The 57,671-nt window shown below is 56.5% G+C and carries 41 protein-coding genes and 1 pseudogene (1 of these 42 running past the window's edge); 9 read left to right on the top strand and 33 right to left on the bottom strand.

What is annotated here, in order from left to right:
- Both HYD27_RS14135 and HYD27_RS14130 read right to left on the bottom strand, forming a co-directional pair.
- Positions 1-111 carry the beginning of an MFS transporter gene (locus tag HYD27_RS14135; protein ID WP_219216123.1) on the bottom strand. The gene continues 1,092 nt to the left of window position 1, outside the view, so only the first 111 of its 1,203 coding nucleotides appear in the window; it begins with the start codon at positions 109-111; its stop codon lies off the left edge, out of view.
- The gene (locus tag HYD27_RS14130) at positions 111-6,272 is read right to left on the bottom strand and encodes a non-ribosomal peptide synthetase (RefSeq protein WP_228745137.1); all 6,162 of its coding nucleotides are present in this window, start codon (positions 6,270-6,272) and stop codon (positions 111-113) included. The genes HYD27_RS14135 and HYD27_RS14130 overlap by 1 nt, the downstream gene beginning before the upstream one ends.
- Before the next feature lie 466 nt (positions 6,273-6,738).
- Between HYD27_RS14130 and HYD27_RS14125 the strand changes: the two genes are divergently transcribed.
- Positions 6,739-7,320: an LOG family protein gene (locus HYD27_RS14125; RefSeq protein WP_219216120.1), complete on the top strand. Its 582-nt coding sequence runs from the start codon at positions 6,739-6,741 to the stop codon at positions 7,318-7,320.
- A 53-nt stretch (positions 7,321-7,373) separates the two neighbouring features.
- Here HYD27_RS14125 and HYD27_RS14120 read toward each other — a convergent pair whose 3' ends face one another.
- From HYD27_RS14120 to tyrS, 6 genes are all read right to left on the bottom strand, one after another.
- Positions 7,374-8,675, bottom strand: coding sequence for a CehA/McbA family metallohydrolase (locus tag HYD27_RS14120; protein WP_219216118.1), 1,302 nt, complete (start codon positions 8,673-8,675; stop codon positions 7,374-7,376).
- A gap of 5 nt (positions 8,676-8,680) precedes the next feature.
- Positions 8,681-9,616 carry a carbohydrate ABC transporter permease gene (locus HYD27_RS14115; RefSeq protein ID WP_309242067.1) on the bottom strand — a complete coding sequence of 312 codons (936 nt, stop codon included), beginning with the start codon at positions 9,614-9,616 and terminating at the stop codon, positions 8,681-8,683.
- A gap of 16 nt (positions 9,617-9,632) precedes the next feature.
- Positions 9,633-10,505 (bottom strand): ABC transporter permease subunit, encoded by an 873-nt coding sequence (locus HYD27_RS14110; protein WP_219216116.1) that lies wholly within the window; start codon positions 10,503-10,505, stop codon positions 9,633-9,635.
- 36 nt (positions 10,506-10,541) lie between these two features.
- Entirely contained in the window at positions 10,542-11,990 is a 1,449-nt protein-coding gene (locus tag HYD27_RS14105) for an extracellular solute-binding protein (RefSeq protein WP_219216115.1), read from the bottom strand.
- Positions 11,991-12,007: 17 nt separating this feature from the next.
- On the bottom strand, positions 12,008-13,018 hold the full coding sequence (locus HYD27_RS14100; protein ID WP_219216113.1) for a LacI family DNA-binding transcriptional regulator: 1,011 nt from the start codon (positions 13,016-13,018) through the stop codon (positions 12,008-12,010).
- Between the two features lie 1,564 nt (positions 13,019-14,582).
- The gene (gene tyrS, locus HYD27_RS14095; protein WP_219216111.1) at positions 14,583-15,842 is read right to left on the bottom strand and encodes a tyrosine--tRNA ligase; all 1,260 of its coding nucleotides are present in this window, start codon (positions 15,840-15,842) and stop codon (positions 14,583-14,585) included.
- Between the two features lie 755 nt (positions 15,843-16,597).
- Between tyrS and HYD27_RS14090 the strand changes: the two genes are divergently transcribed.
- Complete coding sequence (locus HYD27_RS14090; RefSeq protein ID WP_219216108.1) at positions 16,598-18,190, top strand: cellulase family glycosylhydrolase; 1,593 nt, start codon at positions 16,598-16,600, stop codon at positions 18,188-18,190.
- Positions 18,191-18,368: 178 nt separating this feature from the next.
- On the opposite strand, the gene HYD27_RS14085 is transcribed toward HYD27_RS14090, so the two are convergent.
- Complete coding sequence (locus HYD27_RS14085; RefSeq protein WP_219216107.1) at positions 18,369-19,148, bottom strand: CPBP family glutamic-type intramembrane protease; 780 nt, start codon at positions 19,146-19,148, stop codon at positions 18,369-18,371.
- Between the two features lie 167 nt (positions 19,149-19,315).
- Here HYD27_RS14085 and HYD27_RS14080 point away from each other — a divergent pair, with 167 nt between their 5' ends.
- Positions 19,316-20,815 (top strand): amidase, encoded by a 1,500-nt coding sequence (locus tag HYD27_RS14080; protein ID WP_219216259.1) that lies wholly within the window; start codon positions 19,316-19,318, stop codon positions 20,813-20,815.
- A 509-nt stretch (positions 20,816-21,324) separates the two neighbouring features.
- Here HYD27_RS14080 and HYD27_RS14075 read toward each other — a convergent pair.
- The 12 genes from HYD27_RS14075 to HYD27_RS14020 all read right to left on the bottom strand — a co-directional run bounded on the left by HYD27_RS14075 (position 21,325) and on the right by HYD27_RS14020 (position 36,853).
- On the bottom strand, positions 21,325-21,780 hold the full coding sequence (locus HYD27_RS14075; protein ID WP_219216104.1) for a GNAT family N-acetyltransferase: 456 nt from the start codon (positions 21,778-21,780) through the stop codon (positions 21,325-21,327).
- 189 nt (positions 21,781-21,969) lie between these two features.
- The gene (locus HYD27_RS14070; RefSeq protein ID WP_228745129.1) at positions 21,970-22,863 is read right to left on the bottom strand and encodes an ABC transporter ATP-binding protein; all 894 of its coding nucleotides are present in this window, start codon (positions 22,861-22,863) and stop codon (positions 21,970-21,972) included.
- Positions 22,864-22,897: 34 nt separating this feature from the next.
- Positions 22,898-24,022 carry a taurine ABC transporter substrate-binding protein gene (locus HYD27_RS14065; RefSeq protein ID WP_219216102.1) on the bottom strand — a complete coding sequence of 375 codons (1,125 nt, stop codon included), beginning with the start codon at positions 24,020-24,022 and terminating at the stop codon, positions 22,898-22,900.
- 35 nt (positions 24,023-24,057) lie between these two features.
- Positions 24,058-25,065 (bottom strand): ABC transporter permease subunit, encoded by a 1,008-nt coding sequence (locus tag HYD27_RS14060; protein ID WP_228745128.1) that lies wholly within the window; start codon positions 25,063-25,065, stop codon positions 24,058-24,060.
- Positions 25,066-25,326: 261 nt separating this feature from the next.
- Positions 25,327-25,641: a DMT family transporter gene (locus tag HYD27_RS14055; RefSeq protein WP_219216101.1), complete on the bottom strand. Its 315-nt coding sequence runs from the start codon at positions 25,639-25,641 to the stop codon at positions 25,327-25,329.
- Positions 25,641-26,300 carry a DMT family transporter gene (locus tag HYD27_RS14050; RefSeq protein ID WP_219216099.1) on the bottom strand — a complete coding sequence of 220 codons (660 nt, stop codon included), beginning with the start codon at positions 26,298-26,300 and terminating at the stop codon, positions 25,641-25,643. The genes HYD27_RS14055 and HYD27_RS14050 overlap by 1 nt, the downstream gene beginning before the upstream one ends.
- Positions 26,301-26,331: 31 nt before the next feature.
- Positions 26,332-27,240 carry a LysR family transcriptional regulator gene (locus HYD27_RS14045; protein ID WP_219216097.1) on the bottom strand — a complete coding sequence of 303 codons (909 nt, stop codon included), beginning with the start codon at positions 27,238-27,240 and terminating at the stop codon, positions 26,332-26,334.
- Between the two features lie 99 nt (positions 27,241-27,339).
- Entirely contained in the window at positions 27,340-27,684 is a 345-nt protein-coding gene (locus tag HYD27_RS14040) for a thioredoxin family protein (protein ID WP_219216095.1), read from the bottom strand.
- Between the two features lies 1 nt (position 27,685).
- A complete protein-coding gene (locus HYD27_RS14035; RefSeq protein WP_219216093.1) occupies positions 27,686-29,755 on the bottom strand; it encodes an alkaline phosphatase family protein in 2,070 nt (689 codons plus the stop codon).
- A gap of 301 nt (positions 29,756-30,056) precedes the next feature.
- Entirely contained in the window at positions 30,057-32,177 is a 2,121-nt protein-coding gene (locus tag HYD27_RS14030; protein WP_309242066.1) for an alpha-galactosidase, read from the bottom strand.
- A 375-nt stretch (positions 32,178-32,552) separates the two neighbouring features.
- Positions 32,553-33,500 carry an aldose epimerase family protein gene (locus HYD27_RS14025; RefSeq protein WP_219216088.1) on the bottom strand — a complete coding sequence of 316 codons (948 nt, stop codon included), beginning with the start codon at positions 33,498-33,500 and terminating at the stop codon, positions 32,553-32,555.
- Positions 33,501-33,511: 11 nt separating this feature from the next.
- On the bottom strand, positions 33,512-36,853 hold the full coding sequence (locus tag HYD27_RS14020) for a DUF5107 domain-containing protein (protein ID WP_375373917.1): 3,342 nt from the start codon (positions 36,851-36,853) through the stop codon (positions 33,512-33,514).
- 153 nt (positions 36,854-37,006) lie between these two features.
- Between HYD27_RS14020 and HYD27_RS14015 the strand changes: the two genes are divergently transcribed.
- Complete coding sequence (locus tag HYD27_RS14015; protein WP_219216084.1) at positions 37,007-37,900, top strand: AraC family transcriptional regulator; 894 nt, start codon at positions 37,007-37,009, stop codon at positions 37,898-37,900.
- 25 nt (positions 37,901-37,925) lie between these two features.
- Here HYD27_RS14015 and HYD27_RS14010 read toward each other — a convergent pair whose 3' ends face one another.
- The 6 genes from HYD27_RS14010 to HYD27_RS13985 form a co-directional block, all read right to left on the bottom strand.
- Complete coding sequence (locus HYD27_RS14010; RefSeq protein ID WP_228745127.1) at positions 37,926-39,563, bottom strand: response regulator; 1,638 nt, start codon at positions 39,561-39,563, stop codon at positions 37,926-37,928.
- The gene (locus HYD27_RS14005) at positions 39,538-41,358 is read right to left on the bottom strand and encodes a cache domain-containing sensor histidine kinase (RefSeq protein WP_228745126.1); all 1,821 of its coding nucleotides are present in this window, start codon (positions 41,356-41,358) and stop codon (positions 39,538-39,540) included. Before HYD27_RS14005 ends, HYD27_RS14010 begins: the two co-directional genes overlap by 26 nt.
- Before the next feature lie 146 nt (positions 41,359-41,504).
- Positions 41,505-43,169 (bottom strand): type 2 periplasmic-binding domain-containing protein, encoded by a 1,665-nt coding sequence (locus tag HYD27_RS14000; protein WP_309242065.1) that lies wholly within the window; start codon positions 43,167-43,169, stop codon positions 41,505-41,507.
- 71 nt (positions 43,170-43,240) lie between these two features.
- Positions 43,241-44,137 (bottom strand): carbohydrate ABC transporter permease, encoded by an 897-nt coding sequence (locus tag HYD27_RS13995; RefSeq protein ID WP_219216082.1) that lies wholly within the window; start codon positions 44,135-44,137, stop codon positions 43,241-43,243.
- A 1-nt stretch (position 44,138) separates the two neighbouring features.
- Positions 44,139-45,032: an ABC transporter permease gene (locus tag HYD27_RS13990; protein WP_219216080.1), complete on the bottom strand. Its 894-nt coding sequence runs from the start codon at positions 45,030-45,032 to the stop codon at positions 44,139-44,141.
- A gap of 294 nt (positions 45,033-45,326) precedes the next feature.
- Positions 45,327-45,761, bottom strand: a complete 435-nt coding sequence (locus tag HYD27_RS13985) for a MarR family winged helix-turn-helix transcriptional regulator (protein ID WP_219216078.1) — start codon at positions 45,759-45,761, stop codon at positions 45,327-45,329.
- 131 nt (positions 45,762-45,892) lie between these two features.
- On the opposite strand from HYD27_RS13985, the gene HYD27_RS13980 reads away from it, so the two are divergent.
- Complete coding sequence (locus tag HYD27_RS13980; protein WP_219216077.1) at positions 45,893-46,348, top strand: CBS domain-containing protein; 456 nt, start codon at positions 45,893-45,895, stop codon at positions 46,346-46,348.
- A 113-nt stretch (positions 46,349-46,461) separates the two neighbouring features.
- Here the strand turns inward: HYD27_RS13980 and HYD27_RS13975 are convergent, their stop codons facing one another.
- Positions 46,462-47,064 (bottom strand): TetR/AcrR family transcriptional regulator, encoded by a 603-nt coding sequence (locus HYD27_RS13975; protein WP_219216075.1) that lies wholly within the window; start codon positions 47,062-47,064, stop codon positions 46,462-46,464.
- Positions 47,065-47,230: 166 nt separating this feature from the next.
- On the opposite strand from HYD27_RS13975, the gene HYD27_RS13970 reads away from it, so the two are divergent.
- Genes HYD27_RS13970 through HYD27_RS13955 form a run of 4 tightly spaced genes read left to right on the top strand, consistent with a single transcriptional unit; the run spans position 47,231 to position 50,512 of the window.
- A complete protein-coding gene (locus HYD27_RS13970) occupies positions 47,231-48,118 on the top strand; it encodes an ABC transporter ATP-binding protein (protein ID WP_219216073.1) in 888 nt (295 codons plus the stop codon).
- Positions 48,115-48,927, top strand: coding sequence for an ABC transporter permease subunit (locus tag HYD27_RS13965; protein WP_219216071.1), 813 nt, complete (start codon positions 48,115-48,117; stop codon positions 48,925-48,927). Before HYD27_RS13970 ends, HYD27_RS13965 begins: the two co-directional genes overlap by 4 nt.
- Before the next feature lie 56 nt (positions 48,928-48,983).
- Complete coding sequence (locus HYD27_RS13960; RefSeq protein WP_219216069.1) at positions 48,984-49,274, top strand: hypothetical protein; 291 nt, start codon at positions 48,984-48,986, stop codon at positions 49,272-49,274.
- Between the two features lie 32 nt (positions 49,275-49,306).
- A complete protein-coding gene (locus HYD27_RS13955) occupies positions 49,307-50,512 on the top strand; it encodes an ROK family protein (protein ID WP_309242064.1) in 1,206 nt (401 codons plus the stop codon).
- Between the two features lie 397 nt (positions 50,513-50,909).
- Here the strand turns inward: HYD27_RS13955 and HYD27_RS13950 are convergent, their stop codons facing one another.
- The 5 genes and pseudogenes from HYD27_RS13950 to HYD27_RS13930 all read right to left on the bottom strand — a co-directional run bounded on the left by HYD27_RS13950 (position 50,910) and on the right by HYD27_RS13930 (position 57,363).
- Complete coding sequence (locus HYD27_RS13950; protein WP_309242063.1) at positions 50,910-53,267, bottom strand: glycoside hydrolase family 88/105 protein; 2,358 nt, start codon at positions 53,265-53,267, stop codon at positions 50,910-50,912.
- A gap of 11 nt (positions 53,268-53,278) precedes the next feature.
- A complete protein-coding gene (locus tag HYD27_RS13945; protein WP_228745135.1) occupies positions 53,279-54,475 on the bottom strand; it encodes a hypothetical protein in 1,197 nt (398 codons plus the stop codon).
- Positions 54,476-54,737: 262 nt separating this feature from the next.
- Positions 54,738-55,532: a polysaccharide deacetylase family protein gene (locus HYD27_RS13940; RefSeq protein WP_219216066.1), complete on the bottom strand. Its 795-nt coding sequence runs from the start codon at positions 55,530-55,532 to the stop codon at positions 54,738-54,740.
- A gap of 76 nt (positions 55,533-55,608) precedes the next feature.
- Positions 55,609-56,310 (bottom strand): DUF1961 family protein, encoded by a 702-nt coding sequence (locus HYD27_RS13935; RefSeq protein ID WP_219216064.1) that lies wholly within the window; start codon positions 56,308-56,310, stop codon positions 55,609-55,611.
- A 560-nt stretch (positions 56,311-56,870) separates the two neighbouring features.
- A pseudogene (locus HYD27_RS13930) lies at positions 56,871-57,363 on the bottom strand (transposase).
- Positions 57,364-57,671 lie beyond the last annotated feature (308 nt).

Raw genomic sequence — 57,671 nt, 5'->3', positions numbered from 1 at the left:
GGAGGTGCCCACCAGCAGGGCAATGCCGTAGATCACGGCCTTGCCGCCTCCAAACAGGTCGCCCCATTTATCCGGCTTGTGTGTCTCTTGCTTCAGCGCCGCCGCCCCCATTACGGCTGCCTGCGCTGCACGGCCTGGAGCAGCTGCATCTGCTGCGCCCCGAACCAGTGCATATCCTGTTTGCCGTAGACCTGCACCGCCTCGCCGGTAATATAGTCCGCGCGCGCAGAAGCCAGGAAGACAACCGAGTCGGCAACTCCGGACGGAGGAATCGCCCGTCCCTTGAATGCCGCCGGCGCCATCTCGGTGTCCACGAGCGAAGGGCATACCGCATTCACCTGGATATTGCTGTTCTTCAGCTCTTCCGACAGCGCACGGGTCAGTCCCAGCACACCATGCTTGGACGCCGCATAGGCGCTCATCATCGGATAGCCGATAAAGGAGGAATCCGAGCCGATATTGATGATCTTGCCCTGCTTCTGTTTGGCCAGATAAGGAATCACGGCGTAGCAGAAGTGATAGGTGCCGAGCAGATTTACCTGAATGATCGATTCCCACATCCCCGGACTCATATCGGCCATCGCTGCCATGCCGGTAATCCCGGCGCTGTTGACAAGAATATCAATACGGCCGAAACGTTCAATAATCTGTCCAACCGCCTTATGGACGCTTGGAGCGTCACTTACATCGGCGGGTATGGGCAAGGCCTTCACCCCAAGCCGGCGCAGCTCATCCGCAGTCTCCCGAAGCCGTTCCCCGGACCTCGCCACCAGTACAATGTCTGCCCCTTCACGTGCCATGGCCAGCGCTATGCTCCGTCCAATGCCTCTGCTGCCGCCCGTTATGACCGCTACCTTGTTAGCGAGCAGGCCTTCCCGCGGAGCCTCGGGCAGCAGCGCGGTATCCTGAACGGACGCCAGAAGCTCAAGCGCTTGCTCCATATACTGTTCAGCCAGCCCCTGTATCGTAGACGCAGCATACAGATTGGCCGAATATTCGATTTCAACGGTCAGCCGCCCTTCTTCAATCGAGAAAAAGAACTCAATGACCGATATCCGTTTTTGTCCCGGAAGAGAAAACCTCCGGTCCAGGCCTTCTCTGGAGAATTCCATGTCCGGCAGTCTGGGCGCATCCCGGTTGCCGAGATAATTCGCCCGGATGGGGGTGAGCTTGGTATCGGGGTACATATATTGCGGCAGGCTTTCGGACACCAGATCGTAGCCTGTCCCCCCGAGCGGAACCGCCTCCAGCTCCCGGCGGATGCTGCGGATCAGCTCCGGCCAGCCGCTGTTCTCTTCCACGTTGATCCCCAGCGGGAAATTGACGGCAAAATTGCCGGGTGTCTGCATGAAGCGCCGGCTGGCGCCCAGGTCTCTTCCATGCACCCGGTGGCTGACGACGACCTTGGGCTGCCGGAAGAATCCGCCCAGCAGCTTGTAAAGCGGCGCCAGCAGCAGCGGATACACATTGCTGTCGAAATGCTTCTTGGCCCTGGTCAGGAGCAGCGAGGTCTTCTCCCGGTCAAAAGTGAAGCGTTCCAGCTTGGCGGACTGCTCGTCGTTTGGCCCCTTGATGAAATCGGCGGGAAGCCTGCACACGGATTCCGGCGGGAATTGCGCGGACCAGTAGCCTGCGTACTCCTTGCCGTGGATTCTTTTCTGCTCCTGGACCGCCCTTACGAAATCTGCATACGGCCGGGCCTCCGGCAGTCTGGCCTCCGGCGCTCCCGGACTGAGCGAGGCATAAATCTGCCAAATCTCCTGCAGCAGCAGCTGGTTGGTAATCACATCCGAGATCAGATGATGCCCGACCGCCGCGATATCATACACCTCTGCCGATACCTGAACGACAATAATCCGCCACAACGGCCATTGGTCTACCCGGAACCCCTCAATCGCTTCCGTCAGAATGGCCTGGATTTCTTCGTTTCGCTGAGCCTCCCCCAGATGGCTGCCATCATAGAAATCGACATTGCAGCCTGTTTCCTCCGCCAGGAACCGCTGCTCGAAGCCGGCGGGCTTCTGCACCAGAACGCTCCGCAGCGCATCATGGCGCCGGTTCAGCTGCATGGCCGCCTTCTTGAACTGCTGCAGATTCAGCGGACGCTTGTATAGAAACCGCGTATAACCCGCCCAGCAGTACGGATAGTCAAAATAATTCATCAGCCAGCTCTGAGCCGGCGCAAGCGGCAGGGTGTCTTCTCCCTGCGGTGCAGGCTCCGCCAGGGAAACGGCGGGCTGTACTGCTTCCGCCGCTTGCGCCGCCGGGGTTGCTTGCGCCCCTTGGTTCACTTGAGCCGCTTGCCCTGTTCCGCCGAACATAGCGCCCAGCGCTTTGCGGTCCAGCTTGCCGTTCGGATTCTTGGGCAGGCGGGGCAGCCATTCCAGCCGGTGCGGGATCATGTAATACGGAAGCTTGCGGCCGGCGAATTCCTTGAGCTCCTGGTCCGCCGTCTGCTTGCCTGCCAGGCAGGCAAGCAGCAGCTGCTGTCCGGGCGCAGGCTCGATGACGATTACGGCTGCTTCGGCCACATGGGCATGGCTGCCCAGTACAGCCTCGATTTCTCCCAGCTCCACGCGGAAGCCCCGCAGCTTCACCTGATTGTCAATGCGTCCATGGTACTCATAGCTGCCATCCGCTCTTTTAACCGTCAAATCGCCTGTCCGGTAGATAAATTCGCCCGGAATCTCCGGAAACGGGTTGGGATGGAAGGCTTCACGGGTCTTCTCCGGGTTGTGCAGATACCCCTTGGCCAGCTGGATGCCGCCGATCCATAGCTCGCCGATTTCTCCCTCAGGCACTTCCCGCATATGCTCATCCAGATTCTTGATATGCACTCCGGTGATCGGCTTGCCGATGGGAATGCTCATTTCTCCGGCAGACCCCGGCCGCTGGGATATAATATGGCAAGTGACATCAATGGAGGCCTCGGTAGGACCGTAGAGATTAGCCAGCCCGGTCTGCATCCCATAGCGGTCCATCCATTTCTGCACAGGGCTGAGCGGCAGGCCTTCTCCGCTGAAAATCAGCCAGCGCAGAGCAGGAAATGTATAGCGCTCATCCTCCAGTGAATTTACAAATTCACCGAACAAGGAGGGCACGAAATGCATGACATTAATTTCGTTGTCCGTCATCCAGCGGGCCAGGCTCCATGGGTTCTTGACCACTTCCTGCCTTACGGGGCATACCGTTCCGCCGTACATCAGCGGCCAGAGCAGCTCCCACACCGAAATGTCGAAGCAGCAGGAGGTCTTCTGGGCTACCCGTTCGCCGGGCTGCAGGCAGAAGGCCTGCTGATGCCACTCCAGCCGGTTCATATAGCCGCGGTGATTCAGCATGACTCCCTTGGGCTTCCCGGTTGACCCCGATGTATACAGAACAACCATTAAATCATGGGGAGCGCTGTCCGCCTGCGGATCGGCGGCGGAGCAGCTCTGCCACTCTTCTGTTCCCGCCTGCCCGAAATGGCCGTGCGCTTCATAGCCTTCATTGAGATAGACCACTTGGCGGATGGAAGGGCTCTTCCGTACGATAGGATCTGCCTGCCGCTGCAGCGACTGCTCCGTGAGCAGGACGCTGAGCCGGGCATGCCCGGCGATATATTCGATGCGGTCAGCCGGATACATCGGATCGAGCGGCACATAAGCCGCCCCTGCCTTCAATATTCCTAATATCCCGGTCAGCATGAGAGGGCCGGGGAGCGTCAGTATGCCCACCAGGCTCTGCGGGCGCACCCCTTGTGACATCAAATAGTGCGCGAGGCGGCTGGACTGCTCATCCAGCTCACGGTAAGTAACCTTCCTTGCCCCATCCCATACGGCTACCGCGTCAGGGGTTGCTTTGCACTGCCGGGAGATTTGGAGATAGGGAATCTCAAGCGCAGGCTCCTGTCCCCCCGAATTATCCCAAGTATTTCCATGAGTGATATGGGGAATCATTTCATTCAGAGTCCTGCATTCGAACAAACCGGCCCTGTCGGCATTTTCGAATACTTTGCCCAGCTTTGTGATCAGCCGGATTCGCTGCAGCGAATCCATTCCGAGTTCAGCCTCCAGATCCTTGAACAGGCCTTCCTCACCAATGGCTGCTCCGCTGATATCCTGGGCAATTCCGCGCAGCCGTTCACTCAGTTCGGCGGCATGCGGCCCCGCGGCTGCTGCCTCTGGAAGCGCCTCTGCATTTGCCGGCTCCATGGCGGCGAGCTGCCTGAGATTGTCCAGTAATCTGCCCATATGCTGCTCAATATAGGTATCCTCAAAAAAGGAGCTGTCATAATTCGCGGTGATGACCAGCCTGCCTTGAAACAATTCGGCAAGACAGTCAATCGTACCCGGATTTGTACCCGTAAAAGCTTCATAATCATAAACTTCGTAATTCCCGTATTTCCTGTCTATGGATGTATTCCCTACGTAAGAGAGGTACAGGTTGGATTTCAACGTAGAGCGGATCATGGAGGCCACCGCTTCCGGCATAACGCCGTTCTGCAGATGGATGGTGTCTTTGGCAAATTGCGCAGCTCTGCAGGTCTGCGCCCTGTCCATACCTGAGGATATTTTATCGCCTAATTCTTCGCTTGTTCTGTCAATCAGTGTTTCCCAGCCTTCATTCGCATCCCCGCAGGTGAAGCTGAGCGCAAGATTCTGGGCGAAGGCGCCGAGCACCCCGGTAGCATCTGTGCAGGGATACAGCTTGCCGCTGGTCGGCAGATTCAGAATAATCCGGTCCCGCTCTTCCCCCTGCTGCTTGACCGTTTTCAGGTAAGCGCTGACCAGCAGCACGAAGAGGGAGGTGCGCCAGGACTTGGTAGAGGCAATCAGCCGTGCCGTTGTTTCCTCGCTGATCCCGTATTTGCGGGAATGAATCACCGCACCGGCACTGCCTGCTGCATCAGCCTGGCGGCTTGGCCCGTATGGATTGAAGAAGTAGGCCCCGCGTCCCTGCTGCTGCAAGTACCTGTCCAGCGCCTCCATCTCTGATGGAGCGTTCCAGGCATTCATTTCGGATACCACACGGTTATATTCCCCGGCTGGCAGGGCGGGCCTTAGCTTGACCGTTTTGTTTTGCGATTTCGCCCCGTAGATCTCCAGGATTTCCCTCAGAATCTGCTGGTTGCCCAGACCGTCCGAAATCATATGGTTAATATCCAGAATCAGCTCATATTCCCGGTCAGCCGTATGAATAACGGATATAGTGTGCAGCGGCCAGCGGGTAAGATCAAATTTCCCGTTCAGCGAGGCTTCGAACCTGCCGGAGATCCACTGGCGCTGGGCCGGTTCATCCAAATGCCGTATATCCAGGACCGGAATTTCCGGGGCAGCCGCATCCTTCAGCAATTGGAGACGATACCCCTTCAGGCTGGCATTCTCCGGCTCAGTGATGAACACGGCCCGCAGCACAGGATGGCGGAGAATCAGCTCGTTCCAGGATTCCTGGAGGCTTTGGGCATCCAGCTCCCCCCGCAGGCGCACTCCTGAGGTAATGGTAAGGTTCGCTACCGACAGATAGGTGATCAGGAATAAATATTGGGTATGTAACATTTCAAGGAATTCCGGCTCATTTTCAGGAATCAACACATCAACAGGATTTCCGTCACCAGCAGCCGGCCGGGCAGCGCCGCTTCCTTCTTCTCTGGCAGCCAGCATTTCCACTATATCGCCAACAGTTTGCATGGAGAGCAGCGGCGTCATGGAAGTATTTCCGCTGTGCGCATCGGATGAATCGCCGGGAAGCAGTGAGGCCAGCTCGCTCATTAACGATATCATTTTAATGGAATCCAGACCGAGGTCCCCTTCCAGCTCCATATCCGCATGCAGGTCTTCTGCCTTATGTCCGGTAATTCCCGAGATCCGCCTGCAGACCTCCGCCTCCAAATGTTCACGCCGGCCGGGTACGGGGGCAATCACATGGGCCGCAGCAAGCTCAGGCCCGGCATTCTCTTGAGCTTGAACCGAGGCGCTGTCTGCGGCCTGTCCCCCTGTCCTTTGGCGCTGGGCCTCCCAATCCTCAAAAATCTTCACAAGCTCGCCGACGGTTTGCAGACCCAGCAAGGCGGTTACCGGGTTGGCGGCCGAGAAATCATCCATTTGCTCTGCCGGGACCAGTCCGATCATCTCATTCATTAAAGAAATCATTTTGATGGAGTCGAGTCCCAGATCATCTTCAAGATACATCTCTGAATCCAAATCTTCGATCTTATGGCCCGTTACGTTTGAAACGAGCCGGTAGACCGCCTGGCTGGCGCCGCTTGCGGCATTTGATGGACGAACAAACATTTTGCTCACTAACCCAATCTCCCTCGCATCCATATTTTTTGTTACAAATAATCTTATATAAGATTTTTACCTTGTAATGGGATTTAGTGTCAATGACCATTTACCTAAATTCTCTTATTTTATAAAATTTAACATCTATTTTACGAAATGGACGATTGCCCATATATTAAAATCCTAATTTCCAGCGCAAATAGAGATCATGAGTTCCCCTTTTGTGATCTGAACGGCCACCGCTGCCGCCTTCATGCAGGGAGAATACATCATCTCTTGAAATGCTGCCGGAACATGCTCATGCCGGAATGGAGCTTGTATTGCGGGAAACGTTTTTCATACACCGGCAGCTGTGATCCCGCCGATGCTTCCGGATTTAATAACTGCAGAAGATGTGGTACCGTTAAGGAGCGTGCTCCGGGAAATAGTTTCCGGGTGAGTCCATCACTTACCAAGCAAAGGAGAGTTATCAACTATGAAGAGTATCGCTGTATTTTGCGGATCGCGTGACGGGGCTTCGCCAGTCTACAGGGAAAGTGCGCATGCGCTGGGAGTAACGCTCGCAGAACGGGGCATCACCTTAATCTACGGCGGGGCAACCGTCGGCTTGATGGGTGAGGTGGCGGATGCCGCACTGGCGGCAGGCGGGAAGGTCATCGGGGTCATTCCCCATTTTCTCAAAAGCCGGGAAATCGAGCACAAGCTTCTGACAGAGCTGATCGTGGTGGATTCGATGCATGAACGGAAATTAAAGATGTCCGAGCTGGCGGAGGGCTTCATCGCCTTGCCGGGCGGTCCGGGGACAATGGAGGAATACTTTGAGATATTCACGTGGGCGCAATTGGGGCTGCACCAGAAGCCATGCGGAATATTAAACGTCCATCATTACTACGACCCGCTCATTACGCTGTTTGACCAGATGGCCAAGGACCAGTTCATGCTGGAAAAGCACCGGTCCATGGTTCTTACGGACACTTCGCCCGAGGGCATCATCCGGCAGTTTCTGGGCTATTCCCCTCCGCCGGTCAAAACATACCTTACGGACGAGCGCACCTGATCACCGGTGTCTTGCTGCGGTAAAGCAACAGAGCGGTCTTTAGTTAAAGGCATTTATTCAAAATAAACCGGGTTCGTTGCGGCGGCCAAGAGTCTCCGGCTATCGCCGGAGATCATCGGCCGCCATATTTCCGCGCGCCAAAAAGCGCGTCCGGGCATCTCCTGCTCCAGGTTCAGCCCGCCGTCCTTCTCCGCTATGAAACTGTATTCCCGGCCCTTGTCAGACCACAGCACAACCTCATCTCCGGCGAGCAGACGCTTCATGCAAAGCCGGAGCAGCGGCGGCCCCCCCTGCAGCGCCGCCCTCCATTCGCCGCCCATCGGCACATCGCCACAGCTCAGCTCTGCAAACGGACCCTCCGGTGCATACGATAAGGTGACTCTGCCTTGGTTGACAGCTTCAAGAATGTGTCTGACACTGCCGCCTTCAGCCAGCACCCATGCCACCGGCCAGCCATGCCGGACATACGGATGGGGCCGGTGCGTATCGCTGCCCGAGACCGCTGTCAGCCGGCGTCCTGCTGACAGCTGTTCCTGCCACCAGCTCAGGGTAAGGGCATTGGCCTCCCGCCAGGGCCCGTTCCAGATTTCAACCCAATCATGATCCGCATCATAGCCCCAATGCCAGCCGCAATCCGGATCATGGGGGTGATTCAGTGAGATATAGGCTCCTGCAGCCCGCGCTTCCGCCAGCCTCTCCGTGAGCTGGTCCGCATGGACAGCCCGGAAATCCCGCAGGGGATCGGAAACACCGTACAGGTTGCAGTGTCCCCGGCCTGTAGTCAGCTCCATTCCCGGCACAATCAGCAGACCGTCCGCCCACTCCGGCATACTGTTCTGGCTTGAGGTGTTGTGATCGGTTAAGGCAATGTAATCCAGTCCGGCATTGCGGGCCAGCCGGACTGTCTCTTCCAGTGTAAATACCCCGTCACTGTGCTCTGTATGGAGGTGCAGATCCCCGCACAGCCAGCGCGGCTGTGCAAGATGCAGCCGGACATCAAGCTGAACCGCGCAGCCCTCCGGGGCTACGCGGTGGGTTCCCAGAATAACCGCCCACTCCCCGGGGGGAATGCTCCCCGCCCTATAGCCGGGTGTCGCCCTGTTCAGTCCGATGAAAAATTCCCGGCGGGCTCCGCCGCTCCAGCCGCGTACCCTTTCCCCGTCGCGCACGCCCAGATCAATGACAGAGTCCCCGGCCCCTGCCGGCTGCACCGTGCAGAAGACTTCTATGCGTTCCGTTCCCTCCGGCACCTGAAATACCATTTCAAGATAGCCGCCCTGTTCATGCGCTTCAATTCTGCGTGCCAGCAGCAGCTTCCGGATTGAATCCTTGGGTACTGCGTTCAATTCTTGCATCAGTCTCACTCCTTCATCGCGCCGGCCGTCAGGCCCTGCACGAAATATCGCTGTATGAACGGGTAAATGGCCAGCAGCGGGATGATTGCGATCATCACACCCGCCATGCGGACATTGGGGGTGGTCACTTCACTGCCCGAGGTCGCATCAGACAAAATGATCAGCGACTGCAGCGCCAGCTGCAGCGTATATTTGGAAGAATCATTGATATAGAGCAACGCCGGAGTGAACTGGTTCCAGCGGCTGACAAATTCAAACAAGGATACCGTAGCGATGCCTGAAGCAGCCAGCGGAAGATACAAACGGAACAAAATCCGCAAATCGCCTGCTCCGTCAACCCGCGCTGATTCCTGCATCTCATAAGGAACACCCTGGAAGAATGAGCGCATCAGCAGAATGCTGAAGCCCGACACAATGCCCGACAGCACAAGCGCCGCAAGCGAGTTGAGCAGGCCCAGCTCCTTATTGACTATATAGAGCGGAATCAGAATCGCTTCACCCGGAACGGTCATTGTCACGAATAAAAAGCCAAGCAGCAGCCGTTTGCCGGGAAAATGGCGGATAATCAGGGCGTACCCGGCCATGGAGCACAGCAGGACATGCAGCGCGGTCCCGGTAAATGTGACAATCACGTTGTTTAGAAACGGACGCCACAGCTCCATTTTTGTCCAGACCTTGGTGTAGCCCTCCAGGCTGAAGCTGGCAGGAAGAAAATGCAGGCCCGGATGCATGGACGCTATGCTCCCGGACAGCGAGATCACAAATGAGTTCCAGACCGGAAGAATCATAGTTGCCGACAGCAGAATCAGAAACAGGAGATTAACGGCCCTTATTGCGGGATGCAGCACGGTATCGGATGAACCCTTCCACAAGCGGGCACGTTCTTTTTTGCCGGAAGCGCGCTTGCTTCCGGCAGGAGAAACCATTTTGACCGATTGCACAAGCAGCCCTCCTTTCTCAATGTCCATATCTCGTTACCCGTGTGAAAATCAGCGTCAGCAGCAAGGTCGCTGCAATGACCAGAAAGCTTGCGGCCGAAGCGACATCCATATGAAATTGCTGAATTCCCTTTTCGTACACATAGGTCATCAAGACATCCACTTCACGGTATATCGCCGGGTTCCGCATCACAATCAACTGATCGAACATGCGCAGCACGGCAAGCAGCTGCAGGAGAAAAACGGTTTTCATCGCGGGCACAAGCTGGGGAAGCGTAATATGCAGCAGCTGCTTCAGCCTTCCCGCTCCGTCTATCCGCGCCGCCTCGTACAGGGAAGGATTAATCAGGGTCATCGCAGCCAGATAGATAATGCAGGTATAGCCCATTTCCTTCCATACGGAGGTGCCGATCATAACCCACCGCGCATAGCGTTCATCTGCCAGAAAATGCACCGGGCGCTCCGCGCCCAGCAGCTTCAGCAGCTCATTGATCATGCCTGCGTCCGGGGAGAGCAGAAAAATCCAGATTCCCCCGACAATCACCCATGAGAACAGATGCGGAATGTACAATACCATCTGGCTGAATTTCTTGAAAAAGGGATTCAGCACTTCCCCCAGCGATAAGGCTGCGGCCAGCGAAGCCGCAAAGCCAAAGGCCAGCTGTCCGGCCCCGATGAGCAGTGTATTGCGCAGCGCCTGCCAGAAGAAAGGGTCGGTCAGGACCGCCCTGTACTGCTCCAGCCCGACAAACGGGCGCTCGCCGATCATCCGGAATTCCTGCAGGCTGATCGTGAATCCCCGCAGCAGCGGGAAATACAGAAACACAAGAAAATAAACAGCTACCGGAATAAACATGAAATAGAGACTGATGTGCTGGCGAAATCTAAGCATAACCGCTGTCTCCTTCCTTATAAATAACCGTCAGCATCAATCAATCAGTCCGGCGGACTTTAATTCTGCATTCATCGATTTCACTGCTTCGGCAGCGGGGATTTCACCCATCATCGCCTTGAACGCATAGTTCTGAACAATCTTTTCCGCATTGGGCCAATCTGCCGTCGAAAGCTCAATGGTGGAGTTGCTGCTGAAAATAATTTCACGGGCCTCCAGTGCTCCCGGCAGCGTTCCTACCGGATTGACGAAATTTGTATTGCTGGGAAAAGGGGCGCCGTGGTCCATGCCATGCTCTGCTCCCGTTGCCGTTAATTCGTAGCCGCCGCTGCCGCCCGGAGTCCAGTCCACATTCTCTATCCCCAGTGTGGATAAAATATTGCCGGGCTCACTGTGCCAGAATTCCATGAATTCTATCGCTGTCTCGGGATGCTCCGCATTCACCGGGATTCCCCAGACACTCGGATCACCCCGGCGCAGCATAAAGCTGCCGTCCGGCGATACTGCACCCTTGATGCCTTTGGCCTCGAAAGCCGTATCCGGGTCCTCCGTTTGGCGCATGTTGTTGAACAATCCTACCCAGGCATCCCAGTAAGTGACCATCCCGACACGGTCCGTCAGAAACATCTCGCGCATTTTCCCCGTATCGTTGGTGGCAAAATTCGGATCAAGGATGCCCTCCTTGTACAGCTTCGCAAACCACTCATACACCGGAACCGCCGCTTCCGTGGCATAAGGAATGCTCCGTTTGCCGCTGTCGTCGAGCACATAGCGGTATTTCACTCCGGCGGCGCTCATGAAGCCCTGAATATCATACAGCCCCGATGTGCTTAGTCCATAGGTGTCATCTTTGCCATTGCCGTCGGGGTCCTGCTCCTTAAAAGCTTTCAGCACCTTATAGAATTCATCAAGCGTTGCAGGCTGAGCCAGGTTCAGCTTGTCCAGCCAGTCCTGGCGGACAATCGGCAGGGTGCCTCCCTCTTTTTTGTTCAGAATGGAATAGATGTCGCCGCCGTATTTCACCTGCTCCCATTCGGCAGGCTCAATCACTTGCGGGTCCGACAGCACTGCCGAAGCCTCTATCCTGTCGTTCAGCCGCATGAGAACGCCTTGCTCAACCAGCTGGTCCATCTCTGTTTTGCCCATGTAGACCAGATCGTATTGTTCTCCTCCGGCCAGCGCTGCCATCAGCTTCTTGGAATAATCAGCCGCCGGTTTCTCAATTTCAGCCTCGATGCCTGTCAGCCGCTGCACCTCGGCCTCAAACTGTGCATTCTCCTCCGGTGTCTTCCCTCCGGCGACACCCGACAGAATGCGCAGCGTCTTCTTCTCTGTATTTCCGGATACTTGTGCCGACGGAGAAGGTGAATTCCCCTGTACTGTATCCTCCGATGCCGGGTTGCTGCCGTTGCTGCCGCAGGCAGCCAAGGAGACAGCGGCGGCGATAAGCAAAGTGAAGCCTTTTAATCCTCGGACAATAGACATAATTCTGAACCCTCCCGCTAAATTTTTGCGGCACATGAGCCTTTGATATCAAGCGTAGTGCCTATAGCAACCTGTTTGATCTGTGCCCCTCTGCCTTCGCAGCGCTCAATCAGCAGCTTCGCCGCTTCAAAGCCAAGGTCTTCGGCGTTCAGATTCACCGATGACAATCCTGGCCTTAAATCCGTCTGTTCGCTGCTGTTCATAAAGGCAAACACCGAGAGCCGGGCGGGAATCCCGATTCCTTCTTCCGCCGCGGCCCGGTAAATTTCCGCAGCCTCCTGCGAGGAATCGGCCATGATGGCCGTCACCTGCGGCTTACGGCGCAAGAGCTGAAGCGCCAGCTCATGAACGTCCCCACCCTCCATGCCCTGTGTCCTGTAATGCAGCAGCTGTTCAGGCACCGGAACTCTCCGGGCATTAAATGCCGCGCGGTAGCCGGCTTCCCGCGCCTGCGATACAGTTGTTTCCCTGGGCGCATTGATGAAGGCAATTTGCGTATGTCCGAGCTCCAGCAAATAATCCGTCACCTGCTGTGCCGCTCCGGTATTATCGTTATCGACCGAGCTTAGATGCGGAGCATAGGCATACGGCGGACGGCCGATAACAACCATCGGCATCCCTTGTTTAATTCGTTCTTCTATCCGCCCGTCCGGCTCGGTCGGATCCAGCACAATCTCCCCGTCCACCGGACTTCCTGCCACATAGTCCGGCTCTACTGTCCAGGGAGGCGGCACTGTATTGACCAGGAGCCGGTAGCCGTACTCACGGCAGGCCTGCACAATTCCTTTCATGAGTGAAAAATGAAAGGAAGTAAATACCGATGTATTTTGCAGCAAAAGTCCAATGATTCTGTTCTTTGGCAACCCTTGCTGGCGTGCCCAGTAGGTGGGGTGGTATCCCAGTTCTTTGGCGGCTTCCAGAACCCGCCTGGTTACGGCTTGCCCAATCGGCCGTTTTTTGCTGAACACATTGGAAACTGTGCTTTTGGAAACCCCTGCCTTTAGCGCAACATCCGTTATGGTAGCCATGCTCTCACTCCCTCCTCCCTATGATCATAAGGCCTTGATATTAAACTGCCGTTAGGATGGTTTTGTTTCTATGTAAAATACATCGAACCGGTTCGACAAAATAACCCCACAAAGTAGGGCCTTGGCTTCGATGAAGACTCAGGTACTTTGCGGGGACCCCAAAACATATAAACCTGAATTTCGAAAGTAAGTATCCACAAATCATCTAAAAAGCTCTACACGAAGGGATGTCTTGCTAAAAACAGCTTGCACCCAATGGGTAAAGGAAAAAGAGGGTTTATCCCTTGTCCGATCCGGATGGGTTCAATTCACTTTCGAAATTCAGGATAAAGTCTTATCTTTCAAGTGGAAACGGCTTCGCCGTCCTTGACCGGGCAGCGCAGCTGTTGGCATTTCAGGTGTAAGGCTGGCTGCTGGAGCCAGGCGGGGAGCCACAAGTGGAAAAGGTCACTTCATATTCCCCCAGCCGCTTTTTCGCAAGGGTTAGCGGGAAAAAGGAACCCTAATCGATCCAGTTCTCTCCCTTACGGGGAATACGCCTAAATTAAAATGAACTTGAACCATTCATCCAAAGGGCAGCCATCCTAGTGGGAAAAAGGATAACTAACCCACCGCCTTCTGATACTGGATCATCCCTAGTGGGAAAAAGTACAACTAATCCAGCGCATTCGGATACTGAATCATCCGTAGTGGGAAAAAGGATAACTAATCCGGTTGAAATCAGCCATATGGGGGGAGATGGCCTCCATTAAGTGTACAAAATCCCACTAAAGCCCGTTGAATCCAAAATTCCAGCTCATTAGTGTTACTTTTTACACTTCGCTTCCGTTCCATATGAATCTCCTCCTTGCGTTCCATCAGCTTGTTCAGTTTTCTCCGGTTCATTTCATATAAGCCGGTTCCATTCATATACATTAAGTTTCTTTATTGTGTTTTTTAAAGATTACAGAACCGCCTCCCGTTTAAACAGCGGAGCGGACGGATGGACCCGCGGAACAGCGGCAGCGGACGGATGGATGGATCTCCGGATTTTCACCGCTAAGAGACTGCGGCGAAATAAAGTACCGCTACATTGTTGACAAAACTCCCAAAACCGTGGAGCTTTTGTCAATAAAAGCGGGTACTCATTTCCTCGCAGCTCCTAAGGGGAATGAAATAAATCTGGAGAGCACAGCGACCCGGACAACGCTCCGTTCGCGGAGTGTCCACTCCAAAAGCCTGCGTATATCCTGCGCAAGCAGAAACGGCTTCGCCGTCCTTATAAGGATGGTATCCGTTCCAGCGGGAAAGATAAGGCTGATTGATAGCGTGAAACATATAAACCTGAATTTCGAAAGTAAGTATCCACAAATCATCTAAAAAGCTCTACACGAAGGGATGTCTTGCTACAAACAGCTTGCACCCAATGGGTGAAGGAAAGAGAGGGGTTATCCCTTGTCCGATCTGGATGGGTTCAATTCACTTTCGAAATTCAGGATAAAGTCTTATCTTCAAAAAAAGGGGTGCCCCTCAGCCGTTATGGCTTTTGGGACACCCCTTGCCTGGTGGATCGCGGAAACCGGCGTTATGCCAGCTTTACCAGACTGTAATTCTTTTTGCCTTTGCGGATAATGATGAAACGCCCGCCGATTGCATCTCCGGCGCCCACCTCTATGGCGACATCCGTAACACGCTCGCCGTTGAGTGAAATCGCTCCTTTGGCAATATCCTCGCGCGCCTGGCGCTTGGATGGCTCAATGCCCAGGTCTACCAGCCAGTCCACGATATTCTTGGCATCCGGGCCCGCCGTATACGTCGGCATTTCCTTGAACCCCTCTTCGATCTCCTCGGCGGTCAGGGAACGGATATCTCCGCTGAACAGGGCAGCGGTAATGCGCTTCGCCTGCTCCAGCAGCTCCCCGCCGTGTACGAACCGGGTCATTTCCTCTGCCAGCGCTTTTTGCGCTTCGCGTTTATGCGGCTCAGTCCGCACCTTCTCCGCCAGGGCTTCAATTTCCTCTTGGGTCAGGAAGGTGAAGTACTTGAGATATTTCACCACATCCCGGTCATCCGTGTTGGCCCAGAACTGGTAGAACTCATACGGCGTTGTTTTCTTCGGATCGAGCCACACGGCCCCGCCTGCGGTTTTGCCGAATTTGGTGCCGTCGGATTTCAGCATCAGCGGGATGGTCAGGCCGAAGACCTTGGCTTCCGCGCCTTCTTTTTTCCGGATAAGATCCAGCCCGCTCGTAATGTTGCCCCATTGGTCGGAGCCGCCGATCTGCAGCTGCACATCCTCATGCTGGTACAGGTGCAGGTAATCGATGGACTGCAGAATCTGGTACGAGAATTCTGTGAACGAAATCCCGCTCTCCAGACGGCTGGAGACCACATCCTTGGCGAGCATCGTATTGATGCTGAAGTTTTTGCCGTAATCCCGTAAAAATTCAATCACGTTGATCTTCTGTGTCCAATCGTAGTTGTTGACCATGCGGACCTGGTTGCCGCCTTCGGTCACAAACAGCTTCTTCATTTGCGCCGTCAGCGCGTCCACATTCTCCTGCACCTGCTCCATCGTCTGCAGGGAACGCTCACTCTGGCGGCCGCTCGGATCGCCGATGGTGCCTGTTGCCCCGCCGATCAGAATCACCGGACGGTGTCCGGCAAGCTGGAAGCGTTTCAGCATCATGAACGGAATCAAGTGGCCGATATGCATGCTGTCCCCCGTCGGATCAACGCCGCAATAGAGAGAGATCGCCTTCGTATTCGTTAATTCCCGCAGTCCTTCCGCATCCGTCTGCTGGTTGACCGCATCGCGCCATTCCAGTTCATCAATAATGTTCACTGTGTTACAGCCCCTTTGTCTAAATATCATATTGGTCTATTCTTAAAATAACGGTGTCCAAGCTGGGGACATCGTTATGACAGCCCCGCAATCGGCCCTCTGATTGCCGCGAAGGCGCGGCATGGACGGAACCCGGGAAGTCACCCAAGCGGAAAAAGTGAACTTATTTCTCCCCGCATCCCCTTGTTCGCACGGCTACCGCGCATTTTAACTTATCCCCGGCTTTATACACACCTTATCCGCAGCAAAAGAAATTTATAATATTCTAACCAACAAAAAAACCGCCCCCTTGTCCAATAAGACACAGGGACGATCATATTAACCGTGTTACCACCCAAATTGCACGGACAGCCCGAAGACCGGTTCCGCACCACTCTCAGCGAGGTATCGTTCGCTTCCTTCCGCTTGGCATTACCCAAGATACTCCGGAGTGTAATTCGCAGTCTTCGTGTGTACCGGGTTCCATCACCCCCCGGCTTTCTGGGACAGGGACCAAGGCTGCTACTGTCTCGTTCAACGTATATCAGCTATAAGATTACTGAAAGTATAGACAATTCAAAATTTGTTGTCAATGCCGGACAGAGCTATCCTGATTTACTGGACTAACCCGGCCCCTAATTCTGTTAAGTTTCAAATGAATTTCGCCGAATTTTGTTATTGCAATTGCATAACCATATCCAAACAAACTTTCCTGTGTTATATTGGATATATATGGATATTTTAGGAAATCCAAATATGCAAAGGAGGAACTGCTAATGAAATCCGGCAAGCATTTTTCGTTGCGCAGCATTTGTCTGCTGGTTGCAGCTCTTGTTCTTATCCTCTCCTACCCGATTCCTCAGAAGCAGGCTGCGGCGGCTGGAAGCCCGGTCAAGGGTTTTTATGTAAGCGATACCACTTTGTATGATGCTACAGGCCGCCCTTTTGTGATGAGGGGCGTCAATCACGCACATACGTGGTACAAAAATGATCTGGCGGCGGCTATTCCGGCCATTGCGGCAACCGGTGCCAATACCGTCCGCATCGTGCTCTCGGATGGAGGCCAGTGGACCCTGGACAGCCTGTCCGAGGTACAGGCCATTCTTGCGCTCTGCGACCAGTACAAGCTCACCGTCATGCTTGAGGTTCATGATGCAACAGGCTCGGACGATGTCTCTGCTCTGAACGCTGCCGTCGGCTATTGGATCAGCATCAAGGATGCCCTGATCGGCAAGGAAGACCGGGTCATTGTCAATATTGCCAATGAGTGGTACGGCTCCTGGAGCACCCCAGCCTGGGCCGGCGGCTACCAGTCCGCCATCCCTGCACTCCGGGCGGCAGGCATCAGAAACACTCTCGTTGTGGATGCAGCAGGCTGGGGACAATATCCGGCTTCTATTTTCACAAGCGGCCCTGCGGTGTTCAATTCCGATCCCCTCCACAACACGATCTTCTCGATTCACATGTATGAATATGCGGGCGGCACAGCTGCCACGGTGCAGAGCAATATCGACAGCGCCCTGGCCACTGGAGTTCCGGTAATTATTGGGGAATTCGGCTGGAAGCATACGGGCGGAGATGTCGACGAGGCGGCAATTATGAGCTATTCGCAGCAAAAGGGGGTCGGCTGGCTCGCCTGGTCCTGGTACGGCAACGGCGGCGGAGTCGAATATCTCGATCTGGCCGGCGGACCGGCGGGTGCCCTCTCCGATTGGGGAAACTCAGTGGTGAACGGGACCTATGGCACTAAGGCAACCTCCGTACTTAACACAATCTATACCACCGCCGGTTATGTGCCTGTGCCGGACAATGGCACTGCGCCGACACCGGCGCCTACGGCAAGCGCAACGCCCGCACCTACGGCTACTGCGGCGCCTACAGCTGCCGTGACACCTTCGGCTGATCCAACGGCCGCTCCGGGCAGCCTTGAGCTGTACTACCGCGCCGCGGATACGAATACCGGGGACAATCAGATCAGGCCCTTCTTCAATATCAGGAACAACGGCGCCTCTGCCGTCAGCCTGAGCGGGCTGAAGATCCGCTATTACTTCACCAGGGACGGCTCACAGGGCCTGAATGCCGTCATTGATTGGTCCCAGCTCGGCGCAGCCAATATCACGGCTGCATTTGGGAGCGCAAGCGGCACTGGTGCAGACGCCTATGTGGAGATCGGCTTCACTTCAGCAGCAGGCAGCCTCGCGCCCGGAGGGCAAACCGGTGAAATCCAGCTGCGTCTGTACAAGAGTGACTGGAGCAATTTCAACGAGGCCGATGATTATTCCTTCGATGCCGCCAAAACAGCCTTTACCCTCTGGAATCATGTAACCCTGTACCGGAACGGCACGCTGATATCCGGGATACAGCCCTGAGTAAAAGCCCTGAGTAAAGGCAATTCCCAATAGCTGCAATAAATAAGCAAGAACCACTGCAAGCCCGCGTATCCCGCCCCAAAAGAGGTGCCGTTGCAGCCGGCCCGGCTTGCAGAGCACCTCTTCTCCGCGGAAAGCTTGCGGCAGCTGTTATCCTGCAAGCTGCCGGCAGCCATGCTTAGCCTGCCTGTAGCTTCCGTTTTCCGGCCGGCCCGCTCCGGTACATGAGCAACCCCAGCAGCACAGCCATCCATGCGCTGAATATCCAGGGATCGGCGTGGGAGCCGGAGTTCGGGAACAGGCCCATACTGACATTGATCATCATATGAAACACGATACCCGTAAACAGGCTTTTCCCCCCATACACATACACATGCAGCATCGCAATTCTCATGAGAATATCCAGGAGGCACATGCCGGCAATCCACCCGGCCGTATGGTTCTCGCTCCAAGGAATGATATGCCACAGCGCCCACACGCCGCCAATCAGAACGCCTGCCGGGATTACGCCATATTTTTGGCTTAGCGGTGCTGAGAGTGTGTAAGTCCAGCCCAGCTCTTCAGGAATCGCTCCCAGGAAATACAGCACAAGCATGACGGGAATCTCCCCATAAGGAATCACTGTCTGCGCAGGCAAAGGGAATGAAAAGGCCGCCATGGCCCCGTAGGAAAGTACGGCCACCGCCGGCATGCACAGCAAGCAGAATGCCAGCGCTGAACGGCTGGCCCGGCCGGCGTCAAAAACGCTTCGGAGCATGGACGCGGCTCCTTGTGCACCTTGGTCCTTCCACGCATAAATCAGCGCCAACGCGCCGGGAACCAGGATCGCCAGAAAGCTGATGGGCAGGCCGAACGGCAGGCCTTCTACAGGAAACAGCAGCCCCCATAAGTAAAAAGGGATGGTGAATACTATCACCAGCAGCAAAAAAACCAGGTATTTGGAATTCTGTGTACTCATGGTACGCTCCGCCCCCTCCCATAGATTCTTCAAAAATGCACCTTCTGGTGTATAATGCAGGAAGCAACTCTGCTTATTCAATGGATAATCATACATAGAGAACATGCTGCCAATAATCAGATCAGCGGATTGCAGATAGCATCCCTGCCGGAAAGAGGTTATTCATGATGAAGTTTTCTGCTTATTCCACTTATGATGCGCTGGGTCTGGCCGCGCTGGTCAGAGCACGGGAGGTCTCGCCCCGCGAGCTTGCAGAGGCGGCGTTCGCCAGGCTGGACGAGGTGAACCCGGTCCTGAATGCCGTGGTCCGCACCCGCCGGGAGGCGGCGCTCCGGGAAGCCGATACGATGCCTGCGGCTGATGCGTCCCGGCCGTTTGCCGGAGTGCCGTTTCTGCTGAAGGATATCTCCCAGGCCATCGGCGGCGAAGCGCTGACCTCAGGCGCCGTGCTGATGAAGGACAATATCGCCAAACGGGATTCGAACTATGTCGCCCGGCTCAGGGCCGGCGGATTCATTCCGCTGGGACATACGAATACCCCTGAATTCGGACTCAAAAATATCACCGAGCCGCTGCTCCACGGGCCGGCACGGAATCCGTGGAACATTGCCTGCTCGCCCGGCGGCTCCAGCGGCGGGGCCGCCGCCGCGGTTGCTTCCGGCATCGTTCCCGCCGCAGGCGCCAGCGACGGGGGCGGCTCCATCCGCATCCCGGCCTCGTTCACCGGCCTGTTCGGACTGAAGCCGACCCGGGGCCGCACCCCGGTAGGCCCGGGAATCGGCCGCCAGTGGCAGGGCGCCTCCATCGACTTCGCGCTGACACGGTCGGTGCGCGACAGCGCGGCCATGCTTGATCTGCTGCAGATTGTGCAGCCGGAGGCCGCCTTTCAGACGCCGCTGTATCCCGGCGTCTATCTGGACGACCTCCTGAAGCCCGCACAGCGGAAGCTGCGGATCGCGTTCACTGCCGCCTCTCCGGTCGGAACGCCCGTCAGCGGGGAGGCTGCAGCCGCTGTGCTGGCAACAGCGCAATGGCTGCAGGCCGAAGGCCACGAGGTGGAAGAGAAGCTCAGCCCGGTGAATGGCGTGCGGCTGATGGAAAATTACTATACCATGAACGCCGGCGAGGTAGCAGCCATGTTCCAGTCGCTCGAAAGCGGAATGGGCCGCAGCATCAGGGCAGACGAGGTGGATATCGTCACCTGGGTGCTTGCCGAAGCCGGTAAAAAGGTATCCGCCGCCGAATTCGTCCACAGCCTGAACGAGTGGGACGTAGCCGCCGCGCAAATGGCAGGCCTGCTGGGACGCTATGATCTGTATATTACCCCTGCCAATGCCGATTCAGCCCCCAGGATCGGGGAGCTTGCCCAGACACCGGATGAAACCCGGCGGCTGCTGGAGGTGAGCGGGCTGCCGAAGGATGAGCAGCGGCGGATGATCTACGAGATGTTCGAGCCCAGCCTGACCTATACCCCCTTCACCCAGCTCGCCAATCTGACCGGCCAGCCCGCAATGAGCGTTCCGGTGCATCTTACACCGGCCGGCCTGCCAATCGGGGTGCAGGTTATGGCCTCCAAAGGCCGCGAGGATCTGCTGCTGCAGCTTGCCGCCCGGTTGGAGCAATCGGAGCTGTGGGTAGGCATGAAGGGAAATCCGATGTTTCCCTGACCGGGCTGTGAGGCCCAATCTTTGTATACTTCGCCAGAGCACCCCTGGTATGCCTGTCCACACAGAACTGTGGATACAGGCGCTGCCTATCCTGCAAATGCATTTGCCTGCCTGCAGTCGAAGTTCCATCGCCGGAAAAGCTGCGGAAGAGCGGCATGGCTGTCTCTTGCAGAGAGGAATTGCGGTTTAATTGCAGTTTGATTGCAGTTTGAATCTCTGGACTGTCTGCGGTTAATGCAGGGAGGAATTGCAACGTTTGATTGCACTCTCTGCAATAGAAATTGCAAATTACGCGGCAAACCGCATTCTGCTGTATTCTGTGCAATTGATTTCCGGATTTCCGGCCCCAAAGGACCATTTCTCCGGATTCGACTGTACAGAGTACAGCAGATTTTGTTTTGTTGCTGATTTGGAGACAATCTGTTGTATTAAATGCAGCCAAATTGGTGCCAGGCTCAACAATGTGCGGCAGGCGCCGCCAGGTAAACGGGCTGACCTCGGCAACCATTTCAGCCCAGGCCAAGCCGCAGACATCTCATATTGGAATACTTGTACCCTGCAGCCTCGTAGAAATGCAGCGCGCGCGCATTCCCGGCATCGGCGAGCAGCGTGATGCGCAGAAAACCATTTTCCTTCCCGTACTCGACAATCCGGTCCATGAAAAACCGTCCGCTGCCTTGTCCGCGCTCTGCCGCGGCTACAATAAAGTCCTCCAGCATGATTACCGGTCCGCCTTCGTAGGTGCTGAAGGCAAACGCCAGATTCACCATTCCCGCAATTTCCCCGTCCCGCAGCAGCAGCAGCAGCACCCCCCGGTCCGGGTGCTCCAGGATCAGCCGGAGCCCGGCCAGCTGCTTGTCCGTATCGCATTCATCAGCGAAGTCCGCTTCCATTGCGAACAGCTCACTAAGCAGCAGACTCATTTCTTCCAGGTGCCCGGTTCCGGCTTTGATTACACTCAGCATTTAACCACTCCTCCATTATTCTTGCAGCCCTGTGTCCGGCTGTGATGATAACCCTATCTTATACTGGCACGCGGCAGTTCAACTGTGACATTTCCCGTCAGTGCAAGGAAGGGATGATCCTCTGGACCGGCGCTTCCTCTTTCTGCACAACAAAGACGGCTGCACCCGTATTAAAGGCGCAGCCGTCTTTTATACCTCCATCCGTGAAACCAGATGCTGCCGCAGCTCACTGTATTCCCTGCCCGTCCGAATGTCATTGAACGGCCTTTCTGTTCCGGATAAGGTCAGCGGATTGCGGAAATCCTCAACTACTCTTCCGGGTTCAGGGTGCATGACAATCAGACGGCTGGACAGAAGCAGGGCCTCATCCACATCATGGGTGATGAAAAACATGCATGTTCCGGTCTTGCGCCAAATCTCCCGCAAATGAAGCTGCATATTCTCGCGGGTTAAAGCGTCCAGGGCGCTGAACGGCTCATCCAGCAGAATAATTTCCGGCTCGGCGGCCAAGGTGCGGGCGATGGCCGCCCGCTGCTTCATCCCTCCGGACAGCTGGTGCGGCAGCAGCTTGGCCGAGGAAGTCAGCCCCATCATATCAAGGAAGTAAGCGACTTTATCTCTGCGCTCCGCCTTGGGAAGATTCTTCATCCGCAGGCCGAATTCAATATTGCGGGCCAGGGACAGCCATGGAAACAAATTTGCCTGCTGAAAAACCACGCCGACCTCGGAATCGGGCCGGATATGCCGCTTGCCGTTGATGGCGATGCTCCCCTGCGTGGGCTTCACATACCCGGCGATAATATTCAGCAGGGAGGTTTTGCCGCAGCCGGAGGGTCCGAGGACTGCGGCAAATTCTCCGGGTGACAGCCGCATATCAATCTCCAGCAGCACCTGGCGCGCAGCGGCTCCCTTGCCGTAAGACAGGCCGATGCCCTGAAGCAGAATGCCCGGTTCACTGCCGGACAAGGCCGCTGATGACGCCGGAGCCTCATGCAATGCTGCGGAATCCTTGGCATGCCTGCATTCCCCGTAGGCACCTGCACTTAAAGTGCCGGTACCGTTAAGCTTTTTCTCAAAGATCATAGCGGCCTCCCCTTCTTGTGTATCACTGATTTATTTACTGAACCGGGTACAGATCGCTTCTCAGCGCCTGCTGATAGACGGACAATTCAGGTGATTCTGTGATTGACTTCTGTTCAAGCAGAAAATCCCCGGTATCCTTCAGCAGCTGTCCGAACGCACCGGGCTGATCCGGTGTCCCCATATATTCAGGCGCGGTCTGCTGCGAGGCGTCAAGCACGATAATCTCATTCATGGCCTTCAGGGCTGCATCAGCGCTCAGACCCAGCTCGCCGGACATGGCTTCCGCCGACTCCTGCGGGTAATCACGGTAATACTTGACCGCCTCATCCAGTACAGAGATATATCCCTTGACCACATTCGGATATTTCCCGATGAAATCATTGTGCACCACGCCAAACTCTCCGGTAATTCCGCCTCTGGCGGCCACATCGGCGGAGGTAATAATCACCTTGCCGCCGTCTTCCACCAGCTTCGACTGGCTGGGCTGCCAGGTATAGGCACCGTCGATATCGCCCCTTTGCCAGGCTGCGACGATATCGGGAGCCTGCATATCCAGGATCGTGATCGTGGAAGGATCAATATTCTCCTGCTTCAATGCGGACAGCAGACTGAAGTGGGAGGTGGAGCCGAACGTGGTTGCAATCTTGTGCCCCTTAAGCCCGCCCAGCGAGCCAATGCCGGAAGCATTCTTCACGACCAGCGCCTCGCTCTGCCCGATCACATCATGGATATAATAGATTTGGTCCGGCAGGCCCTGAGCTACGCCCGATGCTCCGGGAGGCGTGCCCAGGAGGCCGAAGTCGATGCCTCCGCTGGCAATGGCCACATTAACGTCGCGCCCGGAATCGAATTTGAGCCAGGAAATCTTGATTTCCGGATACTTCTGCTCCAGCAGGCCCAGCGATTTGGCGAGCAGTTCGCCGTTCGGAGAGACCTGGTAGCCGATGCGGATCTCTGCCGGCAGCTCTTCCGTCACGGCGGAGGGCGCCGGGGAAGTCCCGCCCGCGGACCCTGCGCCGGCCGCTGTGCCGGCAACGGCGGCTTGAGCGGGGTCCCCGCCGTTTGCGTTGTTGCTGCCGCAGGCGGAAACCGCCAGCAGCACGGCAAAAATAGCCAATAGTGAACCTAATCGAAAGCCGGTTGTCTGAAGCTTTTTCATTTTTGTCAACTCTCCCTTTTGATAACCTGTACTGTTTATTGCTCCGTCCAGGGAGACACCCGGCGGATGAATCCACGGATAATGAGATCTATAGCAATAGCGATCGCTGCCATAATGATAATTCCCATGTACATAATATCGCTGCGCAGAAACTTGCTTGCATCCAGCACCAGCCAGCCGACCCCGGATACCGCAGCCACCATTTCAGCGGCCACCAGCGTGGCGTAGCTTACGCCGACGGCGGTGCGCAGGCCGGTAAGAAGCTCGGGCAGCACCGAAGGAAAGATGACGAAGGCATACAATTTCCAGCCCCGCGCTCCCAGCGATCTGGCACCGTTAATCCGGTCCTTGCTGAGCCGTTGGACACTGAAAACCGCAGTGATGAAGAGCGGGGCGAAGGCTCCCAGAAACAGCAGCAGCACCTTTGAAACATCCGTAATCCCGAACCACAGAATCAGCAGCGTATAATAGGCGAGCGGCGGCAGCGGACGGTAGAATTCAATAAAAGGGTCCACCACCGCGCGCAGCACCCGATAACGTCCGCATAATACGCCGAGCGGGACAGCGGTGAAGAAGGCAGCGGCCAGGGCCAGAAACAGCCTTCTCATACTGGTCCAAATATGGGTGAACAGCGTCTGCCCCTTATAGCCTTCGTGCAAAATATCGGTGAATGCTGACCAGACAGCCTGCGGCTTCGGCAGAAACAGCGGGTTCACCCAGCCTTTCCCGCTTGCCAGCCACCACAACAGCAGGGCAGCCAGTACCGAACCCACGGAAATGCCCCGGTACAGCCACTCTTTTGAGAGAACCGGTTTGATTGCTGAACTGGCCTTGGCATTATTGGTGCTGGCGGTGCTGGCGGTGCTGGCGTGATTGGTGTTGTTATTGGTGTTCGTGCCGGTGCTGATGCTGGCGTTTTTGCTGCTATTGCTGCTGGTGCCGTTATTAATGTTCGTGCTTTTCGTGCTGGTGTTGTTATTAATGTTGGTGGTGGTGCTGTTCCCGCCTTCCTGTGTGAAGGCTTGCCCGGTATTGCTTTGCAAGGTCAGCGTCTCCTCTCTTATCCTGCCGGCATAATATACAATTTACTAGCTTCCAAGCATGGCTTGCCGCAAAAATGGTGCGGTCCGGGCTGCTCCGGGTCTGAAACAGAACAGAATTGAGATTCTGGTCCGAGCCGAAACAGGAGCCAGACCGGAACCCGAGCCTGAATCCCTGTATTCCTTACAACTAAAACCTGCTATTAGCGGGTCTGCGGCCACAAATTCAGTTCCAGTCCGGCAAATAAGCCCATGCTGCTGCGGTCAGGAGGTGAGGCTAAGCCCGATCATGCCGATGATCATGCAGAGCAGTGCAGCCAGCTTGCCCGCTCCGGCAGATTCGCCATAGAAAAGGATACCTGTCAGGATCGCTCCGCAGGAGCCGATGCCTGTCCACACAGCGTATGCCGTTCCGACAGGAATAGAGATCAGCGAGCGGGACAGGCAGTAAAAGCTGAGCGCCAGCGCAGCCAGCGCCGAGACCGCAGGCATCAGCCTGCTTAACCCCTGTGACCGCTTCAGCAAGGGAACACTGGCTACCTCGGACAGGCCTGCAAGGACCAGCAGCAGCCAGGCCATCAGGAGCGCTCCCTCTGACTGCCGCCGGCATCAGAGCGCACTTCCGCCCCCGGCAAAAGGCGTGCCTGCCTTGCCGGACCCGGCGCAGCGCTTACAGCCGGCAGCGCCTGTTCAGCGTCCGGGACCGTTGACTCCGCAGGCTCACTTGGGCCTGTAGGCTCCAGCTCAGCGCCCGGGACGGTCAACTTCGCTCCAGCACCCGGGCCTGTTAACTCCCGCCCGGCGCTTTTGCTCATTAACTGCGGTGCCCCGATGGGGGCCGGCTCCCCTTCCCCGCCTTCAGCCCTCCCGCCCGCTTCACCGGCGGTCAGCTTAAGCCCAAGCATGCCGCCGAGCAGCAGCATGATGAAAAATATCCGCCAGCCGCCGGCGGGCTCGCCCAGAAGCAGCATTCCGGCAGCAGCGGTTCCCGCCGCGCCGATTCCGGTAAATACCGTATAGGCTGTCCCCACGGGGAGCAGCGCTATCGCTTTTACATAGAAAGCATAGCTAAGCCCAATGCAGCACAATGCAAAAACACTCGGCCCCGGGAGGCGGAATCCGTCACTGCGCTGCAGGCCGACCGCCCATAGCACATCCAGCAGCCCCCCGGCGGCCACGAAAAGCCAGGCAGTGCGGCCGTGGAATTTGGGTGCAGAGCCTTCTTCGAGTGGCTTCATATCTATTTTCTCCTTAAGCGGTTTGAACGGTCTAACCGATGAACTGGAACATGGAGCACAGCGATTTGATCGTTTCCATCATTTCTTTTTCGATCAGCGACAGATGATGGCGTTTGGTCCAGGCCAGAACAATCGAGACATCCAGCTCTGTATCGGAAATATCCAGCGGCACAATACTTCCCTTATCCAGAAAATAATCGCTCATGAACTTCGGGGCAAAGGCGGCGCATAGATTCAGGGAAATGACATTCTCCAGCATGGGAAAGCTGTCCAGCCGGTAGGCCACGTTGAAATCGCCATATGTTCTCAGCAGCTCGGAGATCCAGCAATCGGTGGCAAACTCCGTATTGTACAGGACCAGCGGCTGGGCCAGCGCCTCCGTGAGTGTCACTGATTTGTTCGCAGCCAAAGCGGAATCCCGGCTGACGAGCAGCACCAAGCGGTCCCTGAACAATTCCCGGAGGCAGAGGTCCTTCTCCCCGGGCTGTCCGCAGGTTTTCATCACAACACCGAAATCGGCTTTGCCCGCCGCTATGTCACGCAGATTGTTGTTCGATTCTCCGACCTTCATCAGCACATTGACATTGGGGTGCTTGTATTTGAACGTAGTCAGCGTGTTGACCATGATGGTGTTGCTGATGAACGGCTCGACGGCAAGATGGATGCTTCCGGTCATGGAAAGGGTGCTCTCCTCAGCCAACGCTTTGATATCCTCCAGCAGGTCGATGGCCTCCATCGCTTTTTGAATAACGGCCTGGCCCGCATCGGTTGGGTGAACCCCTTGGTTGGTGCGCTTGAACAGTGGAATTCCGAGCTCAATTTCCAGCTTGGACACGGATGAGCTCAATGCCGGCTGAGAAATATAAGAGCGTTCGGCAGCCGTTGATATCGAGCCCGTTTGGGCAATCGCCACAATATGATAGAGCTGTTCCAGACGCATAGCCTCTCCCTCTTTACGTTTAGTAGCCTCATTATATAATGATAAAACCAATGTGACTACTAGGAAAAAGAGCTGCAGATTTGTCCGCCTTCAAAAAGCCTATGGCACCCATTGCCCTATTTTATCCACCAATACCTCCTTCGGGTGAAAGCCTCCGATCCGCAGCTTGACCTCTCCACCCAGAAACAGCACGAGCTGAGGGATGCCTCTCAGGCGCAGTCTTTGGAACAGGGGCCGGTATTTGCCGGCATCCACACCGTACACATTCATCCGGCCATGAAAATCGTGGGCAACCGCCTCGGCGACCGGAAAAAGCTGCCTGCAGATTTTACAGCGCCGCGACCCAAAGAACACCAGTACGGGCTGACCGCTGCCGAAGGTCAAGTCATCGAACTCCCTGTCTGTGATATGAGGAATCCGCTTACGCGGAATCTCCGTGCGCATCCTACGCTCCGCCGCCTGTTCCTGCTGCCACCGGTGCTGCGGGTTCCCCGGCGCGCTCTGCGGATTCTTCCTCTGCCGCAGCTGCGGACAGAATCTGATAGAGGATTCCGCCCTCTGCATTCTTTGGCACCGGCGAGCCGGTCAGATGGCAGATTGTCGGCACGATATCCACCACTTTGACCTTGCGGTCGATAACTTCCCCGCTTTTCACACCGGCTCCGAGGGCAATGAAGAGGGCTTTCATCGAGTAGCCCAGCAGGGTATGGTTGCTGAGCCCGTTGCCATGGCAGCGGGTAAAGTCAGGCTCCAGAATATAAAAGATATCGCCGACGTTCTCACCGCCCAGCCCCACAACCTCCATATCATTGCGGTTCAGCGCAAAGCTGATCACTCTCCGTCCCGTCTTCGGATCACGGTAGCTGTACAGGTCGTTGATGATTTGCTCCACCGTCTTGTCCACATCCGCCGGATCCACAATCCCCTGCGGGTCGCGGCCCTTGACGTTCAAATAGATGTAGGTCGCGCGCTGGGCAACCGCAGTGGTGCGGCTCCAGTCAATCTCATAGCTGCCCGCGCTCTCCTTGAGCTGCGTATACCCAAGCTCGCCGAGAATGCCGACATTGATGCCCCACATATCGCCGATGAGCGGATGATCCGTTTCCGGGTTCTTCGCCACACCCGCATGATCCGAAACGATGAACGCCGCTGTGTCTTCATCCAGCCGGTCCAGCAGAGCGCCGATGAAGCGGTCGCTGATCTCATAGATCTGATAGATAAGCTCCTGGTAACGTTCATATTCCGCTGACGCAGCAGGCAGGGTATGGTCGAGATAAAAGTGGTTGAACATGTCAATTCCGTGCATATGCGTATAAAACAAATCCCAGTCATTGGTATCAAGCAGATGGCTGATCGCATCCACATGCCAGCTGTACATTTCCGCGATCGACTCCAGCAGAACCTGATCGGCCTGCGGACTCAGGCGGCTGTAATTGGAAGGCTGCAGCATTGGACCAACCTTGCTGTACAGCTCTTCCCCGACGCTCTGCGGGTAGAAATATTTCCCTGTCTTCAGGTCAAGCACATACGAGGAATAGAACTTGAAGCTCTCGCCCGCCGGGTCCAGCTCCAGCACGCGGATTTTGTAGGCTACGGGAATGGCGGCCCCGTCGATCGTGTAATTGTCGTAGATCCAGCCGCTCCATTCGTCAAGGGCCGCTTCGCCGAGCGGCGTTTCCGCTCCCTTCGAGGCATAGATCTGAATCCGGTTATATACGCCTCCGTTGTCGGCGACCAGTAAACCGTAACGCCGCGCCTGTCCGTTGTTCACCGGAACCGCGAACTCCCGCGCATGGGCCGGAGCGGCTGCCCAGCCTTCGGCAGGCCTCAGCGGTGTAATTATCTGGTCTGCCGTCGGCACATCGGCGGACAGCTCCCCGTCCTGGGTGGTGGTTACCAGCCCCGGCTGCGCGTAGCCGTAGCCTTCGTAGGTATCCTTGCTGATCTCCGCCTTCTGCGAGGTTTCCTCGCCTTCAAACCGGCAGTTCGCTCCCGTATTGTCCACCACATGGGGAATTTCGGTCAGGCCGAAATCACCGGTGCGGCCTTCGTACACTTTTTCATAATCGATATATCCGCGGAGATTGGTATAAATGCTGGTTCCGTCCACATAGATGGCATCCTCCACCTGAGGCGGCCAGGACGTCGGATAGTTGAAAATAATGCTCTTCTTGCCCGCTCTGGCGTAAGCCTGCCAAATCGTCTCCGCCTTCAGCAGCCCGGAGTCAAAGCCGTAATCCAGCACATCCAGCTCGTTGCCGAGCGTATGGTTCCAGAAGCAGGTAATCCCGTGGGTCGCAGGATAAGCACCCGTCGCAATCGACGCCCAATTCGGCGGTGTAATCGCCGGAAGCACACTCTGCATGCCCAGATCGACGGTCGTCACACCGGCATCGATCGCTCTTTTGAAATTAGGAAGCCTGCCCTCCGCCACATATTTGCGGATTACCGCCGGGTCGGCGCCGTCAAGGCCCAGCAGCATTACCTTTTTCGCCTTTTTATTGCTGTCTGCCATCTTTTCACTCCGTTCACGGGTAATTTAGATATTCCAATAAGTTAACTCGGAATTAACCTCTGAAGCTATTATAGACGGCTGCCGGTGCGCTTGTTAAATAGACGTTGGTTATACCAGTATAAGCGGCGCCTATCCCCGGAGAAGAGAGGCACTGCGGGGCTTTCGGCGGACAAGAGCTTCTGTATCAGAACTGCTTCCCAACTTATACATGCCTTAACCGCAACAAAAGAAAATTCATAATTGCCTGCACAAAAAGAACAACAAGGTACCCCGCCTCACGGCATCGGGTACCTTGTTGTCTTCAACGGGCGGGCTGCCGTTGTAAATGAATCATCCGGCTGGCATAATCTCCGCTCAGGGACAGCGGCAGGCCCAGATTCATCAGGGTGGAGCCGTGCCACAGGGTCTGCGTCAGACCCTCCGCCGCTTCCATGCTGTAGACCGCATCCGGGTCCAGTCCCCGCAGTGTAATTCTTTGCTCCGAATACCCGAAATGCTGGGCCTGCCGGAAGGCAAAGACAACTGTCTCCTGACGGTCCGGGCTGACATACTGGCCGGCCGCCAAGCCCCCTTCGCGCACTGAGGCCAGACGGTAGAGGCTGCCTTCGGCTATCACATGACGGATTTTTTTGTACTGCGCCACAAACCGGGCTGCCTCCGACAGCTCCGCATCGCTCCACTTGCCGATATCGGCCCCGATTCCAAGTCCCCCCATCATGGCGCTGTGAAAGCGGAAGGCGAGCGGAAGGCTTCTGCCGTTCATGCCATGCGGCGATTCCGTCACCCAGCACATCATCACGGACGGGCTGTACGCATAGCAGAAGCCTTCCTGAATCAGCAGCCTGTCGAGGGCATCCGTATTATCGCTGATCCAGGCTTGGTCCGCATACCGCAGCATGCCCAGATCGATTCTTGCGCCGCCTCCTGCGCAGGTCTCGAATTCCACCTGCGGGAACCGCTGTCTGAGCTCGGCCCAAATCTCGTACAAATGCTCCACATGCCTGATCCATACCGAGTCCCCGGCATGCTCCGCGAGCGGGAAGGCGCCGGGCTCCGTGACCGTCCGGTTCATATCCCATTTAATGAAAGAAATATCATAGGAGTCCAGCAGCTCTGTCATAAATTCAAGCACAAAGGCCTTGACCTCGGGATGGCCAAGATTGAGCATCAGCTGGTTGCGGAGCAGTGTGCCCTCACGGTTCGGGAACTGATAGACCCAATCGGGATGCTGCCGGTACAGATCGCTGTCCGGATTAACCGACTCCGGCTCCACCCACAGACCGAAATCCATGCCGAATCCCTTGACTTCATCAATCAGCTCCTGCAGCCCCAGCGGGAACTTCTCCGGGTTCACGGTCCAATCGCCCAAGCCGGCCATGTCGCTGTTTCTGGCGCCGAACCAGCCGTCATCCACCACAAACCGCTCCACGCCGAGGCGGGCGGCCTGTCTGGCCAGCTTCTTCTGCTCCTGAACGTTCACCGCAAATCCGGTCGCCTCCCAGGAATTGTAGAGCACCTTCCGGACCCGCCCGCCCGGAAGAATATACCGGCTCTGATAGAGGTGCAAATTCCGGCTCATCGCGCCGAAGCCGCCGGAGACGTACCCGCCCGTAAAGACGGGAGAGGAGTAGACTGCCCCCGGCCCCAGCTCAAAGGCTCCGTCGAAATCATTGATGCCGCCCAGAACGTGCAGACGGCCGAAGTTTGATTTCTCGGCAGTGATTTTCCAGTTGCCGCTCCAGGCCAGCGCTCCGAACCACACCTTTCCCGTCTCTTCATCAGCCCTCCCGTTGTCGACCGCGAACCAGGGATTGCTGTGCGGTCCGGTGAAGCCTCTTCGGGATTCCAGCACCCTCCTCCCCTCGGACAGCGGCTGAGATCTGAGCTGGTATTCACCCGCCCAGCGTCCCGTAACATGAGTCAGGCGGTAATCCCGCAAAGGCGGAAGCGTCCAGGAAGCGGCCATAGCCTGAATAACCCGCACAGGCGTGTCTCCGCCGTTGAAAATGCGGACATCCCGTTCAATCAAGTCAACTTCCGGTATGGCCGTATACCCAAGCTCCACCCGCAATGGATAATGGTCATCCGACAGCCGGATGCTGATGCGGTTCTCCGAGACGAGCTCGCAGCCCGCATAGCGAAGCTTCAGATCACGGACGCCGTCGGAGAAATGGACATGCAGGCAAGGCTCGGCGTAATTGCCGCCTCCCCTGCCCCCGTACTCCGCCTGATCACTGTTCAAGTCATTGTCAAATGAGCTGTGGGTGCGGATGGCAAGCAGCGGGGCGCATTCCCTGGCCTCCACCGGCTCCCCCCAGTACAGGTGCTGCAGGATGCCTTGTTCATTCACGCCAAATACATAAGAAGAGCGCTCCGTGCGAAGCTCAAATATATTCTCTTGTTCCCAATAATGGATGCCCACGTAAATCCTCCTTTTTTTGAGCCGCCGGTAATTTTGTCCTTTGAGCGCACCGGCGGCGGTCCCTTTGACAATAAGTGGGTGCCGCACCATTGGATCTGCCTTCCATGGGAGCTCCCAATACGGCTCAGGACAATTTTTGCCCGGAGGCTCCGGCTCATAACCGGCAAGCTGCCCGCCGGGGTAAAGCTCCCGGGTAATCCCCCCGCTATATAATCCGGACCGAAAAGTTAAGAATGGCCCGGCATGAAGCTGTTGCCGGTTCAAAGCTCATTCAAGTGAAGGTTCCGGCGTATCTTATCCTGTAAATAACGCTAAAATACAATCATGTAACAAATCCTCATTTGTTATCTGGCTTAAATGCGAAAAAATTCAAGTTCAATTTGTATCATCGACCTTCACTTCCAGATACCACCGGTACCGGCTGCCGGGTCCGGCCTCCGCGGCCCCGCCCCGCCGCACCGCCCGCGCCAGGCTGTCCATCCGGCCCGTCGCCGGTTCAAGCGCCAGCTGATAATTTCCGCCGAACCCGCCGTAGTTCGCCCACACTGCCAAATACGGCACCTGGCCGGCCGGAAAGCTGAACGTAAGAGCCTCGCCCGTCGCCGGGTCGCGGATTCCGGCAAAGCCGGTCTTAAGCCTGCCGGTAAAATAATACTTTTCGGCAAAACGGCCCTTCTCCGCCTCAACCATGCTTAAATCGGCGGTACCGACGGAGACCTCTGCCAAGGGCCAGGGCCGCTTGTCCCCGGCTGCACCCAGGCGCTGTTCTGCCGAAAAGGCGACTTCGATCTCGTCCAGGCCGTCCGGAACCAGCAGCCGCATCCCTTGCCGGATACGCAGCAGCGGATGGGCCGCCCACAGAAAGGAAAACGGCGCTTCCGAACGGTTCGTCAGCGTATAATCAATCCGCAATATATTCTCCGAGGCAAAAGAATACACTTTTTCAAGCAAATAAGGAAATTCCACTCCTTCTACCGCACAGTGGAGGGCAGTCCCGGCAATGCAATGCCTCCAGCGCAGCGCCCACACCTCGCCGTGGTCGGGAACGGGACGGCCTTCCCAAGGGGGAAGCGGGTATCCGCAGGCATCAATGCCGGGGAACATTTCATCCCAGCCGCTCTCGTCTCCCGCGGCAAAGGAGGAGCCGTAGCCTTCATTGCCCAGCGGCTTCCCGCTGCGCCACAGCCATTCCCGGCCCGTCCTGCGGCTGCGCAGGGAGATGGCCTTAGCGCCAAGTCCGGGGATGACGCAGACCGAGATCAGGCCGGTTTCCCCGGTCCAGGCGGCATGCCCTTCCACCTCGGATTCCTGCCAATTAACCATGCCCGGGCCGCTCACCGGCACATTTCAAGATGAATCGTCGCTCCCGGATGACCCGGCTCAAGGCCAAGCACCTCGGTGAACCGGCCCGCCGCTTCTTCCTTCCGCCCCAGACCGAGCAAGCCAAGTCCCAGCATATAGCGGCAGTGAATTTCGTTCCGTCTGTTCAGGTCATCCTCAAACACCAGGAAATCCGGCAGCGAAACAGCAAAATAATCAAAGGCCATTTCATCGAACAGATGCTTCTCCGCGTAGTCAACCAGCTTATTGAAGCGCCGGGACGCCTCCTGCTCCACGCCAAGCTTCTGCCAGGCCAGACCCTGATAGAAAATCATATCCGGCGGCTGGTCATTGTAATACATCGCTCCGGCCGGTTCCTCCAGCCCCTGCGAGGCGGCTCTCCAGCAGCTCTCCGCCTGTTCCCCGGCCTTCAGCCCTTCGTGCGCACAGCCCAAATAATAGTAGATGTTATTCTCCTGTGCTCCGTCCAGCCTGCCTTCACCCAGATTTCCGGGATATACGAGGGCTTTGGACAGCAGCGCCGCCGCCCGGCTGCAGTTGCCTTCCTTCAGCAGCAGCTTCCCCCATTCCACATGCGCCAGCACATATTGACCGGTCACCTTGCCTTCTCCGCCCTCCCAGGGATGGAAAATCCGCGTTTCGAGCGCATGAATGGCCTCCGGGTACCGCCCAAGGGCATTCAGCAGCGTGACAAACTCCAGGTAAAGGTCATCCCGCAGCTCGACCAGCGGCTTGTGCGCCTCCAGCTCCGCGAACCGCCAGTCAGCGGCACGGCCCAATTTCTTGTACAGCTGGTCCAGCTCGTAGAATACACGCGCATCCGCGGGATTCAGGCTGAAGGCCTGCTCCAAGGATTGGAGCGCCGCCTGCGGGTCCTTGCGTTTGTTGCAGTACGCCAGCGCCAGATTGCGGTGGACGGTTGCAAAGCCGGCCCGGAGCGACCGGGACGCTTCCCAGCAGGCAATCGCATCCTCCGGGCGTTTCTTGTCATACATCCAGTTGCCCAGATAATAATTCGCCATTCCGTCCTGCGGGTCAGCAGCTATGGCGCTCTCCAGCACGATCAGGTCCAGCAGGGTGTTCGGGAAGCAATAATCCGGCAGCGCGGCCTGTCCGGCCTGCCGGTGCGCCAGGGCAAGCTCCGGGCGGCCGGCTTCGCTGTAGGCATACCCCAGCGTATAATGCACCATCGGATAACCGGCGGCTTCCGCACCCGGCACAATCCGCTCCATCACCGTTATGCCCTCGCCGAACAGCCCGGAGCCGATGTAATCGGAGGCCAGCTGCAGGGTATTGTGCACATCATCCCGCATGAAGAGCCGAAGTCCGGCGAGCGCTTCCTCCGCCTGTGCCGCTTTGCCCAGGTCCAGCAGCGCCGCCCACCGTTCATTGGCGGCCCCGAAATCGGCGGGGTCAAGCGCAAGCGTCTCCTCCGCCCAGGCCAGCGCCTTCGCCGGGTCTCCCAGCCTGCGCAGCAGCGCCGCCTTCAGATGGCGGGCTTTATAGTTACGGCTGTTGCGGATAAGCGAGCGCTCGACAAGTTCCAGCGCTTCGGCGTAACCGCCGCGTCCGCAGGCGATGCCGGCGAGCGTGAAATAGCCGCTGTCCTGCCAGGCCGCAGACCATACCGCTTTGTACAAAGCGGCAAAGGCCTCGTCTGTCCGCCCCTGCAGCTTCAAGGACAGGCCGAGCTGGTAGTATGCCTCGCCGTCGTAAGGATTCGGGTTGCGCCAGACCAGCGAATTCACCGCCTTGCGGAAATGCTGCTCGGCAGAGGCGAACAGCCCGCGGCGCAGCAGCAGCGTGCCGTAAGCCACATTGATCCGGATGTCCCCCGGGTCGCGCTTCAGCCCCTCCAGGTAGTACGCCTCCGGTTCAAAGGTCGCATGGCGGTACTGCTCCAGGTGCAGGCCGGCCAGATACAGCTGTTCGTTCGTAGCCAGCTCCACAGGCTTCGGCAGCGGCTTGGCGGCAGCGGGAACCTGCTCAATGGACGGCTTGGCCGGACGGTAGGCGATCAGCTGCCGTCCTTCCCTGGTGCGCACCGTTACGGTCAGATCATGCGGACGGTCGTCTCCATCCAGCGGAACAACCGCCTTATACGTCGATTCCGGGGAGAGCAGCACAGCCTCGGACCGGTAGGTCCGGCTCCGGCCCTTGAGCTCTACCACCGCCCCTTCGAACACCGAGGTGGCATAGGCCAGCACCGCCGCCGTGCGCGCTCCGGGATCAACCTCAAGATTGACCGCCGCTTCAACCGAAGCGTTCTTGACCACGCCGATATCCTTGTACGGCATGAAATATTGCTTGAAGGACTTCTCTTCATAAGGCTGCAGCCAGGTGAAATCCGGCTGGTTATCGGTGTACACTCCGGTCATCAGCTCAATATAAGGGCCGTCCTCATCGGTCAGATTCCGGTCCCAGGCCCGGCCGAACTCCCCGTTGCCCCAGGTCCATTGCTTCTTGCCCGGCGAGACATGATGGTTCGCCACATGCAGCAGTCCGGCCTGTACCCCGTGGTCATAGCCCCCGACGAAATTATAATCCGACTTGTAGGCCATATAGGAGGTCGGCACCGGAATATTCCTGTAGCGGGAAATATCGACGCCGGCGGAATAATCCATCTTGTAATAGGTGCCCGTCGCAACCGGAAACCGCGACACATCCCGCTTGCCGTGGTCAAAGACCGCCGTTACATCCGGCGGGAACACGGACTGGGTATGGTCATTGACGGCAACGGCCGGATTGGCCCACCACAGGAAGCTCTGCGGCTCCGGCGTCCCGTTGTACAGCTGCGCCGAGATCTCCAGATAGGCCTTGCCCGGATACAGCGTGAAGCCGGCGGTCACCTTCGTGCCGTTCATCCGGTCGATCTCGCTGACCCACACCGTGGCGCTGCCGCCGCTCTGCTCCAGCCGGTATTCCACCGGTCCGAACGTATTCGGCCGGTGATGCTGCGGCCAGTTGAATTCGATGCCGCCGGAAATCCACGGTCCCGTCAGGCCGACAAGCGCGGGCTTGATCACCCGGTTGTAATACACAAAATCATAATTGTTCGTTTTGTCGAGCGCCCGGTAAATCCGCCCTCCAATCTCTGGCATCACCTGAATTTGCACAAACTCATTCTCCAGAAATACGATCCGGTACGGCTTCATTACCTTCCGGTCATGAATTTTATCAATGACGGGGAGCGGGTATACACGGCCGGAGCTGCCCTGATAGACCCGCTTCTCCAGAAACATCGGATTTTTGTCGGGCTGGCCTGTTTCATAGGTGGGAATCCCAACGGTTTCCTCCCATATTTTCACTTCTGCCGGGTTTGCCATGGCTGCCATCCTTTCCAGATAAGAAATTCTCCTGCTATACCTTATCTTACGGATCAACGCATGGGGAGACCATTGATTATTTCATGATCATACTGGATTATATTATGATTATTATCCGATTTAGAGTTTGACAAGCGGGGGCTGCGGAAGCATAGTATAACTATGGAAAACATTCGTATTCAAGAGGGCTTCAGCTCGCAGAAATTAATCGTCCTGCCGGACCATATTATGAAAGAATACGCACAGCATCCCTTGATCCGCCCGCTGCATATTACGGATATCGGCTACTTCCCCCACGCGCTGCACCACTACCGTGAACGCCCGGAGGGCAGCGGGGCGCACATAGTGATCTATTGCACTGAAGGGGAGGGCTGGTACCGTCTCGACGGCAGCAAAGTGCAGGTGCTGCAAAAAGGCTCAGCCGTTGTGATCCCTGCGCAGACCGCGCATGAGTATGCTTCCTCCGAAGAGCATCCCTGGAGTATTTACTGGTGGCATATGAAAGGAGAGAACGCCGCCGATTTTTTTCCGGATGTTGACGGACATGCAGAGCCCATCCCGGTTCCGGTCGAAAAATCGCTTAAAATCGTGGAGCTGTTCGACGAATGCTATGAGCTGCTGCAAAAGGGATATTCCTTGAACCATATCATCTATGTATCGCAGCTGGCCTGCCATTTGGCCGCCATTCTGCGGTTCTCCCGGCTTCAGCCGCTCAGCAGCCTCCAGCAGCGCAATAAGCACGATATTGAACGCACGGTGAGGTACATGACCGGGCATCTGGAGGAGCATATATCACTGGGCGATTTGGCGGCGCAGGCCAATCTCTCGATCCCGCATTTCACGCAGCTGTTCAAAAAGGCTACAGGCTACCCGCCCATCGACTATTATCTCCGGCTGAAAATTCAATTGGCCTGCCAGCATCTGGACCTGACGGAACAAAGCATCAAGGAGATCAGCCACCGGCTTGGGTTCGATGACCCCTATTATTTCTCCAGGCTGTTCAAAAAAATAATGGGCAGCTCCCCCTCTGAGTACCGGGAGACCAGAAAAGGCTAACCAGCCCGGGTACCGTCCGCAGAGGTCAGGAGCGCCGTCCGTCTTCCCTTTCCCCCCCGGCACCGTGGTAATCCCTGTACTCCTGGGGGGTGCGTCCAACAATCTTTTTGAACAAATATGTGAAGTATGCCGAGGTTTGAATACCTACCTGGTCGGCCACTTCATATACCTTGATGCCGGGGTCCTGAAGCAGCTCGCGAGCCAGCCTGATCCGGGTCTCCTGGACAAAGTCGGAGATCGTTATGCCCATTTCCTTCTTGAACAATACGCTTAAATAGCTGGCGTTGAGGTTAAACTGCTCCGACAACTGCTTGACGGTCCAGTTCTCCCGCACCCTTTCCTCAATGAAGCACGCCACCTTGCGGATCAGATTGTGCTGCTGATTCATATGCTCATTCTTGTCAATGAGCATATAGCGGCCGACATATTCAGCCAGCACCTCGACAATCTGGCCGGTATTGCCGGAATCCAGCAGTTGCCGCCACATAAGCATGTTGCTCTCCCCGTCCGGCCTGCCGCCCCATTTGAGCGACCGGATCAGCTCGCTGAGGAAGCTCATGCCGAAAGCCTGCACATACGAAAAGGAAACGGGGCCCCGCTCCCGGGACAGCAGCAGGTCAAAAATGCGGTTCAAGCGCTCCATGGCTCCGGCGGTATCGCCGGATTCCATCAGCTTGACCAGGTCCGGCATCAATTCCTCGCGCAGCCGGTAATCCTTAAACTCCGCAGAGTCAAGCTGCTCATAGCGGGCAATCTGGCCATCCTCTATCAGGCGTGACTGCGCCATCATAAATCTGGCCTCCTTGTAGAGAAGCGGGGCGTCTTCCCAGCGGCTGCCCAACCGGCTGCAGCCGACGGTAACCGTCGAGCCGCATTGCTCCAGCATCATCTCCTGGATAAACCGCAGCTGCTTCTCCATCCTCGCCCGGTCCTCCGCCGCCGAATTAAGCTCCAGGACCACAATTTCATCAGGAGCTGTCTGTGCCGGGAACAGCAACGGCTCCAAATCGGAGAGCCCGATATCAACCGTTCTCCTGAATACGCTCCCCAGCAGCACCCGCTCCTTCGCCTCTTTACCCGGGGCAAGGAAACGGTCCAGGCTAAAAACAATGATCCGGATTCCCTGCTTGACCGCCGGAAGCTCCAGCAGGCGTTCCCATGAGGCCAGCATCTCATCCGTTTGCGCAATACCGCCGATCAAATCGGCGGCGAAGCGCTCCTTCGCCAGCTTGATGCTTTCAGACACCTTTTTCTCCAATTCGCTGGTCTGCTCGATAATCGCATTCATCTTCTCCAGTGTTCCCCGCATGGCTGCCAGACGGCTTGAGACCTCCTCCGGCTTCAGCGGCTTCAAGACGTAGGCCTGCGCTCCGACATCAATGGCATCGCGGACAAACTCAAACTCATTGTAGCCGCTGATCATCAGAACCTGCAGATGAGGATGAAGCGCTTTGGCTCTGGCCACCAGCTCAATCCCGTTCATTCCCGGCATGGAGACATCCGTAATCAGCACCTCAAACACCGACCCGCCGAGTATTTCCAGCGCTTCCCCGCCGGACTCGCAGGTCACCGGCTGTTCGTAACCAAGCTCCTCCCACTTGATATAACGGACAAGCCCCTGAATATTGGAGGGCTCGTCATCGACTATCAGCACGTTCAGCATGTTGTATCCCCTCCCCTGGTGTCAGCGGCCCGGAGCAGGCGGGGAACCGGATGGAGACCCGTGTCCACCGGCCTTCCTCGCTCTCTACTTGCAGTGCCGCTTCGCCGCCAAAATAAAGGGCCAGCCGTTCCCTGATATTGGCGGTTCCGAATCCGTTCCCTTTGCCCTTATAGCTTCTTCCCTCATTCATCGCTTGCAGGGAATCCTGCGGAATTCCCTGTCCGTTATCATACACGGACATCCGTATATCCCCGCTCCTGAGCAGTACGGATATTGCAATCACCGCATCCTTCTTCCGGGTAATGGAGCCATGCTGATAACAGTTCTCCACAATCGGCTGCAGAATCGTTTTGACCGTATAGAAAACCCGGGCCTCCGGGTCAATCTCCCATTCCACACGCACCCGGCCCGGATACCGCAGCTGCTGGATCTCCATATAAGCCTTAACATGCTCCAGCTCCTCACGGACAGGCACCACGCTGATCCGGTTGTTTAATGTCAGCCGGTAAAAGACGGTCAGGGCGTCAATAATCCTTATTTGCTCGCCGTCCTGCATATCCAGCGCCCGCCAGCGGATCAGGCTGAGGGAATTATAGATGAAATGGGGATTGATCTGCGCCTGCAGCGCCCTGAAGGCCTGTTCCTTCTCCTGCAATCCGGCCTTCCTGATATCCTCAACCAGCTTGCCGAGCTGGCCCGACATGAAATTGAAGACGCCTTCCAGCTCCCCCAGCTCATCCTGGCCGTAGCTGCGCAACGTCACGGCAAATTCCCCGCGCGAAAGATCGCTCATGCGGTTGCCCAGCCTCCTTATGCGCAGCACGATGTTCTGGATGATGGTCAGCATCAGGAAGATCGACAGCATCAGGAAGAACGCGGTGATGCCGACTATGAGAACAAGCACTGTCCAATCCTGGCCGGTCATATACCGGGTATGTATAACTGCCACGGTAGTCCAGCCTGATGACAGCGGCTTGCCCAGGACCAGCGCCTTGGTGCCGGCCGGGTCGTATATCCCCGGTTCATCCCGAAGCTGCCCGGGGCCCGTTCCATCCGGCAGGCGCATATAGCGGCCAATCCGCTCCTTCTCCGTTGCGGCAAGAATCTGCTGCCCCTGATCCACGACGTACAGGCTGCCGCTGTTGTTGAACGGCCGGCCCAGCAATTCGCCGAATACGGTATCATAGTTCAGCAGAATGTACACGGCGCCCAGGACATCTCCGGTTGGGCTGATGATTTTGCGGGAGATGACTATCCGGTCGGGATTACCGGGGACACTGCTCCAGCGCAGCGCCTCCGGTGCCTGGGCCACAGCGTTGAACCAGTCCCGCTCATCCATACCGGCGAGCATCCGGGGTTCGGGCCTCCACAGCAGCTGCCCATCCTGAACCAGTGTTTCATTGGTATGATAAATCCGGAAATCGGCAATTCCCGGCAAATATTTACTGGTAATCAGGAAGGTCCGGTCCACATAATTCACCGTATCCACAATCTCTGCACGATCGGTGTACTCCCTTCCAAGCCGGGCCACCAATTCGCCGTCTGTGGCGGTGCGGACAGCAAGCAGATCATAGCTTTGCTTGCCGAAATCGATATTGCGCGCCGTTTGCCTCACCGTTTCGTCCGCGTTGATCAAATAACTGTGGTGGAAGCTCCGGATGACCAGATAAATCGCGCCGCTGCCCAGAATTAGCGTGGGAATCAGCAGAATCATGACATACATGATGAAGATTTTGCCGCGCAGGTTCATTCTTCGGGTGAAGCCGATAATGGTTCTCTCCAGCCATAGCCGCAAGGCTCAAGCCTCCTTTCACAGCAACAGCAATGCTGTCCCGCAATGCTTCCCTCAAGCAGGAATAAACGGGAAGCCTTCCCGACGCGGAAAGGTTCCCGTTATCCTATATGCCGCCTTGCCGGTGCCTTCAACAAGAACCGGAACCTCTAGCTGCTGGACAGGCTTTGCAATTCCTCGTGCCATTCCTGCTTAAGCCCGCTCCAGTGCGCACGCTTCTCCAGTGCGGACTGAAAATCCGTCCAGACCTGCTCAAATTGCGCCTCATCGCCGGCCATGATCAGCTTGGCCTTGTACTCCTTGCGCACATTTTCCAGCTCGGGCAGATATTTCTCCCATAGGCCGCCCGGCTTGGCTTTCACCATATCATAATCCTCGGCTACACGGATACCGCCCATCTTGCCGAGCGCCTCGGTGAATTCAATGGTCTTGAGCCTCCCCTCCGGTTCGGTGACGCCGTAATTCCACCACGGATACCACTCGTTGCTGTAGGAAGAGACGGCGTAGAGCTCGGGCGTTGTGCTGGCCTTCTTGGCCTGATCACCGGAATTACGCAGCTGCTGGTAATTTTCATCCGTATACAGCCATTTTCCGAGCGGCTGGTCCACCCAATCCCAGAACACGCCGGCCGGGCCTTCATTTACCACCTGCTGCTGCTCCGGCTTCTGCTGCAGCGTGTAGTCGAAGAAGGAGAGGATCGCCTCCAGATTCTTTGTATTTTTGTTGATATATACATCATTGGCCGGATACGGATTGATGATCTGATTGGCTCCGACACCGTCCACACCGCTGATCTGCGGATACGGAATGGCCTCATAATACCAGGCAGGTTCCGTGGGTCCGTCCAGCACCTCCCACAGGGTAGCATCCATGTTGAAGAAACCGCCCGCATTCATGGCTATGCGGCCGCTTTTGTTCTTTTCCTTGTAGCGTTCCTTCTTGTCCGTAATCGCTTCCGGGTCCATCAGGCCTTCCCTGTACATCTTGTTCATCCACTGGTAGGCGGCTTTATATTGGGGATTGTCATAAATAAACTGGTAGCCGTCGGCATTCTTCTCCACCGGAATGACGCCGCCTGCGGAGCCAACGGTCACGCCGAAGGTGCTCAGAATCACATTTTCATCATTGGCATCGGACAGAAAGCTGAGCGGAAGCAGGTTTTTACCCGCTGCGTCCTTTTGCTCCGCCGCCAGTCTGAAATATTTTTCCACACCGTCCATAGTCTTCAGCTCATCCTTGGTCATACCCGTCTTCTCCAGCACATCGGCACGGATGAACCAGCCGTAGGAAGCCCAGCCCGGCCACGGGTCCTCCGGGTTCTGGTCAAACCAAGTCGGAATCGACCAGATATGTCCGTCGGCATCCTTCATTTGCTCCAGATACAGCCTCGGAATTGCGGCAAGCCCCGGATATTTGTCCGGCATATCGAAATACTGCTCCAGTGAAAGAACACTGTTCGAGCGGATCATTGCGTTCGTTACCACATCACCGCGTGCGAATATCGCCGCATCCTCAAAGCCGCCGGTATTCAGCTTCAGATTCAGCTCGGTCATGGCATCGCCCTGTGTAGCCTCAAGCTGTACGTCAACGCCCGGCTCCTGTTCTCTCCAATACTTCTGGACCATGCTGTCATTGTTGAGCATCGCCGGCCAGCCCAGCCACAGCTTGAAGGTATTGGAGGCCCCGGCCCCTTCACCCGCCGGCTCGTCTGCCTTGCCCGAGCAGGCCGTCAATCCGGACAACAGCACGGCCATGGCCAGAACCGCCGCCCCCTTGCTTCTCCATGTATGCAATTTCACGGTATGCAACTTCACGATTTGTCCCCCTCTTGATTCAGAATTGGTATCAAAATTTCCTTATACCCGGTGCACATTTCCTTGCTTCCTCAGCCTTTAACGGAGCCGATCAGCACCCCTTTGACAAAATACTTCTGCAAAAAAGGATACACGCAGAGGATGGGAAGCGCGCTGACCATTACGGTGGCCATCTTGACGGACATTAAGGTCACATTGGAGAGCATGCTTCCCCGGGCCAGCGCTTCCTGATTGTTGTTCGAGCCGAGAACCGCCGAGATATCCTGGGCCGACAGCAGCTGCTGCAGGAAGGTCTGCACCGGAATCAGATTCTGGTCGGTCACATAAAAGGCCCCGGCAAACCAGTCGTTCCAGTGCCAGACTGCGGTGAACAGGCCCAGCGCTGCCAGCATGGGCTTGGAGAGCGGCATCACGATGATAAGCAGAATCCGCAGCGGATTCGCGCCGTCGATTTCAGCCGATTCGATCAGCGCCTCGGGAATGCCCTGAATGAACTTCATCATGACAAACATATTCCAGGCCGAGAACGCCGAAGGAATGATGTATACCCAGAACGAGTTGAGCAGAGACAGGTGGTTAAGCTGGATATAGAGCGGAATCAATCCGCCGCTGAACAGCATGGTGATCAGGACATAGCCGAGAATCTGCCGTCTGAGCGGCAGCTGCCGGTAGGACAAGCCATAGGCCGCGAGAAGCGTGACCAGCAGCCCGATAATTGTCCCGAGCAGGGTCCGGAAGACCGTAATCAGGTAGGCATGGCGGATAACGGCGTTGCCGAGCACGATTTCATAGTTGTACAGGGTAAATTCCCGCGGCCACAGATAGACTCCGCCTTTGGCGGCATCACTGCCGACGTTCAGCGAGACAGCCAGCATATATAGAAACGGATAGATGACCGAGACGCAAAGGAGGGTCAGGAGCAGAATAATGACAAGCTGTGCGGCCTTGTCTTTTGTTGAGGTTTTCATGCTACCACAGCCCCTCTCCGTTGAATTTGCGCCCCAGCTGGTTCGTCACAAGCACCAGAAGCAGGCTGATTACCGAAGACAGCAGGCCCACCGCCGTCGCCATTCCGAAATAGCCCTGCTGCAGGCCGCTGCGGAGAATGTAGGTATCGAGCACATCCGCCACCGGCTGGTTGGCCGGATTCATCAGCGGATAAATCTGGTCCATCCCGACTGTAATCAGGCTTGGCATGCTCAGAATCAGCACAATGGATATCGTCGGCATCATGCCCGGCAGGGTGATATGGCGGATTTGAGCCATTCGCCCGGCCCCTTCGACCTTGGCGGCTTCATACAGCTGGGGATCAATGGTTGTGATCGCCGCCAGATACAGGATCGTATTCCAGCCCACCTCCTTCCACAAGCCGCTGACCACAACCATCGGCCGGAACCACTCCGTCGAGCCGAGAAAAAACACCGGATCGCCGCCCAGATTGACGATAAGCTGGTTGATTAGACCGCCGTCCAGGGTCAGCAGGGACTGCAGGATATAGGCGACCACGATCCACGAGAAGAAGTGGGGCAGATAGCTGACGGACTGGACAAAGCGCTTGAAGGCATTGTTCCTGACCTCGTTAATCAGCAGGGCCAGAATAATCGGCGCGGGAAACCCGAATATAAATTTCAGCAGGGCGATATATATCGTATTGCGCACCACCACCCAGAATTGGCTATCCTGCAAAAAAGAAAAATTTTCCGTGCCCACCCATGAGCTGCTCCAAATCGTCCCGCCGATATGAAAGTCCTTGAAAGCAACTTGAATACCGGCCATGGGAATATAATTGAACAGGAACAGCAGCACCACGGCTGGCAGAAGCATCATGTATTGCCAACGGTATTTGGATAGTTTTTCTGGCATTTCATCACCTCTTTCAGCAGCTTGATTTATTCTATTTATGTACAGTATAAAGCCCGCTTGAAAGCGCATCCATATAACAACGGTTGGATTTATATCGTTTTGATTGGAAGTTGCGGAGGCAGACGCATGTCCTTTCCGGAGCGTTGCAGGCAAAGAGCCCCCGTGCTTGCCGGGAGCTCTTTGCCTGCAATCATACCTGCCTAAATATCAAAGACGGAGCGGACGGTAAGCTGCCTGCTTAGGCCGGCCTATGCGGGTGCAAAAAAAAATTCACCAGTACTGAAGCAGCCAGTCCTACTCCGGTGCTTCTTCAAGAATGGCAGTATTGAATTTCCGCAAAAGCTCGCCAAAAATCACGCGTTCCCCATCGCTCCAGCTGCTGAGCATTTTCCCTATGCTCTCCTGCCGCGCCTGCTTGTTCTCATTCAGCACTTCCTCGCCCAGGTCCGTCATCTGCAGCGAATAAGCCCGCCCGTCCAGCGGGTCCGGAATACGGCTGACATAACCCTTTTGTTCCAGCGCCGCCGCCTGTCTGCTTACCGTTGAAATATCCAGATGGAATTCATCGGACAGTGCCTTCACCCCGGCTGAGCCCCGGGAGGCGATTTGATGCAGCAGCAGATAGGCCGAGCGGTCCAGATTGCCGATTTTTTTATAGGTGGTCATTGAAACCAGATTGCGCACCAGAATGGCCATCTCCAGTTCTATGACATCCACTGAATTTCCCATGACAGCAGTATCCTCTCTTAGTAAAAATGCATAGTATGATCATTGACATTACCATTTCCGCTTGTATAATACAAGTATATACTTTCATTATACAAGTTATTTGCCGGAATGCCACGCTGCGGAGGGAAATTATGAAGGCTCATGAATTTATGGTCAGACAGGTATACAAGGTCAAGGAAGCCGATACGGTCCGCACCTTTATCGAGAGATGCATTCAATACCGGATCAGCGGCATGCCTGTAGTCAATGACAGAAATGAAATTGTCGCGTATTTAAGCGATGGGGATATTATGCGCTATATCGGCAGACATGAGGATCTGATCGTCGATTCCTTTTTTCAGATCAACGTATTCGTCGGGGATAACGAGGAGTTTGAGGAACGCACCCGCAGACTGCTGGACCTGAACGTCATGGCTATCGCCAAGAAGAAGGTCATCACCGTTCCCTGGGACGAGGATATTGAACGAATTGCCGCCATTCTCGGCAAAAAACAGATCAAAAAGGTCCCGGTGGAGCGCAGCCGTGTGCTTGTCGGCATTATCAGCCGGGGCGATGTAATCCGTCACAGCTTCAAAACTCTGCTCTAACCCGCAATCCTCCGGTTCCGCCGGTACAGCTCCAGAGCCGATCGCCCGCTGCCAGGTTTTAGAAGCGGGGCACTCCGGCCGGGGCTGTATTTTATTTTAACAGCATCCGCTCTTCATTCCTCCAGCTCCCGTCCGCACAGCCCATAGAAAAATATATGAAACAGCTCATCCAGAAATTTCTCCTTGTCCTCATGCTTCGCCACGCTGTCCAGCATCTCTCCCGAGCTCTTGATATACATCTGAATCATCAGCAGCACCGCTTCCACAGACACCTTTTGTGAAATTTCTCCGCTCGCCTTGCCCTCCGCCACCATTTGGGCCATCAGCGGCACCATCCTGTCATCATACTGCTGCTGAATGTACTGGTACATGACCTGATCCTCGACCATAAGCTCTTTGACAAGCGCAGGGTCCAGACTGGAGTAGGCTTCCTTATCCTTGAAAATAAAGTAGGTGACCCGCTCCTTCAAGGTTTTCCGCAGCCGCATCTCTTCCTCGAACTCCAGAATGGCTTCGTCCACAAAATCCTTAAAGGACTCGCTGAGCAGCGCCTCCTTGCTGCCAAAATAATTGTAGATTGTCACCTGGGATACCCCCGCCGCCTTGGCAATATCGGCAATCCGCAGCCGTCTGGCCTCCCAGGTCTTCAGCAGCTCCATCGTCGTCTTCATAATTTTGCTCCTGATCAGAGCGGCCCGCTTCTCGAATCCGTTCATTTGCTTCACCCTAACCTCTATAATGATTGCACTATTTTAAAATTAATGAAATATTCCATATAAAAAATTTCATAATTATGTTGACTTCGCATCATCCCGGGACTATTATAACATATGAAATAATCAATCAATAATATTTCATTATTTTATGGCGAGGGGTGGCGGCATGCTGAAGGTTGAAGGGCTAAGCAAGCGGTTTGCAAACGGCAGAGGCATAGACAATGTATCGTTCACTGTAAATAAAGGCGAGGTGTTCGGATTCCTCGGCCCCAACGGGGCGGGCAAATCCACAACCATCCGGCATATCATGGGGTTTATGCAGCCGGATCGCGGCTCAGTGACCATCGGCGGGCTGGATGCCTGGAAGGGGCAGGGAACGGTGCAGAAGCTGACCGGATATTTGCCGGGGGAGATTAATTTTATCGACGGCATGACCGGCACAAGCTTTCTGAATTTCATGACCTCGATGCAGGGAGTGAAGGATACCTCCAAGCGGGAGCGCCTGATTCAGCGCCTGCAATTCGATGCCGCCACGCCGATCCGCAAAATGTCCAAGGGCATGAAGCAGAAGGTCGGCATTGTGGCCGCCTTCATGCACAGCCCCGGGATGATTATTCTGGATGAGCCCACCTCCGGGCTTGATCCGCTGATGCAGCGTATATTTATTGAGCTGGTGCTGGAAGAAAAGGCCGCAGGAACCACCTTTCTGATGTCCTCGCACAGCTTCCAGGAGATCGAGCGCACCTGTGACCGCGCCGCGATAATCAAGGACGGGCGCATCGTGGCCGTCAAAAACATCCATGAGCTGCAGTCGATGCAGCGCAAGCTGTTCGAGGTTGTTTTTGAAACCCCGGAGGATGCTGCACGGTTTGCCGCCTCGGGGCTGCAGGTCGATTCTCAGGAAGGCAACCGGGTACAGATCGCCATACAGGGCGGCTACACCGCATTCACTCAGGAGCTTGCCCGTTATGCCGTCCGCAGCATCGACATCTCCACGCAGAATCTGGAAGACATCTTCATGAATTATTACGATCGCGAGGCGACTGTACAATGAATTTCCCCCTCTATAAAGAAATGATGCGTGTGAACCTGAAGGGAATTATGAACTACGCCTTCGGCTCCGCTTTTTATATTGTGTTCATGATCTGGCTGTATCCCGGCTTGGGCGGCAGTGCGGAAGCCATTGACGAGCTTGTCCGGGCCATGCCGGAAGGGGTAGGCAATGCGTTCGGGCTGAACAGCGGCTTTGCGAGTGCGGAGGCTTTTATCTCCGGGGAATATTACGGTCTCATCCTGGTACTGATCCTGTCCATCGTTTGCGTTCAGCTCTCCACGCAGCTGATGGCCCGGCTGGTGGACCGCGGCTCCATGGCCTATCTGCTGGCTACCCCGACAACCCGCCGGAAGGTGGCGTTCACGCAAGCCATGGTGCTGGTCACCTCCCTCTTCATTATAATGGCTGTCACCCTGCTGTCGGGATTTGCCGGCAAAAGCTGGTTCCTCGGCACCAGATACGAATTCGACATGGGCCGCTTCACCGAGCTGAACACCGTGGCCTTCCTGCTGTTCTTCGCCATCGGGGGCTTGTGCTTCCTGGTCTCCAGCGCATGCAATGACGAGAAGAAGGCGCTCGGCATCTCCGGCGCAATCACCTTTGGCTTCTTCACTCTGGACCTGCTCGGCAAAATCAGCGATAAGCTGGATGCGCTGCGTTTCTTCACCCTGTTCAGCTTCTACCGCCCCGCCCCCATTGTCCAGGGTACGGCGGATGTCATGCAGAGCTGTCTATGGCTGCTGCTGATCGGTCTGGCGGCCTTTGCCGGCGGCATCCGGATTTTCCGGCGGCGGGATTTGCCGCTGTAAGCTGCTATTAAAAGGCGGCAGGTACGGGCAATGCAACGGCAGGTTTGCCTGCGCTGATGCTGGCGGTTGTTGCTGTCAACGGAAATCACACCCTGCATTCCCGGCGATTGCCGCCCTTATTGCCTGTGCCGGTTTCCGGATGGCCAGAGCCGGCGGCCGGCATCATTTTGTATGGAGCCTGCCGGTTTTCCGGCACCAGCGGGATGCTCAGCCCGGCCTTCACCTGCGATAAAATTATGCTCCGGGGGATTTTTGGCGCCTCCTTATTTGCGTTATGGAAGTTGCGGACCCACCCTTTTTGTGTCATTGTATTATCAGGTTTAGTCGGAATTGCCCTCTTTGCCTGATCGGGATACTCGTTAATAAGGAGAGACCTTTTGTGCTGCCTATTCATGATATTATTGCCAGTTCCAGAACCAAGGATATGTACTTATCCGTCAGAAAAAAAGGTACGGTATCCAAGCAGAAGCTGCTGGAGGAAAGCGGCCTGACCGTCAGCACCTTAACCCGGATTCTTGATGAGCTGCTTGCCCGGGGCCTGCTGCTGGAGGTGGGCTATGGGGAATCGACCGGAGGCAGACGCCCTACTCTCTATGAGACCAATCCCGCCTACGGCTATGTGTTCGGCCTGGAAATCTCCCGGACACATTCGAGGCTTGTGCTCGCGGACCTCCATTTGACTCTGCTGGATGAATATACGTGGAGTATGGATGAGCATGCCACGCCGGAGTTCCTTATGGAATCCGTCCACTTCGAGATGCTGCGCATGCTGGAGCGGGCCTCCATTGACATCAGCCGGGTGATCGGGCTTGGTATCGGGGCTGTAGGTCCCCTGGACCGCAGGGAAGGAACGATTCTGAATCCCGCCGGCTTTGCCGCACCGGGCTGGTCACAGGTGCGCATCAAGGAGCGGCTGGAGCAGCTTCTTGATGTGCCCGTTTGTCTGGACAACGGGGCCAACACTGCGCTGCTCGGCGAATATTGGGCCGGCGGGGACCGGAGGCAGCATCAGCTGCTCTACCTGCACGCCGGTATTGGCCTGCGCTCGGCGATTATGAACGAAGGACGGATTCTGTACGGCGTCACCGACACCGAAGGAGCCGTCGGGCAGATGATCATTGAGAGCTCCGGCGTTCCTTCCAGCGTGCCGGGCGGCAATTACGGGGCATGGGAATCCTACGTTTCCATCCGCACCCTCGAAATGCAGGCCCGTGAGGCGTGGAAGCGCGGCAGCGCCACCCTGCTCCGCGGGCTGGCAGAGCGTCCGGAGGACATTGAATTTACGCATCTGATTGAAGCGCTCAAGGCCGGGGATTCCGCGGTGAGCGGCATATTCGCCCAAGCCGCGGCTTATTGCGGCATTGGCCTGGCCAATTTAATTAACATTCTCCATCCGGAGGAAGTCATTCTGGGCGGCGCCCTGTTCTCGTCGGCGGATGTTTTTTATCAGGAGGCCACGCGGACCGCCCTGGAGAAAACCTATTACCGCGAGCAGTACAAGGTCCGCTTCACCAAAGGCAGCTTAAGCGACCACGCGGTCGCCGCCGGGGCGGCCGCTCTAATCCTGAATCTGCTTACCGGCTGAGGATGGCGGCAGCGCGGCGGATCAAGTGTAATAAGTATAACTAATTTGCCGGTCTCCGTGCCGCTGCGGGAATTAGCGGAATTTTCTACACTTAAAATCAGCAAAACCATTACATATCGGCTGCTTGGGTCCGATTAGTTCTACTTTTTACCACTATTGATTTGTGGGTAGGCAAACGCCTCCGGTTAGTTTTACTTTTTCCACTCAGGTATGCTGTATAGCATTATAAAGGTATGTTTTCTGAGCCCGTCAGCTGCGGTGGTCCAGCCGGTTTCAGAAATGAGTGAAATGAAAGAATTTAGGCTGGCCAAATGTAAAGGGAGCGCCCCCCCGCTGTTCGCAGGAGACGCTCCCTTTTCCTTGACTGCAGTTTCCGGGAGAGGCAGGGGACACAGCCCTACCCGGAGACGCCGCCAGCCGGCTCTTGAGTCAAACGCAGCAGCTCAATCCCCGCCAGCAGCACGATGCCGGTCCCGTGGGTATCATTGAATTGCCAGGTTAATTCCTCTTTGTAATACAGCTTGTTGAAGGAGTAGCCGGAGCCCCGGCATACGCCGTATACATTGCCCTGCTTGTCGATGCAGCAGCGGGTCAAGCCCTGCCACCCCTTGAGGGCGGCGGATGCATAAGGTCCGGGCTCCGTCAGCCAGCCGCAGCGCACGCCCCGGGCAAAAGCATAAATGAACATTGAGGTGCAGGAAGCCTCGGCATATGATTCAGGATCGGTCAGAACCTGATGCCACAGCCCGTGCTTATCCTGAAGCCGGAGAAATCCCCGGCACAGCCCGCGGTAAAAATCCAGCAGCCCGGGCCGCAGCGGATGCTGCTCCGGCATCACGCCAAGCAGCTCGGCCAGCGAGAAAATCACCCAGCCGTTCCCCCTGCCCCACGCCACACCGTTCGGCTTGCCAAATTTATAATCATAGACATGATGCAGAATTCCCGGCACCGGCTGGAACAGGCGCTTTTTGTACAGCAGGAACTGGGCAGCCGCATCGGCAAGATAAGCCGCATCGCCGGTCAATTCATAATATTTGCTCAAAAATGGAATGCTCATGTACAGATCGTCGCACCACATCGTCTGTTGCATAAAGTCGGTGGTGCCCCAGACCCGGTACAAGGCGCCGTCCGGCTGCCGGTCCTGCACATGGGTGATGTAATGGGCGATGTCCGCTGCGGCCCGGGCTGCACCGCGAAGGGGCCGCAGCTTATGCGCCGCAAGCATCGCCGCACCGAACGAGCCGCAGTCATCCAGCGAATCCATGAGCGCCAGCTGGTGGTTGATTCCCGGGGCTCCATAGCAGTCCCGGTCCCATAGAGCATATTCATGCAGCGCTGTGCACTGCTCGATATGCCGCTGTGCGTATTCGGTATAATGGGGATCGGCCAGTGCTTCTCCGGTCCGCAGCAGCCCGTACAGCGTTACGCCCAGCGGATAATTCCAGCGGCCGTACAAAGCGCTTTCCAGAAAGGGGCGGACCCGGCTGTCCGGCTGGTCCACCCGCCAGAATGTCGCTTCTTCCCCTTGGCCGGACAGCGAATCCATGACCGTCACCCCGGCCGCCTCCGGCACATTCGGGCTTGTGAACACCCCCAGATACAGCCAGGGATCTGAGGTACCCTCGACCGGGTAAGGCTGCACGAACCGGACCTGTGCCGTATCCGGCAGGGGCTCCAGCTCAAAGCCCCAGCCTTCGCCGCCGCAGACCGACTCCACGACCAGGTCGCGCCCGCCCGGAGCGGGCAGGAGCAGCGGCGGCAGGTCCATTCCGCCGCCCGCTTCCTGACGGGCGGCGATTAGAGCGCCATCGGCGTAGACCGCGATGGCGGCCGTTCCCCGGCAGCGCAGCCGCAGCCGGGCTTCTCCCTGGCCTTTGCCCGGTGCCAGCCTGCACCAGGCAAAGGCTGTTGCCCCCGGCACACTCCCGAAGATTCGGGAGAAGTTGCCGTCTGCCTCTTCGCCGGGGGACCACAGCGAAGTCGGATACCACGGGCAGCGCGCCGCGAGCGAAGCTTCGGCGGCTGCCGTCCCAGCCGCGGCAGCGCGCGCGGCTGTGTCCGGCGCGGCGGCCTGCGGCCCGCTCCCCGGAGCTCCTGCAGCGGCGGCGCTCCCGGCAGGGTCGATCCGCCGCTGCCCCGGCCAGACCGTCCACCGGTCCTGCTGCGGACCGCTGTACACCCAGCCTTCGCGGCCGCTGCGCCCGGCCGTCGGCGCCAGGAAATGCAGCGGCGCCCCCTTGACGCTGCCCGTTCCAAAAATCCCGCCGCAGCCCGTGCCAGCCGCCACGAATTCCAGCAGGAAATGATTCCAGCCCGCATCCAGCTTGGCGCGGAAATAGGCGCTCCGGTCCGGGAACACGTCGTCGTTCAGATTCGAGCGGAACACCTTGCGGCCGTTGATATATACCCTGACCGGGCTGAAGCAGTTGATGCGGAAAGGGGCCTCCGTTTCAAGCGCGCTCCACAGCTTGCCCCAGACATACACAAATTGCCCGTCCTCAAGCTCCGGAAACCGTTCTCCCAGGTCCATGCGGTACCGGCAGTCCGCAAGCCGCGGGAAGCCCCGGAGCGAATGTACCCGGTACACCGGAAGCTGCGGCGGATTGGCGCCGATATACCGGCCGGCTACCGCAGCCAGAACAGGCTCAATCCGGCCTCCGGCCGCCCCCGCGATTGCATCCGGTTCAGGAAAATACGCGGGCAGGCCAATCACACTCGCACCAGTTCCCTCCGCTGCACCAATTCCCTCGGACACTTCGCCCCCCCTCATAATGCAACTTCTCCGCCGGGATACAGCGTCGAGCTGTAGAGCCGTTTGGGCTGAGGCAGCGGTCCAGGGGATCGCGTCGCTGCCGGCTCCAGCGCCTCACCCGAATACACGCTGGCGGTTTCCTGCGTATAAATAATTACCTGCTCCATACCGGTGCCAAGCACATCCCCGTGCACCGCATAGCCTTCCTCCCCGAATTCCGCCACCACTCTCATGCGGCCGTCATAGAGCGCAGGCAGCACGCCTCCGCCACGGCGGTAAGCGAGGATATAATCCGGCGCATCCGGCCGCCAGCGGCTGACCGTCTCGGCAATTGTCAGCCAGCCGGAGGTGGTGCGCTCCTCTTTCCACAGCTCCTGTCCTGCGCTGTCCAGCAGGAACAATGCATCCTTGCCCTTCAGCCCTTTGCCGTCATCCTCACGGACCATGCGGTCCAGACCGGCAACCTGAAGGCCCGGCAGCTCCGGTCTGAACCGGCCCAGCGCCAGGTGCTGCGACTCAACCGACCCGCTGTAGCGCCAGAGCTCCTGCCCGTCACGGTCATACATGACCGTGACACTTCCGCCGATCACCAGCTCCGGCAGGCCGTCCCCATTGACATCCCCGACCCACAGGCAATCGGCATGATCGTCCAGATCATGGCAGCTCCACAGCACTTTTCCATCGGCATCCAGCAGGTCATAGCCGGCCATAACCTCGTCGCGCCCGTCGCCGTTCAGATCGTAGACCCAGGGATAATGCCCCACATTGCCCGTATGGGTCCACAGCAGCTTGAAGCCGGCGTCCAGCGCCCACAGCTGATGGTACCGGTCCTTCAAAATAATGTCCGAGGCCCGTTCCCCGCCGCTCAGGTTGGCGATGATAATGCAATCATGCGCATGCTCGGCGGGCAGCTCATGCACCGCTTTCACAGCACCGGTGGCGCCCTCAAGAATATGGAACCGGCCGTCGATGACTGCCAGCACCTCCAGTGCGCCGTCCCCGTCCAGATCATAAATCTGCGCCGGATAATCCGAGCCCTGGCTGCCTGCTCCGGGATCGGGAGTCCCCTTCTGCCACAGCAGCCGCCCCTCCAGATTGTAAGCGGTCAGGCACTGCACCTGATGGGGAATATAGCGGACATCCTGGCGGTTATCCGGCTGGACCAGCAGCACTTCCGCGCGGCCGTCCCCGTCCAGATCGCCGAGCAGCATTTTACAGCCTGGGCCGGCAGCCGAAATATCGAACTCCGCCAGCTTCAGGGGACGGACAGCCTGGCTTTGTTTTGCATCTGCATCCGTAATTGTATTTGCAACCGTATCTGTACCCGTATCTGTATCTGTAACTGAATCTGTATTCGTCTTCGTATTTGCAGCTGTATTCGTATCCGTATCCATATTCACATCTACATTCGCACCCACATTCACTTCCATATTCATCCTGCTCCCTCCGTTTCTTCTCACCCGCAACCCTGCTTCAGGAGAATTGGACACGCTGTCCGCCGGGCACTTCCACAATCCGGCCTGCCACCTCCAGCCATACAGACAGCACCGACGGATTATAGGCAAAATCCAGAGCCGCCGATACCAGCAGCCGTTCACAGGCTTTCATGTAATGGACCCACTCGATGTTGGTTGCATACCAGATGTCCCCGTGGCCGCCGGCGATTTCGCCAAAGGATTCCATGAGCTCCCAGTTGCCGTCGTTATCGAATTCGTAGCTGTGCCCCCATACATACATGAGGTACAGGTATTGTTTTTTGTGCAGCCCGGCAAAAGCCTCCGCACGCTCAAGCAAGCGGTCGTTATGATGACAGGTGGCCCGCCACTCCAGCAAGTCATCCGGCAGCCCGAAGCCGCCGGTGGTCTGGACTGTCCGCGCATATTCAATGCCCAGCGGGGGCAGCAGCCCTTTCATCCCGCTGGTAAAAGAACCGTTCGGATAAGACATTCCCCGCACAGGCACCCCAAGCAGGCTTTCGAGCGCTTTGCGGTCCTCCACAATCTCCTGCACAATCTGCTCCTGCGGACAGCGGGCCAGCGTCGGATGCGACCGGGTGTGAACGGATACCTCGTGTCCCCGGTATAATGCGGGCACTTCCTCTGCCGCAATGCGGTCACCGTCACCCAGCAGGCCGGAATTCAGATGAAAGGTTCCCTTAATCCCGTACTGGTTGAACAGCCCCACCAGCCTTTCGTCGGCTCTTCGTCCATCATCGTAGCTCATCGTCAGCGCCTTATGCCGCCCTTGCGGATAGCAGTAATAGACCATTATATCTCTGACTCCCTTCTTCTATATGGCAGCAGCCTGACTCTTCGGGCAAGGCTGCGCCAGAATATCTGCTATCTTACTCTCCGTATACCGTCAGATCGCTGTATTCGGCGATTAGCGGCGCCATTTGCCGGAAGCCGATCCGGCCTCCGGACAGCAGCGGCCCATAGCTGGTGCCATCATCGGTCCAGGTGAATACAGGCAATCCGTTGATCGCAAAAGAAACCGTCCGCCCATGCTTCACAACCAGCATCCGGTAAGGCTCCGCCATGTCGGAAATATCGGGAAGCGGGTCGGCTCCCTGCGCAACGAGATGAAAGCCGTAGCTTTTGCGCAGATTGCAGGTGTGAAAGGCACGTTCCTCCGCCCACATTCTGCGGAAGTAGGAGACGTGGAAAGCATCTATCGCTCCGTGGTGATACTGTTCATATTCCCCTGTGCGGCGCGGAAGCGCAGGATCGAACAAATCCCGCCCATCCTTGCCGCCGGCGGAGAAAAACAGAATCGCCAGCCCCGGCTCCCGCAGCGGCCGGAACTTCCAGGAAACCGCCATATCCGCCGGAAAGCTCCCGGGGAGCCAGAGCACGATGTTGGCTTTTTGGCCCTCCGCGCTGTCCAGCGTGCTCTCCATCCGCAGCCGCCGTGCCGGGAACGTCAGCGCCCCTTCTCCCTCCAGGCGGCTTCCCGCCATGTCTTCCGGCGAGGCCAGCGGATTATGATAGATAGGCTGCCAGTTCTCGGGAATCCAGCCGTCTGCACCTTTTGAAGCCGTCACCATGGATACACCTCCTTTTTTGTTTAACACACCAGGCTGACTGGGAACCGTTACTTGGCTTGGGGTTCCACCGGATGATTCCAGCAGCCAGGCGGATACAGCTGCGCCGTTCTTTTATAATCAGGGAACTCTTCAAATAGCAATACTCGTCTCGCCTCACGCTCCGTACCGCCCGAGGAATCCGGAGGCCCATGGATACGCATAGCAGACAAATTCGTACAATAAATAATTCCAAGGGTGTTGCAGCAAGCAAATATGGGCCGGAATCCGGCCAAACCCTGCCTGACAGCCGAACCCAAGCCAACCCAAGTGGAAAAAGTAAACTTAATCCGCATCAGTCGCTCCCCAAACGAATTGCTAGTGGGAAAAAGTAAACCTAATTCGGGCAAATTGCCTCATATCCAATGAATTCACCTAAAATAAGTGTACAAAATCCCGCTAATGCCGGCATGAAAAGGATCACAGCAAAATTTTATACGAAAAAAGGCTTTATCGCTTTACAGCTCGAAAGGATAATTGACTGTCAGAGGTCCTATCGTGGAACTTCATTTTTTTTAAAATGGTTATCCCGTGGTGGGTGTCAGTTCCACTTGGAAACCTAGCTTTTGCAGTTTTTGGATTAGGTAACTCGCAGTCTGTTCTGGGGTGTTCACATATTCGGTCCCCCGTTCGGTATAGGGGACTTTATCCCGAAGCATCACGTAAATGATTCGAATCATCGCATGGGCTAAAGCGATGATCGCTTTCTGTTTGCCGGCCCGTTTGACAATCCGACTGTACATGGCAGAAAGCCGGTTATTCTTGGACCTGCTCGCCGCCCAAGCGCACTGCACCAGTATGGCTTTCAGATTTCGGTTCCCGCGTTTGTTTTTTTTACTTTTTTTTACCGGCACTCTCATGATTGGCCGGGCACACCCCGACCCATGAGGCCAAATGGGCTTCACTTGGAAAAGGAGACCTGTCGGTACCCGGTTCCGCCACGATGCTCGCCGCGGCATCGGTGCCCACGCCTGGAAGGGTATCCAGCAGTTCAATTTCCGTCCTGTACGGTTGCATGAGCTCGTCAATCTCGGCTTCCAGTGTCTGAATTTCATTCTCCAGATACTGCAAATGATCCCAATGACGCCGAATCATCTTCCGGTGGTGCAAACGCAGTCGGCCATTCATCGCTTCGACCAGCGAAGGCACCTTCATCTTCAGCCGGGTATGAACCAGCTTGCGGATTTCATCCACATCCAGCACCTCGCCATTCACCATCGACTCCAGCAGAGCGCGTCCGGAAACGCCGAAAAGATCCGAAACGAAGGTCGTCAGCTTGATGTTGGCATCCTGCAGAATCTTATGAATCCGGTTCTTTTCTTGCG

Origin of the sequence: Paenibacillus sp. S150 (assembly GCF_019352175.1) — a bacterium.
In the GTDB taxonomy this organism is placed as follows: Bacteria; Bacillota; Bacilli; order Paenibacillales; family Paenibacillaceae; genus Paenibacillus_AQ.
The sequence above is the reverse complement of the archived record's forward strand: the minus strand, read 5'-3'. Positions and strand labels throughout refer to the sequence as shown.

Excerpts from the sequence above, each read along its gene's own strand:
- HYD27_RS14035 (WP_219216093.1), bottom strand. The coding sequence starts at position 29,755 with ATGGCAGACAGCAATAAAAAGGCGAAAAAGGTAATGCTGCTGGGCCTT.
- HYD27_RS14080 (WP_219216259.1), top strand. The coding sequence starts at position 19,316 with ATGAAGTTTTCTGCTTATTCCACTTATGATGCGCTGGGTCTGGCCGCG.
- HYD27_RS14100 (WP_219216113.1), bottom strand. The coding sequence starts at position 13,018 with ATGGCTACCATAACGGATGTTGCGCTAAAGGCAGGGGTTTCCAAAAGC.
- HYD27_RS13935 (WP_219216064.1), bottom strand. The coding sequence starts at position 56,310 with ATGGTGACGGCTTCAAAAGGTGCAGACGGCTGGATTCCCGAGAACTGG.
- HYD27_RS14070 (WP_228745129.1), bottom strand. The coding sequence starts at position 22,863 with ATGATCTTTGAGAAAAAGCTTAACGGTACCGGCACTTTAAGTGCAGGT.
- HYD27_RS14050 (WP_219216099.1), bottom strand. The coding sequence starts at position 26,300 with ATGAAGCCACTCGAAGAAGGCTCTGCACCCAAATTCCACGGCCGCACT.
- HYD27_RS14085 (WP_219216107.1), bottom strand. The coding sequence starts at position 19,148 with ATGAGTACACAGAATTCCAAATACCTGGTTTTTTTGCTGCTGGTGATA.
- HYD27_RS13945 (WP_228745135.1), bottom strand. The coding sequence starts at position 54,475 with ATGCTGCTCGGCGATCTGGACGGGGACGGCCGCGCGGAAGTGCTGCTG.
- HYD27_RS13980 (WP_219216077.1), top strand. The coding sequence starts at position 45,893 with ATGAAGGCTCATGAATTTATGGTCAGACAGGTATACAAGGTCAAGGAA.
- HYD27_RS13995 (WP_219216082.1), bottom strand. The coding sequence starts at position 44,137 with ATGAAAACCTCAACAAAAGACAAGGCCGCACAGCTTGTCATTATTCTG.
- HYD27_RS13970 (WP_219216073.1), top strand. The coding sequence starts at position 47,231 with ATGCTGAAGGTTGAAGGGCTAAGCAAGCGGTTTGCAAACGGCAGAGGC.
- HYD27_RS14015 (WP_219216084.1), top strand. The coding sequence starts at position 37,007 with ATGGAAAACATTCGTATTCAAGAGGGCTTCAGCTCGCAGAAATTAATC.
- HYD27_RS14125 (WP_219216120.1), top strand. The coding sequence starts at position 6,739 with ATGAAGAGTATCGCTGTATTTTGCGGATCGCGTGACGGGGCTTCGCCA.
- HYD27_RS14040 (WP_219216095.1), bottom strand. The coding sequence starts at position 27,684 with ATGCGCACGGAGATTCCGCGTAAGCGGATTCCTCATATCACAGACAGG.
- HYD27_RS14010 (WP_228745127.1), bottom strand. The coding sequence starts at position 39,563 with ATGCTGAACGTGCTGATAGTCGATGACGAGCCCTCCAATATTCAGGGG.
- HYD27_RS14065 (WP_219216102.1), bottom strand. The coding sequence starts at position 24,022 with ATGAAAAAGCTTCAGACAACCGGCTTTCGATTAGGTTCACTATTGGCT.
- HYD27_RS14025 (WP_219216088.1), bottom strand. The coding sequence starts at position 33,500 with ATGGTTAATTGGCAGGAATCCGAGGTGGAAGGGCATGCCGCCTGGACC.
- HYD27_RS14020 (WP_375373917.1), bottom strand. The coding sequence starts at position 36,853 with ATGGCAGCCATGGCAAACCCGGCAGAAGTGAAAATATGGGAGGAAACC.
- HYD27_RS14110 (WP_219216116.1), bottom strand. The coding sequence starts at position 10,505 with ATGCTTAGATTTCGCCAGCACATCAGTCTCTATTTCATGTTTATTCCG.
- HYD27_RS13960 (WP_219216069.1), top strand. The coding sequence starts at position 48,984 with ATGCTGGCGGTTGTTGCTGTCAACGGAAATCACACCCTGCATTCCCGG.
- HYD27_RS14105 (WP_219216115.1), bottom strand. The coding sequence starts at position 11,990 with ATGTCTATTGTCCGAGGATTAAAAGGCTTCACTTTGCTTATCGCCGCC.
- HYD27_RS13965 (WP_219216071.1), top strand. The coding sequence starts at position 48,115 with ATGAATTTCCCCCTCTATAAAGAAATGATGCGTGTGAACCTGAAGGGA.
- HYD27_RS14075 (WP_219216104.1), bottom strand. The coding sequence starts at position 21,780 with ATGCTGAGTGTAATCAAAGCCGGAACCGGGCACCTGGAAGAAATGAGT.
- HYD27_RS13985 (WP_219216078.1), bottom strand. The coding sequence starts at position 45,761 with ATGGGAAATTCAGTGGATGTCATAGAACTGGAGATGGCCATTCTGGTG.
- HYD27_RS14120 (WP_219216118.1), bottom strand. The coding sequence starts at position 8,675 with ATGCAAGAATTGAACGCAGTACCCAAGGATTCAATCCGGAAGCTGCTG.
- HYD27_RS14055 (WP_219216101.1), bottom strand. The coding sequence starts at position 25,641 with ATGGCCTGGCTGCTGCTGGTCCTTGCAGGCCTGTCCGAGGTAGCCAGT.
- HYD27_RS13990 (WP_219216080.1), bottom strand. The coding sequence starts at position 45,032 with ATGCCAGAAAAACTATCCAAATACCGTTGGCAATACATGATGCTTCTG.
- HYD27_RS14045 (WP_219216097.1), bottom strand. The coding sequence starts at position 27,240 with ATGCGTCTGGAACAGCTCTATCATATTGTGGCGATTGCCCAAACGGGC.
- HYD27_RS13940 (WP_219216066.1), bottom strand. The coding sequence starts at position 55,532 with ATGGTCTATTACTGCTATCCGCAAGGGCGGCATAAGGCGCTGACGATG.
- HYD27_RS14090 (WP_219216108.1), top strand. The coding sequence starts at position 16,598 with ATGAAATCCGGCAAGCATTTTTCGTTGCGCAGCATTTGTCTGCTGGTT.
- HYD27_RS14130 (WP_228745137.1), bottom strand. The coding sequence starts at position 6,272 with ATGTTTGTTCGTCCATCAAATGCCGCAAGCGGCGCCAGCCAGGCGGTC.
- HYD27_RS13975 (WP_219216075.1), bottom strand. The coding sequence starts at position 47,064 with ATGAACGGATTCGAGAAGCGGGCCGCTCTGATCAGGAGCAAAATTATG.